Below are 57671 nucleotides of genomic sequence, written 5' to 3' on the forward strand. Positions count from 1 at the left end.
TGCACGTGATGGTGTGGAGCAGCAGGTACTGGCCCTGGATCAGGGGGCCGATGACTATATGGAAAAGCCGTTCGACTTGCGCGAACTAGAGGCTCGCATCCGCGCACTACTGCGACGCAGCCACAACCTCTCGACCGACGAAGTCAGCCTGGGTGCACTGCAGCTGAGTCCTTTCCAGCGCACCGCGACACTTAATGGAGAGCGGCTTGAATTACCCGCACGGGAATATGAAATCCTTGAAATCCTGGCGTTGAGCGCCGGCAAGGTGGTTACCAAAGCACGGCTGGCGCACAGGCTCAGCCGCGAGGGCGATGAGGTTGGCGATAATGCGGTGGAAGTGTACGTCCACCGCCTGCGCCGTCGCCTCAAGGAGTCGGGACTGGCCATCCGCACCCAGCGCGGTGCGGGCTACGTGCTGGAGAACGCCGGTTGAACACGCGACTGGACCTCCGTTCTCTGCTGCTGCTACTGGTCGGTGGGCCACTCTTTGTCCTGCTGCTGATCGAAATGCTGATCACCTTCGGTATCGGATTGCATGTCACAAACCAGGTGTTCGACCGCTGGTTGCTGGACTCGGCCTACTCTCTTGCCCAGGAAGTCCGCCGGGAAAACGGGAAACTCGTACTGCATGCGGACGAGGCCGCCATTGAAGTATTCAAGTGGGATGAACTGGACGAGGTTTTTTACCGCGTCTCCACCCTCGATGGACGGGTACTCGGGGGGGAAGATAAAGCCTGGGTAAGCCTGAAAACCTCCACACTGGAGCGTGGGCCTGTTTTCACTAACGTGAAACTGGGAGGCGAATGGGTACGCAGCGTTACCCTGCTCGCCAACGCCGAATCCCCCGGTGACAGCGCGGTGGTTAGCGTCGCGGAAACCCTGCATAAACGCATCCCCCCTTCGCGCACATTGATGCTGGAGGTGGTTCTTTCCAAGGCTGCCATGATCGTGGTCGCACTGCTGGTGGTGGCGTTCGCCCTCGGCCGGGGTATTCGTCCCCTACTGAGGCTCAGCCAGGAGCTCGCAAGCCGCTCCCCGCGGGATTTGACGCCCATCAGTACACCGCCCGCACCGAAAGAAGTCCGCACCGTAATCGACAACACCAACCATTTGCTGGCGCGGCTCGATGACGCGTTCAGTGCTCGAGAACAGTTTATCGGTAACATTTCCCACCAGCTGAAAACCCCGCTAGCGGGGATCAAGCTACAGGCACAACTGGCCTTGCGGGAGCAGAATATCGATACCGCCCATCAGGCACTGGAACGCATTTGCCAGACCACCGACGCCATGACGCACCTGAACAACCAGCTGCTGAAGCTGGCCCGCGCGGAAACCGCATCTGGACGGGGGCTGCGCAATGAACCGGTCGCACTGGATAGCGTGGTGCGCGAAGCGGCGGAAAGCCTGCGCGAACTGGCCCGCGACCGTGACGTTAAAGTGCACCAGGATTTCAGTGGCGAACCCCCGGAGACTTTAAAGGTCTCCGGGGAATACTTCCTGCTGAGGGAACTGGTATGGAACCTCATGGAGAATGGAATTCTGTATGTGCCGAAAGGCGGTAACGTGTGGGTGGAGCTCAAGCGAGTAAGCGGCAGGATTCGACTCACAGTCAAGGATGATGGCCTGGGTATTCCCCGCGAGCATTGGCCACAGATTTTTGAGCGTTTTTTTCGCTCAAAAATTTCCGGTGAAGGCTGTGGCCTCGGGCTCGCCATTGTGAAAGAAATTGCATTTGCCCACGGAGCCTCGGTAGAACTGCAGGAGGCACCAGATACCAGCGGTGCCTGCTTCGTTTGTATTTTTCCTGCAGCGGTAAAACCGGCCTGAACAGCGACAGCAAACTGCCCGTCAAATGATCCGTTCAGGCGCGGTACTCGGTTCCAGCCTGATCGCAATATATTTTGACGTGGGCGTATAGCTACCCAAACCGTAGCTCTCCAGCGGTACCAGCGGGTTTGCCTCAGGGTAATAGGCGGCCGCCTGTCCCTTCGGGATATCGAAGGCAATCAGGGTAAAACCCGATACGCGGCGTTCCACATCGTCACTCCACAGGGAAACGATATCCACCTTCTGGCGGTCGGCAAAGCCGAGGCGATGAATATCCTCCAGATGCGCAAACAGCACATGGCGCTCCCCTTTCACGCCCCGATAGCGGTCGTTCAGGCCATACACGGTCGTATTGTATTGATCGTGGGAGCGCAGTGTCTGCAGCACCAGATCGGCATTGCGCGCACCGCGTTTGCCGATTTTTGTCAGCACCTCTTGCGGCAGGGGTGCTGGCAGTGAGTGACTGTAGAAATTCGCCTTCTCGTTTGCGGTATTCCACTGTCGTTTGCCGGCCGGGTTTTGCAGGTAAAACCCACCCGGCGCCTGCAGCTTTTCTTCAAAGTTTTCAAAGCCCGGTATGACGTCCGCAATCAACTCGCGGATGCGCCGATAATCTTCCGCAAGCGCAATCCAGGGCACCGGCCTGCTACCCAGCACGGCCTGTGCAATCCCGGCAATAATCGCGGGCTCCGAGCGCATTTCCGGGGACAACGGCTTGAGCTGTCCGTAGGAGGCGTGGACCATGCTGAAGGAATCTTCCACGGTCACCGCCTGCGGCCCACTGTGCTGCTGATCGATGTCGGAACGGCCCAGGCACGGCAGGATCAGCGCCTTCTTGCCGGTAACCAGATGGCTGCGATTGAGTTTGGTACTGATCTGCACAGTGAGATCGCAATTACGCAGTGCACTGTGGGTGCGGGTGCTATCCGGTGTCGCCTGGGCGAAGTTGCCACCGAGCCCAATAAACACCTTAATTTTTTCGGCGAGCATCGCCTCGATGGTTTTCACCACGTTGTAGCCGTGCGACCGGGGCGCTGAGAAATCAAACCTCGCTTCCAGGGCGTCGAGAAACGCTGCAGATGGGCACTCGTCGATGCCCATGGTGCGATCGCCCTGTACATTACTGTGCCCGCGCACCGGGCAGAGCCCGGCACCCGGGCGACCGACCTGCCCGCGCAGCAACTGCAGGTTGGTGATTTCCTGAATCGTGGCTACCGAGTGACGGTGCTGGGTAACACCCATGGCCCAGCAGATGATGGTGGCGTTGCTGCGGCAGTAAATATGCGCTGCGCGCTCGATCTCGTCTTTCTCAAGTCCACTAAACGACTGAATTTCGTCCCACGACGTCGCCTCGACCTGGGCGCGGTAGTCCTCGAAGCCAGCACAGTGTTCGTGAATAAACTCCAAGTCTAGCGGGCCCGTGGATTCGCCCTGGTCTGCCTGGTCCTGCCACTGGAATAGAAACTTGGCGATACCGCGGATCGCCGCCATATCTCCACCCAGCGACGGGCGCAAATACGCGGTGTTGAGGGCCATTTCGCCACCGGTCAACATCTGTACCGGATCCTGGGGCGCCTGAAACCGCTCCAGGCCCCGTTCGCGCAGGGGATTCAATACCACCACCTGGGCCCCGCGCTCTACCGCCTCACTCAAAGGCTCAAGCATACGCGGGTGATTGGTGCCCGGATTCTGGCCGATAACGAATATCGCCTCCGCCTTTTCAAAATCTTCATAGGTCACCGTGCCCTTGCCGGTGCCGATACTCTGCTTGAGCGCGACACCACTGGCCTCGTGACACATGTTCGAGCAGTCAGGCAGGTTGTTGGTGCCAAATGCGCGGGCAAACAGCTGGTACAGGAATGCCGCTTCGTTACTGGCGCGACCGGAGGTATAGAAGGCAGCCTGGTCCGGAGTCTCCAGCGATTTCAGGTGGCTGGCGATCAGGGCAAACGCTTCATCCCACGATATGGGTTGGTAATGCGCGCCCTCGCCATCGTAAAACATGGGCTCGGTCAGACGCCCCTGGTACTCCAGCCAGTAATCATCTTCGGCGAGCAGGTCTTTCAGGCTGTGGCGGGCGAAAAATTCACGGTCGACTCCGCGCCCGGATGCCTCCCAGTTCACCGCTTTGGCGCCGTTTTCGCAGAAGCGGATATGCCCTTCCTTTGGCGCCTCCCCCCAGGCGCATCCGGGACAGTCAAAGCCGCCGTTTTGGTTGGTCTGCAGCATGGCCCGCAGGTTTTTGAACGGTTGGCGGCTGTCGAGCCAGGCATGGGCGACGCTGCGCAATGCGCCCCAACCCGCCGCGGGCTTCTTGTAAGGACGAAAGCGGAATCGGTCAACAGGTGTTTTCATTGAGATACCCCGGCGGGTGAATAGGCTTCTGGCCCGCGGCCTAATCCGCGGCCACTATAAAGTCGCGCGGGCCCCTGGACAGGTTGGTGCAGCAAATTGAGATAGTATTTTCGCGCCCAGCGTACTGCCATATCTGATGGAGACGCGAGGCTGACCAGGGTGCCCACCCCGCTGCACATGGATTTCTGTATGAGCTCTAGGCTGCAGCGACTGGTGATGGCAACGAAGCCGTTTTGCAGGCCGAAGCCCTCACGCACACAGGCGCCGATCAATTTGTCCAGCGCATTGTGTCGGCCGATATCCTCGCGGCAGAATCGCGTCTCGCCATGCTCGTCCACGTAAATCGCTGCGTGCATAGCGCCACTGGATTGCAGGTGTTGCTGGGCATTTTGAAAACGCGCACGCAAATCGGAAAAGTGCGCTGCGGGCGGCAACTGATTGAAGTTTATACGAGCCGAATGGGGAACGGGCTTCAGTGCCTGGGCAAGCGCGTCGACACCACACAGGCCGCAACTGCTGGTGCCAGCCATGGTCCTGCGCGAAATTTTGAGCTGATTCAGGGTGCGCTGATTGAGTGTCATATCCAGGACGACGCTGTCTTCCTGCAGGCTGATATCGAGATCCAGAAGCTGGTCGCGGTGCGAGATAACACCACTGGTGAGGCTAAACCCCACTGCGAAATCTTCCAGTGCACCGGGGGACGCCATCATTACTGCATGGCTGATGCCGTTGTAGCAAAAAGCAACCGCCACTTCCTCGGCCAGCGGTTGCCGGGCCGCGACCGGTGCCCCGGCTTCTTCGAGCAGCAGGTACTGCTCGTCGTTCTGCTCGCTGCTATCAATCATAACCATCTATCAATACCACCGGTCAGCTCGCTTGATCAGCAATACCCTCTGGCGAATCTTTTAGCGAATTCTTACCGCTGTGCCACTGACGCTGACCATCATCATACCGCCCTTCTCCCCTACCACCTCGTAATCCAGATCGATACCGACAATGGCATTGCCGCCCAGGGAACGGGTCTGGGCCTCGATTTCCGCGAAGGCGATTTTGCGCGCCTTGGCCATCTCCCGTTCGTAGGAGCCGGAGCGTCCGCCGATGATGTCGGTAATGGAGCCGAAGATATCCTTGAAAATATTGGCGCCGAGTATGGCCTCACCAACGACCACGCCGAGATAGTCCTCAATCTGGCGACCTTCAACAGTAGGAGTGGTGGTTTTGAGCATGCTGGTTCCTTCCGTAGTTGCTGGATCGTATTGCCGACTACAGCGAGCTTACACAAATAAAAAGCCCCGCGCGCGGCGGGGCATTTTATTTCATGTCATTCTGCTTTTCACAGAAAATCCGCTACCAGATCAACGCTGACTGGCCTTGAACTCGCGGCGACGGCGATGCAGGACGGGCTCAGTATATCCGTTAGGCTGTACGCAGCCCTCAAACACCAGCTCGCACGCGGCCTTGAAAGCGATACTTTGGTCAAAGTTTGGCGCCATATCGCGATAGGCGGCATCACCGGCATTCTGTCGATCCACCACGGCTGCCATACGTTGCATGGTTTCCTCAACTTGTGCCCGGGTACAGATGCCCTGCTTCAACCAGTTGGCGATATGCTGGGACGAAATACGCAGTGTGGCGCGGTCTTCCATCAGCCCCACATCGTTGATGTCCGGAACCTTGGAGCAGCCAACCCCCTGATCGATCCAGCGTACCACGTAGCCGAGAATCCCCTGTGCGTTGTTATCCAGCTCACGCTGGATTTCATCCCCGCTCCATTGAGGATTTGATTCGACCGGCACGGTAAGGATGTCATCCAGGCTGGCCGGTTTGCGCGTCGCCAGCTCTTGCTGGACCTCAGCCACGTCCACCTTGTGGTAATGCAGGGCGTGCAGGGTCGCCGCTGTCGGCGACGGTACCCACGCGGTATTGGCACCGGCGAGGGGATGGGCAATTTTCGCCTGCATCATGGCCGCCATCTGGTCAGGAATCGGCCACATACCTTTACCAATCTGGGCGCGTCCTTTCAGACCCGTTGCCAGCCCCGTATCTACGTTCCAATCCTCGTAGGCAGAAATCCACTTGGATTGCTTCATGTCGCCCTTGCGAATCATCGGGCCGGCCAGCATGGAAGTGTGGATCTCATCACCGGTGCGATCCAGGAAGCCGGTATTGATGAACACAACGCGCGACTTGGCCGCTGCGATACAGGCTTTGAGGTTTACCGTCGTGCGGCGTTCCTCGTCCATGATGCCCATTTTCAGCGTATTGCGGGCAAGTCCCAGCGCGTCTTCGATGCGGTCGAACAGGGTGTTGGCAAAGGCGACCTCCTCAGGTCCGTGCATCTTTGGTTTTACGATATACACGCTGCCACTGCGGGAGTTTTTCAGCGACCCGTTGCCGCGCAGGTCGTGGATGGCAATCAAGCTGGTGATCATGCCGTCCAGGATACCCTCCGGCACTTCGTTGCCGTCTTTGTCGAGCACTGCGTCGTTGGTCATCAGATGACCGACATTGCGCACGAACATCAGGCTGCGCCCCGGCAGTGTCACCGTGCCGCCTTCCACACCGGCGTATTCACGGTCCGGATTTAGCGTACGCAGGATTTCCTTGCCGCCCTTGCTGACTTTTTCCTGAAGATCGCCCTTCATCAAACCAAGCCAGTTGCGGTAAACCACAACCTTGTCCTCGGCGTCGACCGCGGCTACGGAGTCCTCGCAATCCATGATGGTGGTGAGCGCGGATTCCACAAGAATGTCTTTTACACCGGCCTTGTCGGTTTTACCGATGGGGCTCTCACGGTCAATCTGGATTTCAAAATGCAGACCGTTGTGGGTCAGCAACAGCGCCTCCGGCGACTCCTGAGGGCCGCGGTAGCCGATAAACTGGCGACTGTTCTGCAGCACGGCAACCTTGCCATTGCGGAGGGATACTTCAAACAGGGAGCCGTTGATACGGTACTCGCGCACATCCGTGTGGCTCGCGCCATTCAGCGGCGCTGCCTGGTCGAGAAATTCGCGACCATAGGCAATAACCTTGTCGCCGCGCACCGGATTGTACTCGCCGGTTTTTTCTGCGCCGCCGTCTTCGCTGATCACATCGGTGCCATACAGCGCGTCGTACAGGCTGCCCCAGCGCGCGTTGGCGGCATTCAGCGCGTAGCGGGCATTCATCACCGGTACCACCAGCTGAGGACCGGCCATGGTGGCGATTTCGGCATCCACATTCTCGGTGGTGGCGGCGAAGTCCGCCGGCTCTTCGACCAGATATCCGATCTCTTGCAGGAACGCCTTGTACGCCTCAAGGTCCTTGTAACCTTCGGGGTTCTCGCTGTACCACTGGTCCATACGGGCCTGGATATCGTCGCGCTTGGCCAGCAATGCACGGTTTACCGGTGCAAGGTCATTGACGATTTTTTCGAATTCTGCCCAGAACACATCGGCATCTACCCCGGTCCCGGGGATCACTTCCTGTGCAATCAATGCGTGAAGCTCTGAGGCGATCTGCAGACCGCCAATACGGATTCTTTCCGTCATGTCTGACCTCTTGGTACTGGTGCTAGGGACTGGTGAGTTGCGGCATTCTAAACAGGGAAAGTTACATATCGCTAATTTATAGGCACTATCTTCGATATTCTCCAAATGAATTTTAGCCGCCAATTCCCTTTATAACTGGCGTCCCACATCGAGAATAAGGCGGCGCATCCAGCGGTGTGGTGCGCTCTGCTGCAACAGCGGGCTCCAGGCCATTTTCAGCTCCAGAGGCGGTATCTTTAGCGGCGGCTCCCTGAGTGCCACCCGGGGGTTGCTGGTGGCAAGCTGGGCCAGACGGGTCGGCACAGTGACGATCAGGTCGCTCTGCTCTGCCAGCAGCATGGCCACCTGATAGTGACGGGTAAATACCGAAATATCCCGTTTTTTCCCAAGGCGGCCGATGGCTTCGTCCACCCACCCCAGGCGCTGTACATCTTCCGGGTTCACGCCAACCCCCACACCCATACCAGTTTTGCTGACCCAGATGTGCTGTGCGTTCAGGTAACTCTCCAGATTGTAGTCCTGCAGGATCGGGTTATCCGTACGCATCACGCAGGAGAAGGTGTCACTCCATATCGTCGCCTGGTGGAAGCTCTGCGGCATGGAGTCAAAGCGGTTGATGACCATGTCTACCTTGCCCTGCTCCACATCCACAAAACTCACGTCACTCGGCGTCATGATGTCTAGACTGATACCAGGAGCGCTGACGCGTAATTGTTTCAGTAGCGGCGGAATCAGTGTGGATTCCGCATAGTCACTCGCCATGATTCGGAAGGTGCGACGGGCATCTGCCGGCGCAAAATCCCGATTGGGCTGGATCACCTGGTCAATCGCGGCAAGCGCCTCGCGCACCATGGGCTGCAGCTCCATAGCGCGCTCGGTGGGCATCATGCCCTCCCGGGTGCGCACCAGGAGCGGGTCCCCGAACAGTTCGCGCAGGCGCTTCAGGCCGTTACTCATGGCGGGTTGGGACAGTCCCAGCTGGTTGGCGGCGCGGGTGACATTGCGCTCGCGCAGCAGGACATCGAGGTAGACCAACAGATTCAGATCAGCTCTTTCCAGATTCATGGGCGGGGGCTCTCCGCCGGCACTACGGGCCGGGGTCAGGTTGTTGTCAGTTCAGCGTTACCAAGGGGTTCAGGCAATATTCACTATTTGGATAGCGAGAATCAGAACAATAAATTAGCCAAATTATGCCAGCACTCCTACGATACACACAACCTAACCGCAGTCACCTTTTCGAAGAAATTCGAGGAAATTTGAGGAAACACAGCATGTCCACTTACTCTCAAGAAATCGAAGCGGCAGCAAAGCTCTGTGACAAGAACGGCAGCAGCTGGGATGCCATCAGTCCGGAATCTGTTGCGCGTATGCGCCTGCAGAACAAGTTCAAAAACGGCCTGGACATCGCCAAGTACACTGCCGATATCATGCGCAAGGACATGGCGGCCTACGACAAGGACTCCTCCAAGTACACCCAGTCCCTGGGCTGCTGGCACGGATTTATCGGCCAGCAGAAAATGATTTCCATCAAGAAACACTTCGAAGGCAAGACCGACCGCCGCTACCTGTACCTGTCCGGCTGGATGGTAGCCGCCCTGCGCAGTGAGTTTGGCCCCCTGCCCGACCAGTCCATGCACGAAAAAACTTCCGTTGCTGCACTGATCGAAGAGCTGTACACCTTCCTGCGCCAGGCAGATGCCCGCGAACTGGGCGGCCTGTTCCGCGAGCTGGATGCAGCCCGCGAAGCTGGCGACGAAGTTGCCGCTAAAGCGGTACAGAACAAAATCGACAATCATGTCACCCACGTGGTGCCGATCATCGCCGATATCGATGCGGGCTTCGGTAACGCGGAAGCCACTTACCTGCTGGCCAAGAAAATGATCGAAGCCGGTGCCTGCTGTATCCAGATCGAAAACCAGGTTTCCGACGAGAAACAGTGCGGCCACCAGGACGGCAAAGTGACCGTTCCCCACGAGGACTTCCTGGCCAAGATCCGCGCCGTACGTTACGCCTTCCTGGAGCTGGGTGTCGATAACGGCGTGATCGTTGCGCGTACCGACTCCCTGGGCGCTGGCCTGACTAAACAGATCGCGGTAACCAAAGAGCCGGGCGATCTGGGTGACCAGTACAACAGCTTCCTGGATTGCGAAGAAGTTTCCGAAGCAGATCTGAAAAATGGCGATGTGATCATCAACCGCAACGGCAAGCTGCTGCGCCCGAAACGCCTGGCATCCAACCTGTTCCAGTTCAAGAAAGGCACCGGTGAAGCCCGCTGCATACTGGACAGCGTGACCTCCCTGCAAAACGGCGCGGACCTGATCTGGATCGAGACCGAGAAGCCCCACGTGCGCCAGATTGGCGGCATGATGGACGAGATTCGCAAGCAGGTTCCGGACGCGAAACTGGTGTACAACAACAGCCCGTCCTTCAACTGGACCCTGAACTTCCGCCAGCAGGTATTCGATGCCTGGAAGGAAGAAGGCAAGGACGTTTCCGCTTACGATCGCGACAACCTGATGAGCGCAGAATACGACGAGACCGAACTGTCCAAAGAGGCGGATAACAAAATCCGTACCTTCCAGGCAGACGCTGCTCGCGAGGCCGGTATCTTCCACCACCTCATCACTCTGCCGACCTACCACACCGCGGCGCTGTCTACGGACAACCTGGCCAAGGAGTACTTCGGCGAGAAAGGCATGCTGGGTTACGTCGAAGGCGTACAGCGCAAGGAAATCCGTCAGGGCATCGCCTGCGTGAAGCACCAGAACATGGCCGGCTCCGACATGGGCGACGACCACAAAGAGTACTTCGCCGGTGAAGCCGCGCTGAAAGCTGCTGGTAAAGACAATACCATGAACCAGTTCGGTTGATCACTTTCAACGAGTGTCCCTGAGAAATCGCTTCACTCACTTCGGGCCGCATCATGCGGCCCATTTTTTTGCCCTTCTTGCGCGTGTTTAATCCAGCTCTCGTGATCCCCGTACCACTTCTCGGCGGTTATTGACGATCTGTGCAGCCAGCCCCGGCACTCGCACGTCAATAAATCATGCATTTCACATGAATCCCATTTTTGGCAGCACAGCCTGATTGGGATTTTTTAGAAAAACAGAGAGAAAACGGAGGCTCCGGCAATGCGCCTTTCGCATTTACTGATATCCGCTACCGTGTGCTTTGCGGCACCAGCGGTATTCGCCGCACAGGCGAGCATGAATATACCCAACGACTGGGGCCAGGGGGCACAGGCAGAAATCATAGTGCTCAATGACGAGTCCGCCCCACTTTCTGACTGGACCGTGGAATTTGACCTGGATGGCGAGATTACCCAGATCTGGAACGGGGTGGTGGTCTCCCAGAGCGGCAATCACTATGTGGTGGGGCCGGTATCCTATAACAGCACCATCGGTGTCGATGGCCAGGCCAGCGTAGGGTTCCTGGTAAGCCCCGGGGGCATTTCCCCGGTGCCTGTGAGTGTCAATGGAGACGGTGGTGGCAATTCTTCCGGTGGCTCGTCATCCTCGTCCTCTTCATCTTCGAGTTCTTCTTCAAGCTCCTCATCCAGTTCTTCGTCCAGTTCATCCAGCTCGTCAGGGGGCAGCTCATCTTCCTCTTCATCATCGGGCTCCTCCACCTCTTCTTCCTCCGGTGGGTCCGGCAGTGGCTACCTGAGTTACCCGATGAGTGGCTTTATCACCGTGGACCAGTTCGGCTACCTGCCTGACAGCGAAAAGGTCGCCGTGTTGCGCGATCCGCAACAGGGATATGACAGTGCTGATAGCTACACGCCGGCACCGGAAATACGCGTGGTCAACAATGACACCGGTGAAGTGGTCCATTCCGTACAGCCGCAAACCTGGAACGGTGGCGCCACCGCGGAAAATTCCGGTGATCGGGTATGGCATATCGACTTCTCTGCAGTGCGCAACGAAGGCGACTACATTCTCGCCGATGAAAGCAACCAGTTGCGTTCACCGGTGTTCCGTATCGCCGCAGATGTGTACCGCCCGGTGCTGGTGCACGCCGTGCGCAGTTTCTATTATCAGCGCGCAGGCTTTGCCAAACAGGCGCCTTATGCAGATGCGCGCTGGACGGATGGCGCCAGCCACCTCGGTGCCGGCCAGGATCCCCAGGCACGCCGCTACAACGCCACTGGTGACGCCTCTACCGAACGCGACCTGCGCGGTGGCTGGTACGACGCCGGCGACTACAACAAGTACACCAACTGGCACGCGGATTACCTGATAGCGCTCCTGAACAGCTACCGAGAAAATCCCGCGGTGTGGACGGACGATTTCAATATCCCCGAATCCGGTAACGGTGTTCCGGACCTGCTGGACGAGGTGAACTGGGGTATGGACTGGCTGGTGAGAATGCAGGAAGACAATGGCTCGGTACTGTCTGTGATGGGCCTTGCCCACGGGAGCCCGCCCTCTTCGGCTACCGGTGCCAGCACCTATGGTCCGGCAACCACCGCCGCCAGCTACAGCAGTGCCGCAGCGTTCGCGCTGGGTAGCCAGGTCCTCGGCCAGATTGCCGGCCTGGAATCCTACGCTGCCGATCTCGGCGATCGCGCAGAGGCGGCATGGCAGTGGGCGCAGGCGAACCCGTCGGTGACTTTCCACAACTCCGATAACGGCGTAGCCGCTGGTGAGCAGGAAGTGGACGACTACGGACGTTTTGCCAAAAGTCTGATTGCCGCAATCCACCTGTATCGCGCCACCGGCAAGGCGGAATACCGCAGCTTTGTCGAAAGCAATTACCAGGCCGCGCACCTCATGGAATGGAGCTGGGTATCGATCTGGGAAGTGGAGGTCCAGCACGCCCTGCTGTATTTCGCATCCCTGAACGGTGTCTCCGCGCAGGTGGCGAGCAATATCCGCAATACCTACGCTACGGGTATGAGCGGCGCCGACAATTGGCCCGCAGTGGACGGCAATGCGGATGCCTACCGCGCATCGATTCCGCAATACACCTGGGGCAGTAACCGCAGCCAGGCGCACCAGGGCAACCTGTTCCTGGATCAATTGCAGTACGACGCGGGCGCCCCGGCCGCGGACGTCGTTCGCAATGCCGCGCTGCGCCACGTCAATTACCTGCACGGCGTAAACCCCCAGGGCAAGGTGTACCTGTCCAATATGGGGGAATACGGTGCGGAAAACTCAGTGGACAGTTTCTACCACACCTGGTTTGCGGACGGCAGCGCGCAGTGGGATTCGGTGACCGAGTCGTCCTACGGCCCGGCGCCCGGATTCCTGGTGGGCGGCCCAAATCCCAGTTACGACTGGGACGCCTGCTGTCCCAGTAGCTGTGGCAGCCCGGAAAACAATGCCCGCTGTGGACTGGCACCACCCGCCCCGCCTTACGGTCAGCCCGCACAGAAGGCCTTCCTGGACTTCAATACCAGCTGGCCACTGAACTCCTGGGCGGTCACCGAGAACCACAACATGTATCAGGTGGCGTATATCCGCCTGCTGTCCAAGTTTGTACCGAACGGCAACTGATCATCCATCACAGCGATCTTCGTGAGGGGCCGGATCTGGCCCCTTCACCCTCCCGTCATACAAGCACCACAACAACGAGAAATGGCGCCATTTTGGACTAGGCTTATGGCAAGCCTGCAATGAAGCTGTCGTCTCTATGTCGTCCTCCAGCCAAGTACTCGTCCTGAACTGCGGAAGCTCCTCGCTGAAATTTGCCGTCATCGACCCGCACAGTGGTTGTCTCTCCCTCAGTGGCATCGGCGAGTCCCTAGGCCAGGATGAAGCCTCGGTCAGCTGGAAATGCGGTGGTGAGCGTCAATCTGCCACCCTGCCTGCCAACGCCCGTCACACCGAGGTGATCCGGTTTCTGGTGGATGAAGTACTCAGCCGGCACGATAGTTTGCGCGAACAGCTGGTGGCCATCGGACATCGGGTAGTACATGGCGGCGAGAAATTTTCCCACTCGGTTCTGGTGGATGAAGCGGTGCTGAAGGCCATTCAGGAATGCGTGGCGCTGGCGCCACTGCATAACCCCGCCCATCTGCAGGGGATCGAAGCGGCCTCTGCCGCCTTCCCGGATTTGCCGCAGGTAGCGGTTTTCGACACGGCATTTCACCAGTCGATGCCACGACACGCGTACATTTACGCCCTGCCCTACGAGCTGTACCGCGATCACGGTATCCGCCGCTACGGCATGCACGGCACCAGCCACCGATTTGTCACCGAGCGTGCGGCGGAGTTACTCAACCTGCCGGTCAACGAGGTGAACATCATCTCCGCGCACCTGGGCAACGGCGCGTCCATTACTGCAATCCGAAACGGTCGCAGCGTCGACACCAGTATGGGCCTGACACCACTGGAAGGCCTCGTTATGGGCACGCGCAGTGGCGATGTGGACCCAGGCCTGTTGATGCACCTGGGCAGTCGTATGGATTACTGCCTGAAAGAAATCAATGACCTGCTCAACAAGAAGAGCGGCCTGCTCGGCGTCTCCGAGCTCAGCAACGACTGCCGTACGCTGGAACAGGCAGCAACCGATGGCCACGACGGCGCACAGCTGGCGCTGGATATTTTCTGCTACCGCCTGGCCAAATATATCGGTGCCTATCACGCGGTTTTACCGCAAGTGGATGCGCTGGTGTTTACTGGCGGTATCGGCGAAAACTCCAGCCTGATACGCGAGAGAGTGATGAAGCAACTCCGCGGTCTCGGCTACGCTGCGGACGACGAGAAAAATACCCGTGCACGATTCGGCGAAGAAGGCCCAATCAATACCGAGCAATCCGCGGTAACCCTGGTAATCCCCACCAACGAAGAGTGGGTCATTGCCCGCGACGCGGCGGAACTGGTACCGCCGGACACCCCGAATCACGACCCCAGCTCGAGGGAATGACCCATGTCTCGCACAATCATGCTGGTACCCATCAGTGATGGAGTCGGCATTACATCGGTTAGCCTGGGCACCCTGCGCGCGCTGGAACGCAATGGTGTGAGCGTCAGCTTTTACAAACCCATTGCAGAAACCGTGCATCACGAAAAAAATCGCGATCGTAGCAACGAGATACTGCGGCGCGCCTCCAATCTCAAGGTGCCAGAATCCTTCACCATGCACCATGCGGAGCTGATGATCGGGCGGGACGATCTGTCCGGGCTGCTGGAAGATATTTTGGCCCGCTTCCGTGAGGGCGCGAACAAGGCGGACGTCGCCATCGTCGAGGGCCTGGTACCCAATACGGAAAACCAGTTTGCGAGCCAGCTCAACCTGCAGATCGCCAAAACCCTGGATGCGGAAATTGTACTGGTGGTGTGCCCGAACCTGGACTCAACCCAGCAGTTAAAAGACCGCCTGGAAGTCGCCATGGCGACCTTCGGCGGCGCCCAATCTGGCCGTGTGGTGGGTTGCATCGTCAACAAGGTGGGGGCGCCATCCTATGTGCCGGAGGCCCCCGGGGCGGATATCACCGGGGTATTCGAAGGGTCCGGCATGCGTCGCGGTAACCTGGAAATCCTCTCTCTATTCGGCAAGAGTCCGCTGCCGATCATCGGCTGTATTCCCTGGAACCCGAACCTGGTTGCACCGCGAGCGAAAGACCTGGCCGATCATTTTCAGGCGGAAGTGATCAACTACGGCGAACTCGATACCCGGCGTCTGCACAGCGTGACGTTTTGCTCACGCTCCCTGGGCAATATGATTTACCGGTTTGAACCCGGATCCATGCTGGTGACCTCGGGTGACCGCCCGGATGTGATCGTCGCTGCGTGCCTGGCAGCAATGAATGGCGTAAAAATCGGCTGCCTGCTACTTACCGGCGGTTTCTACATCGAACCCATGGTGCGGAAGTTATGCGCACCGGCAATGGAAACCGGGTTGCCCGTCATCCTGGTAAACACCAATACCTGGCAGACCGCGTTGCAACTGCAGACGTTCAATATGGAAACCCCCACCGACGATGTGGACCGGATTGAGAAGGTGCAGGATTTTATCGCCGGCCACCTGGACAACCACTGGGTGGAATCCCTCAGCAGCGAATCCGATCGGCCTAAACGCCTATCGCCGCCGGCATTCCGCTTCCATCTCACCGAACTCGCCCGCCGTGCCAACAAGCGAATCGTATTGCCTGAGGGGGATGAACCACGCACGGTCAAAGCGGCACTGGCGTGCGCAGAGCGCGGTATTGCGCGGCCGGTACTACTGGGAGATCCCAAGGAAATTCACCGTGTGGCCGAACAACAAGGCCTCGCGTTGAGCGACAAGGTGGAGATTGTCGATCCCAAAAGTGCGCGCAAGAAGTACGTCGAGCCCATGGTGCAACTGCGTAAAAACAAGGGGCTCACAGAAATCGTCGCCAAAGAGCAACTGCAGGATAATGTGGTGCTCGGCACGATGATGCTGGCGGAAGACGAAGTGGACGGACTGGTATCCGGTGCCGTCCACACCACCGCCAACACCATCCGCCCCGCACTCCAGCTCATCAAGACGGCACCCAGCGCGAGCCTGGTATCGTCCGTGTTTTTCATGTTGCTGCCAGACCAGGTTCTGGTCTACGGCGACTGCGCCATCAACCCGGACCCCAATGCAGCGGAACTGGCAGATATCGCCATCCAGTCCGCGGACTCCGCTGCGGCCTTTGGCATAGAACCCCGGGTAGCCATGATCAGCTACTCGACAGGCAGCTCAGGCACGGGCCTGGATGTGGACAAGGTGCGCGAAGCCACACTGATTGCTCAGGAAAAGCGGCCGGACCTGGTGATTGATGGGCCCCTGCAATACGACGCGGCGATCATGGAAAATGTGGCCAAGAAAAAAGCGCCGGACAGCCCGGTCGCGGGGCGTGCGACGGTATTTATTTTTCCGGACCTGAATACCGGCAATACCACCTACAAGGCGGTACAGCGCAGTGCGGATTTAATCAGCATCGGGCCGATGCTGCAGGGGATGCGCAAACCGGTCAATGACCTCTCCCGGGGCGCACTGGTAGATGACATCATCTATACCATTGCCTTGACGGCTATTCAGGCGAGCCAGTTGAAGTAAACCGATGCATTCACAGGGGGATATCCGGGCGGTTTCCATCAGCGTCGGCCACATTGCCGAGCGGCCGCGTCTTGTCCAGGAATCGGACCAGAGAGCCAGCGACCACATACGCCTCCAGCCGATGCTCGAAGCTATCGGTATATCCGAACGCCATACGCTTCAGGCAGGCATGCACTTCGCGATACTCCGGCGCATCACTTTTGACGGCCACTAACCCCTTGCGCAGAATTGGCCACAGCTCCCAGATCTTGCGCCCCTCCTCCTTCACCGCTTTAAGTGCAATTGCCAACTGGGCCTCTTCATAGGTCAGGTCTGTGCCCAGCGGATAGTAAGGCAGCAGGTTCAAGCGATGCCCCTGGGAAAATACCGCCTGAATCCGCTCGGGTGTATTGTTGGCAAACACCTCGGGAATTTCGTACGACGCTTCAACCTTGCCTGCGTCCTTGGCTTTACCCAGTAATTCCTGCTGGAAACGGGAGTCGGTGATACACAGCATTGCGGTGATCACGTCGCGGTCAGATTTTCCGCGCAAGTCTGCCGCCCCGTACTCCGTTACCACCATATCCCGCAGATGACGGGGAATGGTGCAATGGGGGTACTCCCACAGAATATTGCTGCGAATGCGCCCTCCCTGGTGGCGGGTGCTGGCGAGGGCGATCACCGAACGGCCACCGGGTAACTCGTGGGCCTGCGCTACAAAATTGTACTGGCCACCCACGCCACTGATCACCCGGGCGTCATCCAGCCCATCGGAAATCACGGCGCCGTTTAGGGTCACCATCATTGCCGAATTGACGAACCGCGCGTGCTGGCGCTGGGCGATTTTCAGCGCACGTCCCTTCTGCAGCTCGTTGATGTAATCGATGGCGGTCATGTTGATACCGGCCATCTGGGACTCGGGCATTTCACGCAAAGCGGCGTACATGGCGTTCGATCCCAGGTAGAACCCTCCGTGCAGCCAGGTACCTCCCGCCAGCTTTTTCCCGGCGCAACTACCGAGCAGCTTCTTGCGGCCGGTACTGCTGTGCAGGTCGCAATCCTCCAACTCGCCGTGCTGGTCCAGGAAGCGATGGCCACGCCAGCTGTAACTGGGATCCACGATACCGGCACTCTGCAGAAACTCGGTATCCGCCTCAGTGAGCGGACACTGGATTCGGCCGGCGTCGTGCAGCGCGATCAAAAGATCCTCATCGACGGTATCGCCAATGCGTCCTTCGTTGAGCAGCTCCTGAATCGTCGTGTCCGCATAGACTTGCCGCTTTAGCACACCCGCCTGCCTCAGATGCAGAAAACCCTCCGGAACCATCTCGCTGGCCCCGTACAGCCCCCGGTCGAATACACCGAGCTGTAGCCGTTCACGGTACAGCTCACGCGCCTTGTCCTCATTCAGGGACTGCAAGATATCCCGGTAATCTGGATTTTCACTCTGGCGCAGCCGCAGCACGTGGCAGATGGCGTCACCCAGTGCACCGATACCAATCTGCAGCGTGCCCCCGTCCTCAATCAGGCCGGCAATATGAAATGCCAGCGCATAGTCGGTCAGTCTTACCGGAGGATTGGGGGCCGGAAAAATCTCGTGTTCGAAGGATTCACCTTCGAGCAGGAAGTCGAACATTCCCCGATCCACACGAGCGTCGCCACCGACAAACGGCAGTCTGGGGTTCACTTCACCCACCATCGTGATGTGCCGGTATTTGCGCTCTTCGGCCAGGGCGAGCAAAGGCAGCGTGAGGTCCGGGTTACTGCTCAGGCTGAGATCCATGCTGTCATCCGTGGTGGGCGCGACCATCTGTGCCACCACATTGACCCCGCGATCCAGCAGGTCCCGCGGCACGTGGGTGTAATTGGCACTGACATAGCTCTGCTGGGCGGAAGCCACACCGAGAAAACTACCCGGCTGCATAAAAAACTCACACACTTCCACATTCGGCGGCAACAAACCCTTGCGCCGTGCCTGGTTGTACGCCAGATCCTGGTAATCCGAGTAGAGACGATCCAGCAGGGGCTGAACAAACCGGCGCTGCAACTCACTACCCCCGGAGGGACGCTCCAGAGTCAGCGCAGTGAAAATGGTGAGGGAAATTTCCGGGTTCTGTTCGGCACGGGCATACATGGCATTGGCGAACTGGTTCGCTTTACCGATGCCCAACGGCAACCCGAGCACAATCCGCTTGCCGACCTTTTCCAGCACGGCATCCACGCACGCTTCTGCGGTATCGAATGTACCCGGTTTTGTCATTGCCTCTCGCTCCAGAAGTCTGTCGTCGCGATTACATGGCGCTAATCAATCGCCGCCTGCCTATTGCAGCGTATCCTCTGATCCCCGCTCCGGTGACGTGGTGGGCAGAGACTCGAAGTGATCCACCTGAATCGCCTTGTTGACCAACTCAGAAGTCTTGCGAATTTTCTCCGCTTCCTCCTCGGAGATGAGGTTGTCAGAGAGCGCCTGATCAATGGCGTTGTCATTCAGTGCGCGCAAACCGCCCTTCTTCATCTTTTCGCGAATTGCTTCAGTTCCATGGCTGCTCAGAAATGCCTGCTCAACGATATCGACACCATCACCGGGATTGCCGGGGAATACCCCTTTGGTCAGGCGATCCCTCGTTTCCGATGGCACCATGATCAGGTTGGCACAGGCCCGCGCCTGACGATCCGAGGCGGCGCGGATACTGTGCCCCCAGGGCATGGTGAGGAATTGCATCAGCTCGCCGATAAAGCGGATCGGGAAGTTGTGGAACACCTCAATCAGGCTCACCTCAATATTGTGAAAGCCTGCGCGCATGGCAAACTCGAGCAGCGGACGATCCTGCTGGGGGCTGCCATCATCCTTGAAGCGTTTGAGCGTGGAACTCATCAGGTAAAGCTCACTGAGTACATCACCGAGACGTGCGGAGATCATTTCTTTTCGCTTGAGCTCGCCACCCAGCGACAACAGGGAAATTTCCGTTACCAGGGTCAAAACCGCAGAATAACGGTTCATCTGACGGTAGTATTTTGCTGCCTCCCCAACTCCTCTGGGACTGCTCGCGAAAAGCCCGCCGGTCCAGCCGTGGAACACCGCGCGGCAGAAGGTTTTCAGCTGGAAAAGCGCGTGTTTGGGCAACAGCGCGTCCAGCTCTTTTACACCTTCATCCTTGTCCGGGTTGGTGGCGGCCTCCATTTCCTGTAGCAGGTAGGGATGGCAACGGATTGCCCCCTGACCGAAGATCATCAGGCTGCGCGTAAGAATATTGGCGCCCTCCACCGTAATCGCCACCGGCACCGCACGATACACATTGCCCAGATAGTTCAGCGGCCCATCGATGATCGCCTTACCCGCGTGGATATCCATGGCGTCGTTAACCGCCTGGCGCAGGCCGAAGGTAGCGTGTGCTTTCATGATCGCCGACACCACCGCCGGCTTGAGCCCCTTGTCCAGAGCACGGGTGGTGGTTTTGTGGGCAGAATCGAGTACATAGGCAATGGCCGCAATTTCCGCGAGGCGTCGCTGCACGCCCTCGAACTTCCCGATCGGAATCCCGAACTGTTCACGGATATGCGAGTAGGCACCGGTGGTGCGCGCGGCGAGCTTGGCTCCGCCAGTAGACAGAGACGGTAGAGAAATACCTCGGCCGGCGGCCAGCGCGCTCATCAACATATGCCAGCCGCGGCCAATGTTTTCCTGTCCGCCGATGATCCAGTCCATTGGGATGAACACATCTTTGCCCCAGTTGGGCCCGTTCATAAATGCCTGCATGGCAGGTATGTGCCGCTGGCCGATGGTTACTCCGGGCGTATCCGTAGGTACCAGGGCTACCGTAATTCCCAACTCCTCGGTATCGCCGAGAATATGGTCGGGATCGTAGAGTTTGAATGCCAGCCCCAGCACGGTAGCCACGGGCCCGAGGGTGATGTATCGCTTGTGCCAGTTGACACGCATCCCCAGGGTCTTTTCGCCGTTGTACTCCTGATAGCAGACCACCCCGCTGTCTACCATGGCGGCAGCGTCGGAACCCGCCTCGGGACTTGTCAATCCGAAACAGGGAATATCGCGCCCATCCGCAAGCCGCGGCAGATAATGTTTCTTCTGTTCATCGGTGCCGTGGGCCATCAACAACTCACCCGGGCCGAGCGAGTTGGGCACCATGACGGTAACCCCGACACTGGTGCTTCGGGTGGAAATTTTGGTGACGATTTGCGCATGCGCCGTTGGGGAGAATCCGAGCCCGCCGAATTCTTCGGGGATGATGATGCCAAAGAAGCGATTCTTCTTAAGAAATTCCCAGATCTCCGGGGAAATATCGTGATCTTCGTAGGATATTTTCCAGTCGTCTACCATCTGGCACAGCTCTTCGACCGGGCCATCGACAAATGCCTGCTCCGCCTCGGTCAGCTCCGGGGGGCCCATATCCAGTAGCTGATCCCAGTCGGGCTTGCCAGAAAGTAATTGGGCATCCCACCAGACCTCACCGGCCTCCATTGCTTCGCGCTCGGTATCGGAGATGGGGGGCAGAACCTTTTTAATCCAGTTCAACAACGGCGCGGTAATCCATTTCTGGCGCAGGCTACTCATTATTTATCCTTGTTGGCTAAAAATATGTCTCTTCCCGCGTTGCGGCAGACGTCTGGTCAACACAAGCGGGCTGATGAGAAAGGTTTGCCTGAAACTATAGGCAATAGGGAGTAAATATTGGTGTTCAGGCGAATGCCAGAGTGCCAATGCCGCAGAAAATTATCAATGCGGCCACCACCCGCTGCCGGGAAAAGCGCTCATTGAGCAAAACCACCGAGATGATTGAGGCAAACAGAATACTTACTTCGCGGGTGGCGGCCACCGCGGCAACGGGCATCATCGACGTGGCCCAGAGCGCGATGCCAAATCCGCCGGTCGCCAGCATTCCCGACAGTGAACTGCGCAGAAAATTGGCGCGCGCGAAGGCAAATCCCTTCAGCGGACGCGTCACAAACACGGCAAGGATAATTCCACCGCCAGACAGAATCTCCAGCCATGCCACATAGCTCAATGGGTTGGCGACGCTGCGCACACCGGCCGCGCCAATCGTCGTATAGCCCGTAATCGCAATTCCGGTGCCTACCGAGTAAAGAATACCCCGCCGCCCCACTTTCAACTCTTTCATCACCAGGGCGAAGATACCGCAGGTGACCAGCAAAATGCCGGTCAACTGTAACGGCTGCAGGGATTCATCAAGGAATAGGAGTGCGGCGGTAGCGACCATCAGTGGTGTTACCCCGCGGGCTATGGGGTAAGCGGTACCGTAATCCAGCGCCTTGTACGATCGGGACAGCAGGAAGAAATAGAGATACTGAAAAAAAGCGCCACCGAGTAAAAACCCGAGCGCCGCCTTACCGGGCAACGGCAACTGGGTCGCAAGGGCGGCTCCTACGAGCAGGCCGACACTACGTATCATTGCCAGCTGCAGGAAGCCTTCTTCACTGTGTTTGACCACCGCATTCCATACGGCGTGCGCAAGCGCAGACAGCAAGACCAGCGCAAAAAGGAACGTTTCGGATATGACCAATTTACATAAGCGATTGGGGAGAAACTATCACACCGTTATTATCGGCGTACAAATACTCTCCAGGATTAAAGGTAACGCCGCCGAAAGTCACTGCGATATCGCGTTCCCCGATCCCTTTTTTTTCGGTCTTCATGGGATGACTTCCGAGCGCCTGTACTCCTAACTCTAGCTCAGAAATCGCATCCACATCGCGAATGCACCCGTACATCAAGATGCCAGCCCAGCAGTTGGCGACGGCTTTTTCCGCCAACATATCCCCCAGACAAGCTCGCCGCATGGACCCGCCTGCATCCACTACCAGTACCTTGCCCTCCCCCGGTTCGGCTACCAGCTCGCGCACCAGAGAGTTGTCCTCGAAGCATTTTATGGTGACGATCTGCCCGCCAAATTGCTCGCGACCACCGTAGTTGACGAAAATGGGTTCAACGACCTGTACAAGGGCTTCAAACTCATCACAGAGATCCGGAGTGGAAATGGTTTTGGAAGTCATTGCGGGCTCCTGAGGCTAAGGGAAAATAAAACACTGCAGCGCCCGCGATAATAGCCGCCTACCACCTCAGTCACAGCCCAAACACAAAAATACCGGGTATTATCCCAATGGATAGTACCCGGTAAATGGCTTGCCCCTATGCAAACTGCGGACAAGCGGGCTTGCCAACTGGCCTCAGTAAGTCACGGTAACGGGCATGCCGACACGTGAATACTGGAAGAATTTACGGGCCATATGCGGCGGCATTCTGACGCAACCGTGGGACGCAGGATAACGGGGCACATGACCCGATGCATGCAGTCCAATACCACCATTGAACCGGATGTAGTGATTCATTTTTGCACCGCGATAATAGGTGCCCGGGGGACGGCGATGCTTGCGGGTATCAACATCCGCCTTCACTACGCGACCAGTATTTCGGTCTACAAAACTGCCGTAGATACTGGAGCGATGATTTGGCCGCTTGGCCAATACGCGGAATTTCCCGGGGCTGGTGCGAAAGCCCTGCTTACCGGAGGACACCAGGGACACCCCTACCAGGCGACCGCCTTTGTAAAAGTAGGCTTTCTGCTCAGAGAGGTTGATACGTATCGAGGGCGATCCGGAAGAATTCATCGCTGCCTGGTCATCAAACCAGTTAGCACCGGTGTGCGCGTCGGCAAGTGATGGCCAAAGCCCGCCAAAGAGTAACGCGGTGAAGAGCATCATGACGCCGATAAGATTTCGACTGAGGGGCGGTGATGCAGCTGCCACTGCGCCTGCATTCTCCCCCTGGCTTGGTGTTTCGCCACACTGTATCAGCTGCGCCGGCCGATCAGACAGGCTTCTGGTTCGCGTGGATGACAGACTTGTTTGCATAGCAACACCTCAATCAGTACATCAATCAGATCCTTTTCAAACCGGATTTTCAGAAACCCATAGGGAAGCTTTTGAGAACCCGACTTCATCTGGAATCCATGCCCAGCGGCACCCTGAAACCGATTCGGAACCCGGGGTGCATGTTCGATTCTATTGACCGGGGGATGGGCGCTTAGATTGATTTATATGGGGAGGTAGCACTTTTATGGAAAATGGCAATCGTCATAAGGTGCCGGGCCAGGGGTCACAAGATCGTGGCTGAATGGCCGGCGATGATGTGTTCGTCGATATAGCGTGATGAATAGAAAAATATTTCTGCTACATCCACAAAAAAAGCGACCAAAATGGTCGCTTTTTTCGGAGTCAAGGCGGGTCGGGACAAAAAAACTGTGTGTTTTGTCTCGGTCTGGCCTGCGCTTGGGATAGCGCTTTGTATTTTCTCTTTGTGTCACACTTTCTGATTGGCGAGGTACAGCCAGGTGTCTACGGCGGTATCCGGGTTCAGGGAAACGCTGTCGATCCCCTCTTCCATCAGCCACTGGGCAAAATCTTTGTGGTCGGATGGTCCCTGGCCACAAATGCCGACGTATTTCCCTGCCTTTTTACACGCCTGAATGGCGCGGGACAGGAGCATTTTTACCGCGGGATCCCGTTCATCAAACAGATCCGCTACCAAACCAGAATCCCGGTCCAGCCCCAGTGTCAGCTGGGTCAGGTCGTTTGAACCGATGGAGAATCCATCAAAGTACTGCAGGAACTCATCGGCCAGCAACGCGTTGGACGGAAGCTCACACATCATGATGACCTTGAGCCCGTTTTCACCGCGCTTGAGGCCATTCTGCTCCAGCAACTCCACTACCTGACGAGCCTCGTCCGGAGTTCGTACGAACGGCACCATGATCTCTACATTGGTGAGCCCCATTTCGTCGCGGACTTTTTTCAGCGCCTTACACTCGAGGGCAAAGCACTGGCGGAAGTCCTTGGAGCGATAGCGGGCCGCACCACGGAAACCGAGCATGGGGTTTTCTTCACTTGGCTCGTACATCTGGCCGCCGACCAGGTGCGCGTATTCGTTGGACTTGAAGTCCGACAGACGCACGATGGCGCGGTTCGGGGCAAACGCTGCGGCAAGGGTCGAAATCCCCTCCACCAGCTTTTCCACGATGAAATCTTCCGGCGATGCGTAACCGCCGATGCGGTTGCGGATGTTCTTCTGCAGATCGATCGGCAGGCGATCAAGCTCAAGCAGCGCCTTCGGGTGAATACCGATCATGCGATTCAGGATGAACTCCAGACGCGCCAGGCCAACGCCCTGGTTGGGGAGGTTGCTGAACGCAAATGCCCGATCCGGGTTGCCCACATTAAGCATGATCTTGAACGGCAGTTCCGGCATGTCCTGAACTTCAGTCAGAGAGCGTTCAAAATCCAGCTCACCGGACATCACAAACCCGGTATCGCCTTCCGCACAGCTCACGGTCACCGGGGTACCGGTAGACAGCTTTTCGGTGGCGTCACCGCAGCCAACTACCGCGGGGATTCCCAGCTCTCGGGCGATGATCGCTGCGTGACAGGTGCGACCGCCGCGATTGGTAACAATAGCACTGGCCTTTTTCAGCACCGGCTCCCAGTCCGGGTCGGTCATATCGGTGACCAGCACCTCGCCGTCCTGCATCTTGGCCATGTCCTCGACGGAATCGAGTACACGTACCTTGCCCGCGCCAATACGCTGACCGATCGCACGGCCTTCACACAGGATGTCGCTGCGTTCGTGCAGTTTGTAGCGTTCGATGCTGGTACCGGTGTCCCGGGAGCGAACGGTTTCCGGCCGCGCCTGGACGATAAACAGCTTGCCGGTATCACCGTCTTTGGCCCATTCGATATCCATCGGACGCTGGTAGTGATCCTCGATTTTGCGCGCCTGATTGGCCAGCTCGGTGAGCTCCTTATCGGTCAGCGCAAAGCGTAAGCGATCCTCTTCTGCCACCTGCACAGTCTTCACCGAGCGGCCGCACTCGCCACTTTCGTCGTAGACCATCTTGATGGCCTTGCTACCGCGGTTGCGGCGCAAAATAGCCGGTCGGCCTGCCTCTAGCGCCGGCTTGTACAGATAGAACTCATCCGGGTTTACTGCACCCTGCACCACGGTTTCACCGAGGCCGTAGGCAGCCGTTACGAAAATAACATCGCGAAAACCGCTCTCGGTGTCGAGGGTAAACATAACGCCGGAGGCACCGGTTTCGCTGCGCACCATATGCTGGATACCGGCAGACAGGGCAACACCCACATCCGCGTAGCCGGTATGCACCCGGTAAGCGATAGCGCGGTCGTTATAGAGGGATGCAAACACTTCCTTAACCGCCTCCAGAACCGCATCAATGCCGCGGATATTCAGGAAAGTTTCCTGCTGGCCTGCGAAGGAGGCATCGGGGAGGTCTTCTGCCGTCGCCGAGGAACGCACTGCTACAGCGGTTTCACCGCCGCCCAGGGCCTCGTAACCCGCGCGAATTTCAGTCTCCAGCTGACTGGGGAAAGGCGCATCGAGCAACCACTGGCGAATTTCCTCACCGGCAGCGGCCAGAGCGGTCACGTCGTCGACATCCAGACTCTTCAGCCGCTCTGCGATACGGGTGTCCAGCTGGGCACCGGACAGGAATTCACGAAATGCATCCGCGGTGGTGGCAAAGCCACCCGGCACGCTGACACCCGCGTCAGCGAGGGAGGAGATCATCTCTCCCAGCGATGCATTCTTACCGCCGACCTTGTCGACGTCTGCCATACCCAGCTTCGCGAATTCGAGAGTGTAAGTGGTCAATGGGCTGCCCTCTGCAACTGCTGTTGAGGCGCCAGATTATAAGGAAGGGTTTTGTAAATAATACCCCGCAAAAACCGACAAAAAGCCCCTATTTCTGTTGTAATTTTTCTACAGAATTACGCACTTACCGGTATTGGGTTACGCTCAATCCAGTCCGCAGGGAAACGGCGAGTCAAAATACCGCGAAAAGTGGCCGCGCCAACCGCCTGCGAGTCAATCATACTGCCAAATCTACAGACGAATGGGATACCATTCGCGGAATCCATGTGCCCGCTTATACAGATACCGAGTCTATGAACGAGTCCCTAAAAACCACCCCGTCAGCAAACCCGGGAACCCGAAAACGCACCGCGTTTTTTATTTCAGATGGTACCGGCCTCACGGTAGAGGGCATTGGCCACAGCTTGCTCGCGCAATTTCGCGATCAACCGGTAGAACAGGTCACCGTGCCTTACGTGGATTCCGACGCGCGCGTGAATCAGGTACTGCAGCGCATTGAGCGCGCGGCCGAGGATTCGGGCCTACAGCCAATCATCATCACCAGTATCGTGTCCGAAAAGATTCGCAAGCAGCTACACCAGAGCTCGGCGCTGATGCTCGACGTGTTCGAAAGCTATCTCGCACCACTGGCCAGCCTGTTTGGCACGGACCCTGTGCGCACTGTGGGCGTATCCCACGGTATCGCAGATGATCGACGCTACTCGGCGCGTATCGATGCGGTACATTTTGCCATGGACAACGATGATGGACGTCGTACACGGGAATTTGAAAGCGCCGACATCATTCTCGTGGGCGTATCCCGCTCCGGCAAAACACCGACCTGCCTGTACCTGGCGCTACAGTTCGGCTTGCGCGCAGCCAACTACCCGATCACCGAAGAAGACATGGATTCCACCGCACTGCCCAAGATACTGCGCCCGTACCGGCACAAACTCTTCGGCCTTACCATCGACCCGAGGCGACTGATGAGTATTCGCCAGGAGCGCCGCGCCAATAGCCGCTACGCCTCGCCCGAGCAGTGTGAATTCGAGGTCCGCCAGGTTGAACAGATTCTGCGCCGGGCTCAGATTCCCTATCTGGATGCTACAGAGCTGTCGGTTGAGGAGCTCGCCACCCGCCTGATGTCCCAGGCCGGGATTGAGCGCAGAATCGACTAGATTTTCTTTAGGAGCGCGTTTTGGAGTAAAGTAGCGCCGCCCACAAGGCCGGCACTGCCTGCCGCCCGCGCGACGGCGCCTGGCAGCCTGATATGGAACCTGTGCGGTGAACCCGCCCGGAAGTTTGGTTGACGTTTTGCAAATACTCTCCCTGCCCTATTCTCCCAATACCGGCGCCGCCTTCGCGGCCCTGGCAGACCTGCCCTATCCGGTGTGGCTGGACTCCGGTGTATCGGGACCCCGCGGTGGACGCTTTGACATCCTGAGCGCCGACCCGGTCAACAATCTCACACTATCACCGTCTGACCCGGCGCCCTTCGAAGCGCTGGATGACCTGCTGTGTGAGCTGGCCCCTCAGGACATGGATCAGCAACTGCCATTCTGTGGCGGCGCAATTGGCTACGCGGGTTATGAACTGGGCAACAGCGGTAATTATTTGCCCGCCGATACGCGCGCTACTGCACTGCCCGCGGGCCACTTCGGCCTCTATACCTGGGCACTGATCGTCGATCACCAGCTGCAGGCAACCCATCTGATATTCCATCCTGCATGCACCAGCGTACAGGTGCGCGACCTGAAAGCGCGTTTCAGCAGTCTCGACTGGTCCCGCCCACCGCGCGGCGAGTCATTCTCACTCACCTCCAGCTTTCGTCACGAATTCAGTGCGGCGGAATACCAGGCGCATATCGAGAAAATCCTCGCCTACATACGCGCAGGTGACATCTACCAGGCAAACTTCACACAGCGCTTTGATGCCGACTTCGAGGGTTGCCCGCTCACCGCTTATCTCGCGCTTCGGGACGTCGCCGCAGGCCCGTTTTCCGCGTATTTGTCGATGCCACAGGGTTCAATTCTGAGCCTGTCCCCCGAGCGCTTCGTGCTCGCTGACGGCAGCTTCCTGCAAACCGAGCCCATCAAGGGCACAGCGCCCCGCAGCGCGGACGAAGTTAAGGACGCCGAACTCGCCCGCACCCTTTGCGCGAGCCGTAAGGACCGTGCGGAAAACCTGATGATCGTGGACCTGCTGCGCAATGATTTTGGCAAGGTATGCCAGCGCGGCAGCGTTCGGGTACCCTCGCTTTTTGAACTCCAGAGCTTTACCAACGTACATCACCTGGTCAGCACCATCACTGGCCAGGTGCCCGAAGAAATGGCGTTCACCGACGTACTTGCGGCCACCTTCCCCGGCGGCTCCATTACCGGAGCACCGAAACGACGGGCAATGCAAATCATCCGCGAACTGGAACGCAGTCCGCGCGGCGTCTACTGCGGCAGCATCGGCTATATCAGCAGTTGCGGGCGCGCCGACTCGAATATTGCCATCCGCACGCTGACCGCTAGCGATGGCCGTATCAGCTGCGCCGCCGGGGGCGGCATCGTGGCGGATTCCAACCCCGAGGCGGAACACAGGGAATGCCTGGACAAGGTGCGACTGCTACTGGAGACCCTGGAAGCGCGCTTTTCCTGATCATCCGGGGTGGCCCCGAATCGGGTTATAAAGCTATCGCCCTTCGATATTTCCACCGCCATCCGGACTCTGCTAGATTCCGCGCCAATCTCCATTCCAGATATTGCCCGGGAAAGATTGCCGGGCTGTGAATCATAAGGCAGTGTCCCATGCGAATTACTCTGGTGAAAAAAGTGCTTGCCGATGGCTCCCTGTGCGCCAAGTGCAACGACGTCGAGCAAAAGCTCAAGGAAAATGACCAGGAAAAGTTTCTCGATGAAATTCTGATCGCCGATGAGCGCGACCTGGAGAGTCCCGGCATGCAATTGGCACAGCGCCTGAACGTGCAGCGCGCCCCCTTCTTTGTCGTCGAAGAGGAAGGCAAGGAACCCGAGGTGTATACCGTATACTTCAAGTTCGTGAAAGAAGTGCTGAATAACCGGTAACGCCCATCCGCGCGCACTACCCCAAACGCAAAAGCCCGGCTATTCAGCCGGGCTTTTGCGTTTTCATTGCCTATATTTCAAGGCCAGGCGATCGCGCCAGAAATCAATAAACTGGCAAGTCGATATGCGAAAAGAGTTCGTCGACCTCTGCACGGGATGACGCCTGAGAAGCCTGCTCTACCAGTTCGCGTGTCAGATGTGGCGCAAACTGCTGAATAAACTCGTACATGAATCCGCGCAGGAAAATACCCTTGCGGAAACCAATTTTCGTCACGCTGCTTTCAAATAATTCACTGGCGTCCAGTGCGACCAGGTCACTATCCTCGTCTTCCACCGCCGCCATATCCGCCACGATTCCAATGCCGAGGCCAAGGCGCACGTAAGTCTTGATGACATCCGCGTCCGCCGCCGTAAATACCACTTTCGGCGAAAGCCCCTTCTCGAGAAATGCTTCATCCAGCTTGGAGCGCCCGGTAAAGCCGAAAACGTAGGTAACAATCGGGTACTTGGCGACATCTTCGAGGGTGAGCTTGGGTAGTTGCGCAAGCTCGTGCCCCTTGGGCACCAGGATGCAGCGGTTCCAACGATACACCGGCATCATCACCAGATCGCTGAAAAGCTCCAGCGCCTCGGTAGCGATCGCAAAATCGGCGGTGCCATCGGCGGCCATTTCGGAAATCTGCATCGGCGTGCCCTGATGCATGTGCAGGGACACTTCAGGATAGCGGGCGATAAATCCCTTGATCACGGGTGGCAGCGCGTAACGTGCCTGGGTGTGGGTGGTAGCAATGGCAAGACTGCCGCGCTTGTCGTTACTAAACTCCTGCGCCACCTGCTTGATGTTTTCCACCTTGCGCATGATCTCGCCGGCGGTCTTCAGGATGGCCTCCCCGGCCGGGGTTACCCGCGTAAGGTGCTTGCCGCTGCGGGCAAAAATTTCGACACCGAGCTCGTCCTCGAGCAGGCGAATCTGCTTACTGATCCCCGGCTGTGAGGTGAACAGACTCTGGGCCGTGGCTGAAACATTGAGGTCGTGATGCGCCACTTCCCAGATATAACGCAACTGCTGCAGCTTCATAGCCTCTCCCTGTCTACCGCGGCCGCCAGTGCCATTTTCCGGCAATGCTCAATTTCACGCCAGCCAACGGTTATAAAAACTTAGTGACTTTATGCTGGAAAAGAATAGCAGGCAAAAGCCCGCTGGGCCAACAACGCGCTATATCAACCTTTAAAAAATAAATAAAAAGTTACTAAAAGTGACTTTCGAGGAGAGAAAAGCGCCGCAGACCGGATTCTGGAGAACAATTTTTCAACAGTCAGGGGGCGTCATACTCCTCGACGTTGGCAATGCCATGAGGGACGTGACCGGTGGCCACATGGGCAGCAGCAGAAGCGCAGTGATTTGGCTGGTCGTCGAAAAATACATCGGCGCCGAACGCGCGCAAAAATTCGCCTTTCGGAAGGCCACCGAGAAAGATGGATTCATCGATACGGATATTCCACGCACGCAGAGTGCGAATTACCCGTTCGTGGGCAGGCGCCGAACGCGCGGTAACCAGTGCGGTGCGAATCGGACAGTTTTCCGCACGGAATTCCGCCTGCAGCTGCTGCAGGGCCTCGAGAAACCCCTTGAACGGTCCGCCCTGTAACGGCTGCCGGGCGGAAGCGCGTTCGGCAGTGGTGAACGCAGCCAGGCCTTCGCGCTTGAAGATCTGCTCTGCCTCATCCGAAAAAAGTACCGCATCCCCGTCAAATGCAAAGCGCAGCACCTCATCGCCCCGCTCACGCGCGCCACCGGGAATCAGGGTCGCGGCAGCCACACCCTGCTCCAATGCACGACGTACATCACTGCCATCAGTGGACAGGAACAAATGACAGCCAAACGGGGCGATATAGCGATACGGGCTACCACCATTGCAGAAAGCGGCGCGGCTGATTTTGAGCCCGTAGTGCTCGATGGAATTGAACACCCGCAACCCGGTATCGGCACTGTTGCGCGACAGCAGGATCACTTCCACCCGCGGATCCCCGGGGAGCCGCTCATTGATCTGCAGAAACTTCTCGACCAGTGAAAAAGCCTCGCCCTTGGGCAACACATCGTTTTCACGTTCGACCTGGTAGGCGGAAAACGCCTCCACCCCCTGCTCTTCGTAGATCTGGTGGCTCTCGCGCAGGTCGAAAAGCGCCCGCGACGAAATCGCGATAATAAGCTTGTTGCTGCCTGAAGCAGTGACTTGCGGATTGCTACTCATGGATAATCAAAAATCAGGGGCCCTCGATATCGTCGAGGCCGGAGGGTTTTTCATCGTTGCGGTGCGGCTCGAGCAGCACCATCAACATATTCAACAGGTCCGCACGGGTCCGATCAGAACGCACGCCCTGCTGATTAACAATTACCAGCATCATGGCGTGACAGGTTTCAAGGGTGGCGCGGGCCAGGCGATTGGTTTCATTGACCGGACAGGTAAAGCCAAGGCGACGGAACATATCCATCAAATGGCTGATCACCAGCTCATCGTGGCGCTCGTCCAGCTCGTGCAGCTCGGGAATCCCCCACATGGCCTGCACCAGAGGCAACAGACCGCGCTGCTCGCGATAGACCGAAACCCACCTTTCCAGCAGGTCGTCGAGGAATTCCTTCAGACTCAGCTGCTCCAGCTCACTTGCGGCGAGCTCGTCGAGGCGCTCGGTGAGACTCGCCAGCCACTGCTCACCCATTGCGTACAGGATGGCGTGCTTATTGGGGAAGTAGTGGTAGACAGAACCTACCGATACACCCAGCTCCTTGGCGATCAGAATGGTAGTGAGATCGTTGAGGCCCACCTGCTCCAGCAGGCGTCCGGTGGTATCCAGTATCTGGCGAGCCCTCTCCCGGGCACGCGCCTGCACCGGTTCCCGACGCGGTGATAACTGATTTTTGCGGCGATTCTGTTCTGCAGTCGACACTTCGTAATCCTTTTCACTGAAGTGCCATTTTTATCACAAATAGGCCGCCTACTCATTAACAAAAAAAGCCGGCTACGGGAGCCGGCTTTTTCCGATTCTGCTCGATGCGAGACAGAAATCGCTGAGTCACGCTGAGTGAATCAGAAGCGGTAGTCCAGGCTGACGCCCGCTACACGACCGCGAGACGGATCGGTCTGGGTGGCCGGCAGGTTGTAGTCCGCTTCGGCGTAGCCCCAGTGATAGAACTCCTCACCAGTCAGGTTTTCCACGTAGACACCGGCAGTCCAGCTGTCGCTGGGTGCGGTGATGGAAGCACGCAGATTAACGACACCGCGGCTGTCTAGCTTCACCTCTTCCGTGTTATCCAGGTCGGAGAACTGCTCACCGGTGTAGGTGTATTCGCCGGACAATGCCAGAGAACCGAAACCAACATCTGTGGTGTAGGTCAGGATAGTGGCAGAGGAAAACGCCGGAGAGAACGCCATCTCGTTACCGTCACAGCCTTCACACAGCTCTTCCGGTGCACCGGAGAACTCGGTGTTCAGCCACGCCATACCCATGTACAGGTCGAGGTTGTCGGTGATCAACCAGCGCGCATCCACCTCCAGGCCCTGACCTTCACTTTCACCCACGTTGCGGGTTACCGCGGCGGCACCGATAAAGAATGCCTGCTGCAGGTCGTCATAGGAGTACTGGAACGCAGCCGCATTCAGGTGCAGGCGGTTGTCCAGCAGGCGTGCCTTGACACCCAGTTCGTAAGACAGAACCTGCTCTTCATCGAACTGATTCGGCTCACCGTTGCTGCTGTCTACGGTCCATTCGTACTCCTCGAGCCAGGCATCTTCGTCCGCGGCGAACGCTGGATCGGTCACACGGTAAGACAGGTAGTCGAAGCCGCCGGATTTATAACCGGTGGCGACGCTCGCGTAACCGGTAACCGCTTCAGAGAAGTCGTGGTTCAGCGTGGCGCGACCGGATACATTGCTCCAGGTCTGATCGCCAGTGATCGGGCCATCGGTGAACATCAGCTGGTAATTCCAGCCACCGGTCCAGGTATCTGGCCACGGAGAGTCCACAGTGTATTTTTTGTGGTCTTCGGTGTAGCGAATACCGAGGCCCAGGCTGGTTTTTTCGCTCAGATCAAAGGTGGTGTTTGCAAATACACCCCAGCCACTATATTCACCGCTAGTGAACGACTCTTCCACGGACATCCCGTCGCCGATCATCACACCACCGGGAATATCCATGCCTGCAGTGGGCGCATATTCCCAGGGATCACCACCGGTCCAGAACGCATCGTCCATATCATCCGGATAGGCCAGTGCCAGTTCGGCACAGGTCATGGAGGAATCCACATCCAGCTCGTAGTCCACTTCCATGGCACCGGCACAGATGTAGTCCTCGGCATCAACACCGGCAAAGTAAGCGTCCAGGTCTTCCTGATAGTAGCTGGCACCCAGCACCCAGTTGAATGGACCGGCATTATCGGAAGTCAGGCGGAATTCCTGACTGAAGAAATCACCGGACTGGTCGCGCACGAAGGTATCGATCGGCTTGTCGGTGCCGTCAAAATCTTCCACATAGGTATAGTTGTGGGTCTTGTAACCAGTGATGGAGCTGAAGGTAACGCTCTCAAACTGACGCTCGACAGTCAGGACCATGTCACCAATTTCAGACTGGTCGATGCCCTGCTGATCGTTATAGACCTCATCATAGTCACCGTCGGTGCCCAGCGCGCGATAGATAGTGCCGTCACTGAAGCGGTCTTCGTACTGCGCCATCAGGGTAACGGTGGTGTCTTCAAAGCCTTCGTAGACAGCAGTAAATCGCATCGCGTCCGCTTCACTGGCACCCAGGTCGCGGCCACCGGCGAGATTCTTGACGTGACCATCCTGTTCCTGGTGCATACCGGAGATACGCACAGCGAAATCTTCGCTTACCGGCATATCTACAGCGCCTTCAAAATCCAGGCGACCGTACTGACCGGCATTCACGGACATTTCACCGCCGAACACCTCACCGGGCTTGCGGGTGGTCATGGAAATGGCACCGGAAGCAGTGTTACGACCAAACAGGGTTCCCTGCGGGCCTTTCACGACTTCTACGCGGTCCAGGTCAAACATACTCGGTGTTGCACCGGTCCGGCTCTGGTAAACCCCGTCAAGGAAGATACCCAGCGCCGGATCACTGCCGGAACCAAAGCTGTTGTTATTCACACCGCGCACGGACACGGAGTCGAAGTATGAGTCGGTGGTTTCACCAGAAATACCCGGTGTCAGGGCAAACAGGTCTTTGAAATCCGACAGATTGGAATTCTTGATGGTATCGCCAGTGAATGCACTGACGGACATCGGCACGTCTTTGAGCGACTCAGCACGCATCTGCGCGGTGACGGTCACCTCTTCAATTTCAGATGCAGCAATCGCACCGCCACTGACGGTCAATACTGCCGCACCAATAGTCGAAGCCAGTAGATTTTTTCTGGCCACAAATGCCTCATTTGATAGCGTCATCGTTACTCCCCACGGGTTATTTTTATCGGGAGCCTGCCCATTCATTACCACTCAGGACGGACCCAGCGACTGAAGCGACCGGTCTGTTATCCCACAAACCGAACAATCATTCAACTTTCATTTTAACGGCCCAGCTTATCCTTCAAGCTGTAATAGAGCATTCCCGCTACCAGCCCCGGCCAACGCAGCAGTGTCCCACCGGGGAAGCTACGCGTCGGAATGCGCGACAATATATCAAACCTTTCCTCGGTACCGGCAATCACTTCCGAGATGATTTTCCCCGCGAAAGTGGCGGTCGGAACCCCGTGCCCGGAGTAGCCCTGGCTGTAGTAAACATTGGGTTCCAGACGGCCGATACTCGGCATCCGGTTGAGGGTGATCGCCAGCGTCCCCCCCCATCCGTAATCGATGCGGGTATCGGCGAGCTGCGGGTAGACTTCCAGCATGTATTTGCGCACGAAAGCGCGAATATCTTGAGGGAAACGGGAGGTGTAATTCTCTCCCCCGCCGAAAACCAACCGGTTGTCACCGGAGAGTTTCCAATAGTTGATCACAAACAGCGTGTCTTGAAGCGCGTAATCGTTCGCTATCAATTCCCGTGCCAAATCCTCGGGCAACGGCTCCGTTGCCAGCACAAAATTGTTGATCGGCATGATCCGACCGGCCATTCGCGGTTCCAGATTGCCCAGGTAGCCGTTGCAGGCCAGCAATACATTGCGCGCGCGTACACGGCCCTTGGCTGTATTCACCACGCAGGGGTTACCGCCGGTGTAACTGGTGACACGGCTGTGCTCATAAAACTGTACGCCAGCCTTGGCGGCTGCCGCCGCAAGACCCAGCGCAAAATTGAGCGGGTGCAGGTGCAGCGAACCGGAATCAATCTGTCCGCCGGAGTAGCGTTCAGAACCCACCAAGGATCGAACTTCCTCTTTCTCCGCATAGCGGATCTGCTCGTAGCCGTAACGCTCGTTCAGCAGTTCGACCTCTTCTTTGAGGCCGGCATCGTGACTGGGCTTGGCCGCCAGATGCATGATCCCCCGTTTCAGATCACATTGAATATCGTGTTTGTGGATCAAGCTCTCTACCAGCTGCACCGCTTCAAGCCCCATATCCCACAGGGATTTGGCGGTTTCCAGACCGAGCATCTTTTCCAGGTCTTCCTGGCCTTTGCGCTGCCCCACGCCCACATGGCCACCATTGCGCCCGGATGCACCCCATCCGACCCGCTCTGCTTCGAGCACCACCACTTTGTAGCCCTGCTCAGCGAGGTGCAATGCAGAGGACAGACCGGTATAGCCTGCACCAATAACGCACACATCCGCCTCGACCTCGCCCTCGAGCGCACCATATGCGGGCGTCGGGTTGGCGCTGGCAGCGTAATATGAGTCGGTATGGCCAAGTAACTTGGTTACTGTTCCGTTAACAGCCATGAAAAATCTCCGATACAAACAAATGGGCAACGGCGTTCTCGATGGCCCCTGAAAGGCCTGGAAAAGCGAAAACATTAAAAACCGAAGCATTATTCAATATTTCTTGAATGATAATTCGGTTTTTTGTCATAATCAAAGCCCACGTGCCGAAAGACCCCCTGGTCCACGACACGTTCCCGCCCTTCACTACCGGTTTAAGTGGCGAAGGCGGTTATATACTTGGGCCTGTAAGCGGGCCCACATGAACCCCGATTTGGGGATAAAGGCCTTTAATCAACAAGGTGTACCATGGATAAGATTACCCAGTGGCTCGCAGAACACTCCATTTCCGAGGTCGAGTGCCTGGTACCGGACATGTCCGGAAATGCGCGGGGCAAATTTACCCCCACCGATAAATTCCTCACCGAAGACAGCCGCCTGCCGGAAAGTATTCTGGTGCAGACAGTCACCGGCGACTATGTCGATGAGCACAACGAGCTGGTCGATCCGGCGGACACTGACATGCTCCTTGTGCCAGACCCGGACTCCATCCGCCTGAACCCCTGGGCCAATGAGCCCACGGCGCAGATTATCCACGACTGCTATACCCGGGACGGCCAACCCCACCCTATCAGCACCCGAAATATCCTGAAGTTCGTGCTGGAAAAGTACGCGGAACAGGGCTGGCAGCCGGTGGTTGCGCCAGAGGTTGAATTCTATCTGGTAAAACGCAATCTCGATCCGGACGAAAAACTCTCTGCCCCAGTGGGACGCTCCGGGCGCACAGAAAAGACTCGTCAGTCGTACAGCATCGATGCGGCCAACGAGTACGAGGCCATCATCGAGGACATGTACGACTTCTGCGAAGCGCAAGGCCTGGATGTAGACACGCTGATTCACGAGTCCGGCACTGCGCAGATGGAAATTAACTTCCTGCACGGTGACCCGCTGAAGCTTGCCGACCAGGTTTTCACTTTCAAGCGCACGGTGCGTGAGACCGCACTGCGCCATGGCATTTACGCCACTTTTATGGCCAAGCCAATGGAAGATGAGCCGGGCAGCGCATTGCACCTGCACCAGAGCATCATTGACGCGAAGACCGGCAAAAATATTTTCGTAGATGATGACGGGGTAGAAAATGAACGCTTCCGCCATTTTATCGGCGGAATGCAGAAATATACTCCCGGCTTCATCACCTTCTTTGCCCCGAACGTGAACTCGTACCGTCGCTTTACCCCGGAAATGGCAGCGCCAACCAGTCTGCACTGGGGCTATGACAACCGCACTACCGGGTTGCGGGTACCAGACAGCTCGCCCCAGGCAAAACGCCTTGAAAACCGCTTCCCAGGTGCGGACTGCAACCCGTATCTGGCAATCGCCACCTCCCTGGCATGCGGCTACCTGGGCATGATGAACAAGGTCACACCCAGTGAACCCTACACTGGCGACTGCTCCTCAGAGCCCATTACCCTGCCGCGCACCCAGGAACATGCTCTCAGCCTGCTGGCGGAATGTCCCGAGGCAGTGGAGATGTTCGGCGATACATTTGTCCGCGCATGGGCGGCCATAAAGCGGGATGAGTATGAGGAGTTCAACCGGGTAATCAGCTCCTGGGAGCGGGAGTACCTGTTGCTCAACGTCTAATCTCTAGCCCACCATAAAAAAACCCGGCAATCGCCGGGTTTTTTTATGGGCGCATACCCGGGCACTTTGGCCCGGGCTACTCGCCAGTTAAACAAGATTACTTGTGACTCGGGTCCTTCCAGTAATCCTTGACCGTATCCTTCATCTCCCGCGCAAGCACGGAGATACCGAACAGGTTTGGCAGCGTCATCAATACAATGGCGACTGCTGACAGGTTCCAGATAACCGTGGTGTCCTCGATTGCGGCCCAGAAAAAGGCCACAACATACACGAGCCGATAGGGCATCACCGCCTTCGGTCCGAACAGGTAAATCATCGAGCGGTCACCGTAGTAAGACCAGGCGATTGCCGTAGAGAAGGCAAACAACAGGATCCCCAAGGTCACGATATAACTGCCGTATTCCCCGAAGAAACCTTTCTGGAATGCACGGTTGGTCAACGCTACGGAGTGCAGCAGGGAATTGCCCCACACATCCACATTCATATTTACCAGACGGCCGTCATTCACATTGAGCACGCCCGAGAAGTTGTCATCCCCTACCCGGAATTCAACGCCTTCAGCAACAGAACGGGAGTTGATCACAGTGAATTCGTTGGTATTCAGGGCCTGGCCATCTGCAACCACGATGGTGCCGGTGTACGGACGCACATCGCTGTCCTGATTACTCAGGAAACCGAAAAGCTGGCGTACGTGGGCTTCATCTTTATCGGTGTAGTTCCCGGCAACAACACGCATGTCCGCGCGCTCAAACCGGTTCATGTGTTTTTCCGTCCACACACCGGAAGACAGGATCACCAGGCCGGTGAGGGTACAAATGATCAGGGTGTCGATAAAAGGCTCAAGCAGGGAAACCATGCCTTCGGACACCGGCTCATCCGCACGTGCCGCGGCGTGCGCAATCGGCGCAGAGCCCTGACCCGCTTCGTTTGAGAAGAGTCCTCGGTTTACCCCGCGGTTAAAAGCGTAGGCAAAGCTGGCACCGAGGAATCCACCCATGGCCGCACTGCCGTTGAATGCTCCGGAGAATACCGCAGCAAAAGACGGGATGATGTTCTGGTAGTTATAAATGATGACCGCCAGAGCACCGATAATGTACAGCGCCGCCATCACGGGAACGATGGTAGAGGTGACCTTAGCGATACGGGTGATACCGCCGATGATGACCATGCCGAGCAGAATTGCCAGCACACCGCCGGTTACCATTTTGCTGAGGCCGAAGGTGTCGTACATGGCCTGGGCAATATTGTTCACCTGCGGAAGGCTGCCGGTGCCGAAGGAGCTGATTACGGTAGCGATTGCAAAAATCACTGCCAGCCACTTCATGTTCAGGCGACGCTCCATGTAGAACATGGGACCACCTGCGTAATAGCCATCCGCAGCTTTAATACGGTATTTATGGGAAAGGGTTACCTCGACAAACTTGGTTGTCATACCGAGGAATGCGGTCACCCACATCCAGAACAGCGCGGCCGGGCCGCCGAGAAAGATTGCGAGACCTACACCGCCGATATTGCCGGTACCTACAGTACCCGACAGGGCCGTCGACAGTGCCTGGAAGTGCGAAGTATCGCCGGGATCACCGGGCTTGTCGTACTTACCGCGGACAATCTTGATCGCGTGGCCAAAGTAGCGGATCTGAGGAAACCCCAGATACAGGGTGAAGAAAAAGCCAACCGCCAACAGTACATAAGGGAACCAAAACGCGGACCCCAGAAAGCCATCCAGCGTTAACAACAATTGATTGAATGATTCCAAACCAACCCCCACAACATTATATTTTTGATTAATTTTCCACCAGCCTGCCTACAATATCACCGCGCTCGGGCACAACAACAACCGGGCAACGCCGACATATCTGAATCGCCCTTTCCTCACTGGTAGCACAGCGAAAAGTTCCGGGTAATTCAGCGCACGGCAGATTAGCAGCTTCATTCTGGAGAGAACAGTAATCCGCCAATCATCAGCAGCATAGTCCTTATTTCTGCCAAGATTTAAACAATTCTCTAATTTTTTTGCTAAAACAGGCAATTCTGTCGCAAATCTTTTCGCTCACTTCCTGTACACACCGCTGCCATGGAAAAATTTTTCTCTCCCGCGCATCGGGTTTTATGGCGAAGGGCTCTCCGCCCTACTCCGCGTCCGCCCAACTGCTGCGAAATCCTGAACGCTGGGGAAACACCCCAAACTGCCCACCGGTGTGGACAAACACCAGGTTTTCACAATCCGCATAGCGCCCTGCTTTTATGTCCTGCAGCATGCCGTGGAATGCCTTCCCGGTGTAAACCGGATCCAGCAATATCCCTTCCAGCTGGGCGGCCAGGGCGATGGTTTGGTAAATTTCTTCTGTGGCAATGGCATAACCGGGCCCGATATAGTCATCAATAACCTGGATCTGCTGTATTTCAAGACGATGAGGCTGCTGATATCGCCGCGCCCAGTCTTCTACATCTTCGCGAATCTTGTTTACAAAATATTCAGCGCTGTCACACACCGCATACCCCGTTACTTGCACGCCTTCAGCGAAGATCTGACTTCCCAGAATCAGTCCGGCCTGGGTACCCCCACTACCGCTGGCACATATCAGCTGATCCGGGGTAAAGCCCGCGCGCTGGCAATCCTCAAGTAATTCTTGAGCACCCTGGATGTAACCCCAGATACCGAGACCATCACTACCTCCGGTAGGAATGCAAAGTGCGCGGTCTCCCTGCTTTTCATAGATTCCAGACCAGTACTCAAACAGGCTGGGTAGCTGGTCAATATACTCCCTGAGTGGATAGAGCGAGACCTCAGCACCAGCCAGATAATCCACCAGCAGGTTGCCATCCGGCACAGCAGCACCATCCCTTGCGCCTGCACCCTGACGCAAGATCAGGTGCGCCTTGAGTCCGCACTTGGCAGCTGCCAGCGCCGTTGCACGGCAGTGATTGGACTGCTCGCCACCACAGGTAATCAGTGTATTGCAGCCCCTGGCGCGGGCCTCGGCAATGATGAATTCAAGCTTGCGCAACTTGTTGCCAGACATCGCGCTCTCGGTCAGGTCATCCCGCTTGATCCAGATTTTCGGGCCGCCGTAAGGCATAGAGAAATGGTCGCTGATCCTTTCGAGCGGCTGCAGCGGCGTCGGCAGGTTGGCCAGGCGCTCCCGCGCCGGATATTCAATGTTCACTCTATCCCCCTGTTTTCCTGAAACGCGATCGGGTAACTACATTAGCAGGATAAAAAATACGAGACATAAAAAAACCCGGTATGTAGGTACCGGGTTTTCTATCTGCGTTGGGGCCACCAAAGAAAAGCTCACCGGCAGCCGAGCATACTCAGATATTCTTGATGGTGCCCTTGGGCAGTACCGCATGCACTGCAACTTTCTGGAACTTCAGCTTCATGTTGTCAGCAACTTCCAGAATCAGGTAATCATCATCTACTTTTTCTACACGTCCCAGCATACCGCTGGTCATTACCACTTCATCGCCTTTTTTCAGAGCGCCAACCAGATCCTGGTGCTCTTTCTGGCGCTTGCGCTGCGGACGAATAATGAACAGCCACATAAACACAAACAGGCCACCGAACATCAACAGGGTAATCAGCGGGTTGCCCTGAGCAGCCGGAGCCGCCTCTTGTGCCATTGCAGCAGGAATAAAGAAATCCATGGTCTAAACCTCGATAGAGTCAGTCGAAAAATCTGGGGCCAACTCTAACGGCTTTGACAAAATGAGGCAATCCAGAGCACCGGAGTTTACCGGGGCCCTGGACTACGTGATGCGAGGTTGATATCTGGTGCGCTTAGAAACGCTGGCGTACCTGTCTGCGATATCCAGTGGGGGACATTCCAGTCCAACGCTTGAAGGCGCTGGTGAAACTGGTCCGGTCGGAAAAATCCAGAATACGGGAAATGCCATCAACGCTCAGCGCAGTATCCTTAAGGAAATGCACTGCGTGGCGGAAACGAACGTGATCGCGCAGAGAGGCGAAACTGAGATTGTGCTCCTGCAGACGACGCTGCAAAGTGCGGGTGGACATACTGAGGTCAGATGCCACCGGTCGAATGGCCAGAGATGCCTTTCCAATCCGTTGTTCAAGCACGTCGATGACTCGAGCGGCGATACCGAAGCTGGTTGCCTCCGGCGGCGCCAGCAACTGATCAAGAATGTTCGGATCACCGGACAGTCTTGCCTGCTGCAGGGGTTTGTCTTCTGAGAGCGAAGCTTGGTCTGGCTGAATATGGTTCATTGAGCTGCTCCTTGATGGGTTCCTTGAGCCGCGGTTATTGTTCTACGCCCGCTTCCTGCGAGTCCCTATTTACCACTGCCAGCTATTCTGCCGCTTTATGCGATCGCTGACTACTACCTGGGTGCGGGGCGCACCTGAAAACAGGCATCGAAGCCTACCCAGAGTGTTTCTTTTTTGTACAACTTCCTCGCACCACACCCAATCGCTCTGGGCCAGACGGTTGAGCGGCGCTCCTTTACACAAGCCAGTATAGACCATCTGGGGAGAATGCAAGGGACGACAGTAAATTTTTTTTAATTCCCGCACAAAAAGATACTGCCGCCACCCTTCCGGTCGATTCTCACGGGACTTTCCTGTCATGCGGACCGTCTAATTAACGGCCCAACCCGTATTCCGTCACCAATAAACGGTCAGACCAGGTTTTCGTCAATCCACGCCAGTACATCGTCGTGGTGGGTCTTGGTCTTGAACTTGTCCATAACGTGCTGCAGGCGACCGCCCTTGTCGATAATAAAGGTGGTGCGAATCAGCCCCATGTATTCCCGCCCCATAAATTTCTTCATGCCCCAGCAGCCATACTTGTCAGCGACCTTGTGATCCTCATCTGCGAGCAGGTCGAAATTGAGCTCATGCTTCTCCATGAACTTGTGCAGCTTCGCCTCTGGATCGGGGCTCAGGCCCAGTACCACCGTGTCGCGGCTTTCAAACTCCGCAGCGCTGTCGCGGATACCGCAAGCTTGCGTAGTACAGCCAGGCGTCAGCGCCTTGGGATAAAAATACAGTACGACGTTTTTCTGATCCCGGAAATCCTTGAGCGCCACCTTTTCACCATTCTGGTTTTTCAGTGTAAATACCGGTGCAAGGTTGCCGATCTTAGGATGCGCCATGGTCTCTCCCCTGATGTGAAAGCAATAGATTAAAAAAGAGCCCGCAACTTTCGCTGCGGGCCCCGCACATTATATCCACTAGAACCGCGCAAAGGTCATTACGCGATTCAAAAGTCCTGCAGTCTGAAGCTCTGCTCTTTGCGCGCTCGCAATCCGCAGGTACCGAGCTTTTCGACCAGTGCGGCTCTTTCCGCATCGGTAAGAAACTCTCCTACTTCCAGGCAACCTTCCGGACCGCTGAAGGTAACCGAAGCAGGCTCTGCCGGCGTTGACCCCATACGCACCAGTATGGCGAGACTGTCGCGCTCGAACTCCGTGTGGTACACCGGGCGCTTGAGATTACCCCTGCTGGTATCCAGCATTACGCGGTCATCACTGATACGGATCACCTCCCGGCGCGTCCCCTCCATATAGACATAGCCGAACAATACTGCGAGCAACAGCACTTCGAGCCCCGCAAAGGGAATCACCATCCAGGCCCCAGCCAGGGCAAAGGCAACACTGATACCGAGCGAAACCGCCACCAGGGAAATGAAAACCCAGAGATTCCCCGCCAGGGAGAGAGATTGATTGGGCGCGAGTAGGATACAGGCCCGGCGCCCGCGCGCGCCGCCGACTTCTTTGACCATGGGTACATCGTCCATCACTGTGATGTTTTCAGTGTAGGACAGCGTTTTTTTGAACCAAGGGTCACGCCGGCCGCATATCCAGTCTCTCGTTAGACCACCCTTCCCGTCGCCGGCTGCCGATCAACTACAATCAGTGCCGGACAGCGTACCCGCTGGTCACTCCCCTCCCACCCCGGTTTCTTTACGCCGTGGGGCTGGATTTTCGCGCAATCAGGGGGCAAGATGCCGGCGTTTATAGCCGAGCGCGTCCACAAGCCGCGTATACGACGAGCATAAATAGCCGCGTGAAAGCACCTGCCCCGCTACGGGCAGTGGAAGGCGACACCAGCAAACGCGAACAACAAGAGCACCATCATGCAAGTTGAATCCATCGATACCCTCCTCAAATCCACTCAGCGTGAGGGCGAAACGGCCCGTGTGCAGGGCTGGATCCGTACCCGCCGCGATTCCAAGGCGGGTTTGTCGTTCCTCGCCGTTCACGACGGCAGCTGTTTTGACCCGATCCAGGTTGTGGTGGAGTCCTCCATCAATAACTACCAGTCAGAAGTCCTGCGTCTGACTACTGGCTGTGCAGTGGACATTGAGGGCACCATCAAGCCTTCCGAAGGCAAGGGACAGGCAATTGAACTGCTCGCCAGTAGCGTCACCGTGGTCGGCTGGGTCGAAGATCCAGATACCTACCCCATGTCACCCAAGCGCCACACCATGGAACACCTGCGTGAGCACGCCCACCTGCGCCCGCGCACCAATGTCAGCGGTGCCGTGGCACGGGTGCGCAACTGTATTGCCCAGGCTGTACACCGCTTTTTCCACGAACGCGGTTTCAACTATGTGCACACCCCGATCATCACCGCATCCGACTGTGAAGGTGCCGGTGAAATGTTCCGTGTCAGCACCCTGGACCAGACCAACCTGCCCCTGACCGACAAGGGTGACGTGGACTACTCCCAGGACTTTTTCGGTGAAGAGACCTTCCTAACCGTATCCGGCCAGCTGAACGTGGAAAGCTACTGCCTGGCGCTGTCCAAGGTGTATACCTTTGGCCCCACCTTCCGCGCGGAAAACTCCAACACCACCCGCCATCTGGCGGAGTTCTGGATGGTCGAGCCGGAGATTGCCTTTGCAGACCTGGCAGACTGCGCCAATCTTGCGGAAGAGATGCTGAAATATGTATTCCGTGCGGTTCTGGAAGAGCGCCCGGACGATATGGCGTTCTTCGCCCAGCGCATCGACAAGGAAGCAATCAGCCGTCTGGAAAACATCATCGATAACGACTTCGCGCGCATCAATTATTGCGAGGCCATCGAGATCCTCGAAAACTGTAAAGAGAAGTTCGAGTTCCCGGTATCCTGGGGCATCGATCTGGCCTCCGAGCACGAGCGCTACCTGGCCGAGAAGCACTTCAAGAAGCCGGTGATCGTGCTCAACTACCCGAAAGACATCAAGGCGTTCTACATGCGCATGAACGACGATGGCAAAACCGTCGCGGCAATGGATGTGCTTGCACCGGGCATTGGCGAAATCATCGGTGGCTCCCAGCGTGAGGAACGCCTGGACAAGCTGGATGCGCGCATGGATGAAATGGATATCCCGAAAGAACACCTGGACTGGTACCGTGACCTGCGCCGCTATGGCACCGTGCCCCACGGTGGTTTCGGCCTCGGGTTCGACCGCATCGTGTCTTACGTGACCGGCATGGGCAACATCCGCGATGTCATCCCCTTCCCGCGTACGCCGCGCAATGTGAAGTTCTGATCCTGGGAATTCACCCTTGAGAGATACGCCTGAGGATCAAACCTCAGGCACAAAAAAACCCGCACCATGGTGCGGGTTTTTTATTGCTTTTACTTGGCTAGCAAGTAAAAGACTTACGGCAGCAGATGGGCAACTGCGTCGCGCTCTTCCGCCAGCTCGGTCTCGGTCGCAGTCATCTTCTCGCGAGAGAAATCATTGATGTCTACGCCCTGAACGATTTCCCAGTCGCCGTTCTTGCACACAACCGGGAAGGAGTAGATCAGGCCTTCCTGGATGCCGTAAGAACCATCGCTGTACACGCCCATGCTGGTCCAGTCGCCTTCGGCAGAACCCAGCGCCCAATCGCGCATGTGATCGATGGCAGCGTTTGCTGCAGATGCCGCAGAAGAAGCACCACGAGCCTTGATGATGGCTGCGCCGCGCTGCTGAACGGTCGGAATGAAGTCGTTCTCGTACCACTCCTGCTCAACTTTACCCATGGCGTCTTCGCCGTTGACCTTGGCCTGGTGCAGGTCCGGGTACTGGGTAGCAGAGTGGTTGCCCCAGATGGTCATATGGGTGATGTCGTTCACGGTGGAATCAGTCTTGTTCGCCAGCTGAGTCAGCGCGCGGTTGTGGTCCAGGCGGGTCATGGCGGTGAAGTTGCGCGGATCCAGGTCCGGCGCATTGCGCTGGGCAATCAGGGCGTTGGTGTTGGCCGGGTTGCCGACAACCAGTACTTTTACATTGCGTGCAGCAACGTCGTTCAGCGCCTTACCCTGCGCAGAGAAGATAGCCGCGTTGGCTTCCAGCAGGTCTTTACGCTCCATGCCCGGGCCACGCGGACGCGCGCCTACCAGCAGGGCGTACTCTGCGTCTTTGAATGCAACGGTCGCGTCGTCGCTCTGCACGATTCCTGCCAGCAGCGGGAAGGCACAGTCTTCGAGCTCCATGGCAACGCCCTTCAGCGCTTCCAGTGCGGGAGTGATTTCCAGCAGCTGAAGAATAACTGGTTGATCCTTACCCAGCATTTCGCCGGAAGCGATGCGAAACAGCAGCGAGTAGCTGATCTGACCGGCGGCGCCGGTAACTGCAACACGAACAGGTGCTTTCACGATGTATCTCCGTTGTTTTCAGGCGCCCGCATTATAGGGCCTTGCTAATTAATTTCATTATCCTTTAGTCGGTATCGAACCGAATTTGTCAGGCCAAATCCTTCTGAGCGCCCGGATAACGGTTTTTTAAGGCCGAATACAGTTCATTGCTGAAATTTTCTGCTGCACTGTCCAAAGATTTGGCAATCTCAGCCAGGTGCTCGTTATCTTCACGGCCCTGCCACAATTTTTGGTAAGTACCCTCTTTGTAGCCATGATCCTGGCGGAAGCGATTGAGGACGTTTTTACCTACATAGCGGCGGTACAGGTCCTCGAATGGCATCTCGCAGTCGGCCATTAATTGAGCAAATCCGACCAGGTCGAATTGTTTGCCAGACAGCGTGTTAAGGGTAAACGCCTCCAGGTTTTCGCGGAAATCTCCGGCAACCGGCAGCTCCCCTGCGAGCTGCTGCTCCATCTTGGCGGCGACCGCATCCGGGCCACCCTGCTGTAGTTCCAGGCTCAGGCCGAAGTGCCAGATATCTACCAGCTCCAGTTTGACCTGCTCCATTTCCGGCTGCTGCTTTTTCCACCACTTCCAGCCGTAATGATCCAGCAGCTCTGCACTTTCTACCCAGATCGCCCGGTACCAGGGGAAGTTCTGCTCACGCCAGTTTTCATTGACCAGTGTGTTGATACCGTCCTGCAGCGCCAGCATGGTCTGCAATTGCTGTTGCAACATAATTGATTGATTCCTGATTGTTCAGTGCTCGCGCTCAGACAGCGCGAGGAAATAGTCGGTGGAAATTTTCTGTGGTGATCGCCGCGAGCTCTTCGTAGGAGACACCCCGCAACTCTGCAATAAACTCAGCCACTTCGCGCACATAAGCGGGGATATTGGGCTTGCCACGATAGGGTACCGGCGCCAGATAGGGCGAGTCCGTTTCTACCAGCAATCGCTCCAGTGGCACTTGTCTGGCGACATCGCGCAGTTCTTCCGCGTTTTTGAAGGTCACGATACCGGACAGGGAAATGTAATAGTTCAGATCCAGGGCAGCCTTCGCCATCTCCCAACTCTCGGTAAAACAGTGCAGGACCCCGGCGTGCTCGCGACTACCGTGTTCGCGAATCAGGTCGATTGTGTCCTCGCGGGCATCCCGAGTGTGCACAATCACCGGTAACCCTACCTCGCCGGCGGCCTGCAGGTGGGCAACGAAACTCTTTTGCTGCACCGCTTTGGTTTCAGTGCTGTAGTAGTAATCCAGCCCGGTTTCTCCCAGAGCGACAACGTTGGGTTGAGCGGACAGGGTCTTCAGCTTTTCGACATCCGCGAGCCCGGACTCCACATCCAGGGGATGCACACCCACCGAGCACACGACATCGTCGTAGCGTGCGGCGATATTGACCACGTCTTCCACGTTGTCGAGACTGATGCCGACACATAGAAACTTGCCGATACCGCGGCTGCGCGCCAGTTCGAGGACCGCGTCCAGATCGCCATCAAATTTATCCAGTTTGAGCCTGTCGAGATGACAGTGGGAATCTACCAGCATGGAACACCTGTTGGTGGCCCCAATGGATCAAGCGCCACAGAGACCAGAAGAACGAAGCGGGGAATTATACAGATTGAGGGCCCGATGCGCGCGGTTTGGCGCCGGGCCCGGCGGGATCGGGAAGGATCGGCGATGCAGGATTAAAGGGTATGGGTCGGGCGGCTGGATTCGAGGGAGCCCGCCAGCAGCGTTTCTATCTTACTCTGCGCGGTATTCTCTTTGTCACTGAACTGGATGCCGATACCCGGCGTACGGTTGCCCTGGGCACCACCGGGAGTAATCCAGACTACCTTTCCAGCAACGGGCAGCTTCTCCGGTTCGTCCATCAGGCTAAGGAGCAGGAAAACCTCGTCGCCGAGGCTGTAACTCTTATCAGTATTGATGAACAGGCCGCCATTCTTGACGAACGGCATATAGGCCGCATAAAGCACGGACTTGTCCTGAATCTTCAGTGACAGGATACCGTTGCGGGCTCCGCCCCCCATACCTTTCATACTCAACCCCGTTCCCGAATAACCGGTTATTGTTCTGATTTAACGATGTGTCGTCGATTATTTGTGCAAATAGCGTGCAAAACAGCTTGCCGCATTTGCGCAAGTATCAACCCGGTAACTTACCGCGCCACTGCGCGCCCTGTCTACTGTCAGCGAAACAGTGCGGACCAGCGGATCAGCAGCTCCTCCATCAGCAACCGTTTGTTGGGGTTGCTGTTGCCAGTGACCAGCCCACGGGCTTTGAGCAGCTGATCGTAGAAGCCAAACAGCGGACGCTGGCTTTCCGGTCCAGACCCGGGCAGCCGTTGTAACAACGCCATGATTGGCGCATCTACCGCCTGATCCGTGGTGCGCGCCTTCAGCATCTGGCCGAGCCAGCTCTGCCAGAACTGGAGCAGCATATTCAGATCGGCACCCTCTCCGGGGGATTCCCAGCGCCCCGCCAGGGTTACCGGATTCTCATCCCCGCGCGTGAGGGCAGTGAGATCTGCCAGAAACTGATCGCGAATCTCCTTCGCTTCGGGCTCCATCAGATTCACAGCCAGCAGTGGTGCACCGCCAGCAAGCACCAGCGCGCTCGACGCCATATCGCCTTCGACGCCACTATCGCTCAACCAGCGCAGTGCCGATTGCTGCGGAGGGACCGGGAAAGCGATGGTCTGGCAGCGACTGCGGATGGTCGGCAACAGGCCGGACGGGTTATCCGTGATCAGCAGAAAGATGACCGATGCCGAGGGCTCTTCGAGATTCTTCAGCAGTGCATTGGCCGCATTGATATTCATGGCCTCTGCCGGTGCCAGCCACACTACCCGCACACCTTCCCGGGCGCTGGTGCGGCCGACAAATTCGCCCAGCTCGCGGACCTGCTCCACTTTCAACGGGCCGCCCTCTTTCTCGGGCACCACGCGAATAAAATCCGGGTGTGATCCCGCCACCCTAAGGTTGCATCCGCGGCACTCGCCACAGGCGAGGCCGTGACGAGGCTGGTCGCACAGTAAAAGCGCGGCAAACGCATCGGCAAAACGACGCTTGCCCAATCCTCGCTGCCCGCTGACCAGCAGTGCATGCGGACAACGGCCCGCGGTCCACTGCGCCCCCAGGCGCTGCCATTGCGAGGCCTGCCAGGGTAGCGGCGATGGAATCGGCGGCTGCGCTGCCGCGGTTGCTTCGGGCTTTTCAGGTGCCTTGCTCATTGTGCTCCCGCAATCAGTTCCAGCTCTCGCGCCAGGTGCGCCTGAACTTCCGGCAGCGACTGCGACGCGTCAATCAGCGCATAGCGCTCCGGCGCAGCGTTCGCCCGCTCCCGGTACGCGGCCCGCACCTTGCTGAAAAAGGCCGATTGCTCACTTTCAAAGCGATCCGCTTCCCCGGTGGTGGCCGCACGCTGCAGGCCGATTTCCGGGTCCAGGTCCAGCAGCAATACCCGATCGGGTCGTAGCGCGCCCTGCACGGTTTGTTCAAGCTGAGCGATCAATGCCCGGTCAAGCCCCCGACCGCCGCCCTGATAGGCGTAGGTGGCATCGGTAAAGCGGTCACAGACCACCCATTTCCCTCTCGCCAGTGCCGGTTTGATCACCTGGCTGAGGTGTTGCGCACGCGCCGCAAACACCATCAGAAGTTCAGCAGTGGGGTCGACAGACTCATCGCGCTTTTCAAGCAACAGCGTGCGCAACTGCTCTGCCAGCGGGGTACCGCCGGGCTCGCGGGTCTGGACGAAATCAATCCCCCTGCTCTCCAGCCACTGGGTAATAAACCGGAGATTGGTTGATTTACCGACCCCCTCCCCCCCTTCGAGAGTGATGAACTTGCCTTTAGATTGATCTGACATGAATTCTCTACTGGTTCGACAAAGCGCCAACCGATTTGTTAATTGTCTTCTTTGCTTTTTACCGGACTGGAGCGGTAATCCGATCGACGCTGCAGCTGGTATTGGCGGACCGCGCGATTGTGCTCGTTGAGTGTCGAGGAAAAGTGATGGGACCCATCCCCTTTGGCAACAAAGTACAGCGTATTCCCATCCTTCGGATGCAGCGCCGCATGAATGGCTTCTCGTCCCGGCAGTGCGATGGGCGTCGGCGGCATACCACCGATCACATAAGTGTTGTATGGGGTAGCGTTGCGCAAATCCGCACGGCGCAAATTGCCATCGTATTCATCCCCCATTCCGTAGATCACCGTCGGGTCCGTTTGCAGACGCATCCCTCGACCCAGGCGCCGCACAAAGACGCCCGCGATTTCATCGCGCTCCCACGGCACGCCGGTTTCTTTTTCGACAATGGAGGCCATGATCAGCGCCTCATAGGGGTCACTGTACGGAAGATCTTCCGAGCGTTGCTGCCACTCCTCTTCGAGCACAGCATTCATGCGCTCGAAAGACTGCCGCAACAGGTCAAGATCGGATGCGCCGGAGCGATACACGTAAGTATCCGGAAAAATACGCCCCTCCGGATTCCCTTCGATACCGAGGGCCTGGGCCGCAGCTTGCACGGACTCTCCAGCCTCGGTGTGGCGAACCTTGTTGGAATTTCTAATCTGGGTAAGGGCCTGCTTAAACGTCCAGCCCTCTACCAGGGTGACCCGATAACGGGTCACATCGCCGCGGTTCAGCCTGCCGACCAAATCCATCGCATTGCTACCCGCAGGAATCATATATTCGCCCGGATGAATACTGCTCTGATCATTCAGCCGCGCATAAATTCGCGCCCACAAAGCAGACCGCAACACACCATCGGATTCGAGGCGCAACAGAACACGGGAAAGGTTACTGCCGCTTTCAACATCCATGCGCAGACCGTCCACCGGAACGTCGAGGGGCTTTACCAGCGCATTCTGTGCAGACCACAATGCAAAGCCACCCGCCGCCACGCCGAGCACAAACAGAAACAGGAAGCCGCGCAGCCATTGGCCGGCGCGACTGCGCTCAGCAGACTTTTGTTTAGCTACTTTGTTATTCGCGGACTTGCCGTTTTTTTTCGCCACGTTTTTTACCACAACCCGTTAACTAATGCGGTGGATGTTGAATTCGAATCGAGTGCGCGTTAATGCAGCTCTGTTGCAACCAATGCCTGCAAGGCAGCAACTGCTGAGCCCGGAACCAGCGTACGCGCGCCGTCTTCGCCGGAGCTATCCAGCATGAGCTGTATCACGGGAACCACACCCCGAACTGCATTACAGACAGCCAACTCTTCGGCCTGTTCAAGATCCGGGATAAGCAGATCATCTTCGCTGATTTCGACCCTTGCCGCCAGCCAGTCGAGCATCACACCCCGCACGCCACAATTGCGCAGACTGGGGGTCGTCCAGCGGCCACCCCTGTAAACCAACAGATTACTGCGCAGCCCTTCAATGACTCTACCCTGAGCATCCAGAAGCACCCCCTCGTGGAAAAGCCCGGGCTCCAGACCAGCGACATGCTGCTCGAGCTCTGCTTCAGCGCGGGTGTAAATATCCCGTTTCAGTAACTTACAGCCAAGCGCGGCTTTTCGCGCCAACCCCTGTCTCGTTTCCGCAGATTGATCCATGGCTTCAGATGGAAATGGAGAGATTGACGCTTCCGGGGTTACACGGGTCTCGCACAGAGACAGCGACACACCGTGTTGCCAGGGGGAATTTGGCTCAAGAGGTACCACCGAAAAATCCCATACGCTCTCGCCATGCAGCAAGCCATAGCGAAGACGCACGCGAGCGCCCTGCGCCCAGTTTGCGGTGCGCTCGGCAATCAGGGTCGCCGCCGACTCGACATGCTGCAGTACGGCCGAGCCAGGGGACGCAGAGCGCGCAAGCCTGGCCATATGGCCAGGCAGCAGAGGAATGGCGCCGCCGCGGGCGCGCATGGTCTCGAGCACGCCCACGGAAAATTCTCCGTCGTCGGGTACGCTATCCAGCGTCCCGGCATCGGAATAGAAAAATGGGCTGGGGGAGATCACTGTTAGATGCCGGTGCCGGCCTGCATTTGCAGCAGGCCGGCACCCTCTAAAGGATTAAATGCGCTGGAAAATCAGCGAGCCGTTCGTACCGCCGAAGCCGAACGAGTTGGACAGCACCGCATCGATTTTCATTTCCTGCGCCTTGTGCGGCACCAGGTTAATTCCACCACAACTCTCGTCCACGTTGTCGAGATTAACGGTGGGCGGCGCTACCTGGTCACACAGGGACATGACCGAGAAAATGGCCTCGATCGCACCGGCAGCACCCAGCAGGTGTCCGGTCATGGACTTGGTGGAGCTCACCGCAATGTTATCCAGGTTACCGTCAAATACGGACCGCACCGCAGCAATCTCGGCTTTATCACCCAGCGGCGTGGAAGTGCCGTGGGCATTGATGTACTGGATCGCCGACGGCTCAAGCCCCGCATCTTTCAGCGCATTGGCCATGGACAGCGCAGCACCGGCGCCATCTTCCGGCGGAGAAGTCATATGGTGGGCATCGCCACTCATACCAAAACCGCTCAGCTCGCCGTAGATTTTGGCTCCGCGTGCCTTGGCGTGTTCATACTCCTCGAGCACCAGAACACCCGCACCCTCACCCAGGACAAAGCCGTCGCGGTCTTTATCCCACGGACGACTGGCGTGTTGCGGATCATCGTTGCGGGTCGAAAGTGCACGCGCCGCACAGAAGCCACCCAGACCGACTGGCGTGGTTACCATCTCGGCACCGCCACATACCATCACGTCGGCATCGCCGTATTGAATAGTGCGCATACCCAAACCAATCGCGTGGGTACCTGTGGTACACGCAGTGGTCGTCGAAAGGTTTGGACCTTTCATGCCGTACTTGATGGAGAGGTTCCCGGAAACCATGTTGATGATGGCACCCGGAACAAAAAATGGAGAGACCCGACGGGGGCCCTTTTCCGCGATCAGCATCGCGTTATTTTCAATCGCGGCAATCCCGCCCATGCCGGAACCGATACAGGCACCAATGCGCGGCGCATTGGAGTCTGTCACCTCGAGGCCACTGTCTTCTACCGCCTGCACTCCCGCACTGAGACCGTACTGGAGAAACATATCCATCTTGCGCGCTTCTTTCTGCGCAACATGTGGTTCGGGGTCAAAATTCTTTACCGTTGCAGCAAACCGAGTGCTGAAAGCAGAAACATCAAACGAATCGATTGGCACAACGCCACTGGTTCCTGCCAGCAAAGCAGACCAGGTATCTTCCAGAGTATTGCCCAGCGGGCTGACTGTGCCCATTCCGGTAATAACGACTCTTCTACGCGACACTTGCGCCTCCCCCGAAATCAATCATACACGCCGGGAACTATACTTATGTTGCCGGTCGTTTTCACAAGGTTCAAATAGACGGAGAGCCGCGCTATGCAACATAGAACGGCTCTCGCAATACTACAGTAACGGGTATCACTTACCCCTTACTTAAGCTATCCAGCAGGACTCAACCGAGGTTCTGGTTGATGTAATCGATGGCCAGCTGAACAGTGGTGATCTTCTCTGCTTCTTCGTCCGGAATTTCGGTTTCGAATTCCTCTTCCAAAGCCATTACCAGCTCAACTGTGTCGAGGGAGTCAGCGCCCAGATCTTCAACAAAGGATGCTTCAGGTTTTACATCTTCTTCCTTCACGCCCAGTTGTTCAGCAACGATCTTTTTTACGCGCTCTTCAATGCTGCTCATGATTCAATTTAACTCCTAGTGGATAAAAATCTGTTTTGGTCACTACTTAAAAATTAGCCACTTAATGTGGTGTATCAGTAACCGGCTAACACAGCTTATGGTTAATGCGAGGCGGCATTGTACCCTGATTTTTTCGGGATGTAATGCACCGCCTCCCCACAACCGTTGAATGATAAATTTTTCTTTACCAATCAATCACTTATGGCGATTTTCTCGAAAGAAAATCAGCCCATATACATGCCGCCATTCACGTGAATGGTCTCACCGGTCACATAACCGCCAGCATCACTGGCTAAAAATGCGACAACGGAGGCAATCTCTTCCGGTGCACCGAGACGGCCCAGAGGGATCTTGCCCATCAAGGCTTCACGCTGTGCGTCCGGCAACACTTTGGTCATGTCAGTATCGATAAAGCCTGGAGCCACGGTATTCACCGTGATACCCCGGGAACCAACTTCCGCCGCCAGTGCGCGGGCAAAACCGCCTACCCCGGCCTTGGTTGCAGCGTAGTTGCTCTGGCCTGCATTGCCCATACTGCCAACCACGGAGCTGATATTGATGATTCGACCCCAACGCGCCTTGGTCATATCGCGCAGACAGCTCTTGCTGACACGATATACGGCGGTGAGATTGGTATTCAGAACCGAATCCCACTCCTCATCTTTCATACGCATCAGCAGGTTGTCCTGGGTGATGCCCGCATTGTTGACAAGAATGGTTGGCGCACCAAATTCCGCTTTAACTGACTCGAGCACTGCAGCAATACTTTCCGGGCTGGTTACATCCAGCTCTTTGCCAGCTCCTTTGAGTCCCTTTTCGGCAAAACGTGCAGAAATTTTTTCAGCGCCGCCGGCACTGGTTGCGGTACCAATGACGATAGCACCCTGAGCACCAAGCAAATCGGCGATAGCAGCGCCAATACCGCGACTGGCGCCAGTGACCAACGCCACCTTGCCTTCGAGAGAAGTTGAAATAGTCATAATTTTTTACAAACCCTTTTGCGAAGCCATTTTGCGGACCTTGCAGCCACCCGCAAGGCCTGGCTGCGTTTGCAGCCAATGGGCATCGCGTTAGTTATTGTGCGGTGGATTTAACGGCTTCCGACATCTGCGCCGGCGTTTCGATATTGTGCGCAGTCAGGCCGCGATCTATGCGCTTGGCCAGCCCAGCCAGTACCTTGCCCGGCCCACACTCGACCAACTGCTCAGTACCCGCAGCTGCCATCGCCTGGACACAGGACGTCCAGCGAACCGGGCTATAAATCTGCTCGACCATCAATGCCTTGATCGCCCCGGGATCAGATTCAGGCTTGGCATGCACATTGTGGATTACGGGGATTTCCGGCGCATGGAAAACGGTCGACTCGATTTGCGGAGCCAGTTTTTCGGCGGCCGGACGCATCAGCTCTGTATGGAAAGGTGCGCTCACCGGCAGCGGCAGCGCACGCTTGGCTCCGGCAGCTTTACAGGCTTCGATCGCGCGCTCTACCGCAGCAGCGCCACCGGCGATTACAACCTGTCCCGGCGAATTGTAATTGACTGCAGCAACAACGCCGCCTTCCGCAGCACTACTGCAGGCGGACTCAACCGCATCGTCATCCAGGCCGATCACCGCGGCCATGGCGCCCTCGCCCGCCGGCACAGCTTCTTGCATGAGACGACCGCGTTCACGCACCAGGCGCACAGCATCTTCAAAAGCCAGAACACCCGCGCATACCAGCGCGGACCATTCGCCCAGACTGTGACCTGCCATTCGAGCTGGCACTACGCCGCCCTGGCTCAGCCAGGCGCGATACAGCGCAACGCTGGCAGACAGCAGCAGAGGCTGGGTTCTTTCGGTGAGATTGATATCTTCCTGGGCGCCGTTCTGGCACAGATCCCACAGGTCGTAACCTAGAACGGAGGAAGCTTCGGAAAAGGTCGCGCTGATCTCCGGGAATGCCTCAGCAGCTTCCGCCAGCATACCAATCTGCTGGGAGCCCTGGCCGGGAAATACAAACGCCAAAACTGGGTTGGTCATGGAACATCCTTTAACCAAATGAGTGAAGCCTTGGATGATGGGGCTCGACCGGACGTCTCAGACCACAAGCAGAATGCGGGGCCGCTTAATCACACCCCGTCTGTCGCTGCGCCTGTAGCGCCATTGCGCTACCAATCTGCTGCGCCAGACCCGACTCGGCACATTCTTTGGCGGTCAGCATAGCGCGGTAAAATGCCTCGCTGCTGGCGCCACCGTGACTCTTGATGACATTGCCTTCGAGCCCCAAAAAGCTGGCGCCATTATAGCGACCGGGCTCTAGCTGTGCGCGCCATTTTCGCAACAGATTTATGGCTAATTGGCCAAAAAACCGCTTTATCGGCGCCTTTTTATCAATGGTGAAGGTCTTTTGACCTATCAGTCGGATCACGCCCTCGGCGGCCTTCATGGCCACATTTCCCATAAGGCCATTGCACACAACGACATCCACCACACCGGTAAAAATATCGTGCCCCTCGACGAAACCCACGTAATTAATGGAAGGGTCCGCCTGCAGGATTGCACCGGCGCGCCGAATCTCTTCGGTACCCTTGTGCTCCTCCGCACCGATGTTCAGCAGCGCCACGGCAAGATCTGGCTTGTCGGAAAATACCCGCTGTGCCTCCAGCCCCATACGCGCGAACTGGGCGAGATCTTCCGCAGTGCAATCGATGTTCGCCCCGAGATCCAACAGGAAACAGGTACCGTCTGCGGTAGGCAGGGACTTCCCCAGCGCCGGGCGACGCACGCCTTCAACCGTGCCCAGGATGCTGCGGCCGAGCGCAAGCAGCGCTCCGGTATTGCCAGAGGTGACCATGGCCGAACACTGCCCGTCGGCAACGGCCTGCAGCGCCCGCGCCATGGATGACTCGCGCTTGCGTCGCAACGCCTGCACAGGGTTGCATCCCTGGGTAATAACCTGGGCACAGTCGACCACCTTAAGGCGCTCACGCACTGAAGGGGGTTCTTTTATGAGAAGGGATTGCAGCTGGGAACGGGGGCCGAACAGCTTAAGTTCTGCCTTGGGATAGCGGATGAGAAATCTTGAGCAAGCCGGAACGACAGAGCGGGGACCTAAGTCCCCGCCCATCGCATCCACGGCCAATCGCAATTGGCTGGACAAAGCTTACTCTTCTTCGGAAGAGGTGCCGACATCGATCACTTTGCGACCACGGTAAAAACCGTCTTTGGTCACGTGGTGACGGTGGTGCTTCTCACCGGTGGTCGGGTCAACGGACAGAGTCGGTCCACCCAGCGCATCGTGAGAGCGACGCATGCCGCGACGGGAACGGGTTTTTTTGTTCTGCTGAACAGCCATTTGGTGCTCCTAAACATAACTAACAGTTAACACCGGAACCGGGGCGCCTACCGGCGAGCCCAAACCCTTCAAACAACTCTCAAGACTTGTTTGACGAACCCTTCAACTGTTCCAGTACTTTAAAG

The 57671-nt window shown here is 57.1% G+C and carries 48 protein-coding genes (2 of these 48 running past the window's edge); 11 read left to right on the forward strand and 37 right to left on the reverse strand.

Going from position 1 to position 57671, the window contains the following annotated elements:
• Both HUW35_RS15885 and HUW35_RS15890 read left to right on the forward strand, forming a co-directional pair.
• A protein-coding gene (locus tag HUW35_RS15885; protein WP_181253201.1) for a response regulator transcription factor crosses the window boundary here: on the forward strand, positions 1–433 show its 3' portion. The gene continues 236 nt to the left of window position 1, outside the view; only the last 433 of its 669 coding nucleotides appear in the window; its start codon lies beyond the left edge, outside the window; it ends in the stop codon at positions 431–433.
• Positions 430–1827, forward strand: coding sequence for a sensor histidine kinase (locus HUW35_RS15890; RefSeq protein ID WP_181253202.1), 1398 nt, complete (start codon positions 430–432; stop codon positions 1825–1827). The genes HUW35_RS15885 and HUW35_RS15890 overlap by 4 nt, the downstream gene beginning before the upstream one ends.
• Before the next feature lie 21 nt (positions 1828–1848).
• On the opposite strand, the gene HUW35_RS15895 is transcribed toward HUW35_RS15890, so the two are convergent.
• The 5 genes from HUW35_RS15895 to HUW35_RS15915 all read right to left on the reverse strand — a co-directional run bounded on the left by HUW35_RS15895 (position 1849) and on the right by HUW35_RS15915 (position 8777).
• Positions 1849–4182, reverse strand: coding sequence for an FdhF/YdeP family oxidoreductase (locus HUW35_RS15895; protein ID WP_181253203.1), 2334 nt, complete (start codon positions 4180–4182; stop codon positions 1849–1851).
• Complete coding sequence (gene fdhD / locus HUW35_RS15900) at positions 4179–5027, reverse strand: formate dehydrogenase accessory sulfurtransferase FdhD (protein WP_181253204.1); 849 nt, start codon at positions 5025–5027, stop codon at positions 4179–4181. Before fdhD ends, HUW35_RS15895 begins: the two co-directional genes overlap by 4 nt.
• Before the next feature lie 60 nt (positions 5028–5087).
• Positions 5088–5408, reverse strand: a complete 321-nt coding sequence (locus HUW35_RS15905; RefSeq protein ID WP_181253205.1) for a heavy metal-binding domain-containing protein — start codon at positions 5406–5408, stop codon at positions 5088–5090.
• A gap of 129 nt (positions 5409–5537) precedes the next feature.
• Positions 5538–7712 (reverse strand): malate synthase G, encoded by a 2175-nt coding sequence (locus HUW35_RS15910; protein WP_181253206.1) that lies wholly within the window; start codon positions 7710–7712, stop codon positions 5538–5540.
• A gap of 129 nt (positions 7713–7841) precedes the next feature.
• A complete protein-coding gene (locus HUW35_RS15915; RefSeq protein ID WP_181253207.1) occupies positions 7842–8777 on the reverse strand; it encodes a LysR family transcriptional regulator in 936 nt (311 codons plus the stop codon).
• A gap of 206 nt (positions 8778–8983) precedes the next feature.
• Between HUW35_RS15915 and HUW35_RS15920 the strand changes: the two genes are divergently transcribed.
• From HUW35_RS15920 to pta, 4 genes are all read left to right on the forward strand, one after another.
• Positions 8984–10582: an isocitrate lyase gene (locus tag HUW35_RS15920; RefSeq protein WP_181253208.1), complete on the forward strand. Its 1599-nt coding sequence runs from the start codon at positions 8984–8986 to the stop codon at positions 10580–10582.
• A 261-nt stretch (positions 10583–10843) separates the two neighbouring features.
• Complete coding sequence (locus HUW35_RS15925) at positions 10844–13210, forward strand: glycoside hydrolase family 9 protein (protein WP_255463343.1); 2367 nt, start codon at positions 10844–10846, stop codon at positions 13208–13210.
• A gap of 136 nt (positions 13211–13346) precedes the next feature.
• Entirely contained in the window at positions 13347–14582 is a 1236-nt protein-coding gene (locus HUW35_RS15930; RefSeq protein ID WP_181253209.1) for an acetate kinase, read from the forward strand.
• A 3-nt stretch (positions 14583–14585) separates the two neighbouring features.
• A complete protein-coding gene (gene pta / locus HUW35_RS15935) occupies positions 14586–16724 on the forward strand; it encodes a phosphate acetyltransferase (RefSeq protein WP_181253210.1) in 2139 nt (712 codons plus the stop codon).
• Positions 16725–16734: 10 nt separating this feature from the next.
• On the opposite strand, the gene HUW35_RS15940 is transcribed toward pta, so the two are convergent.
• The 6 genes from HUW35_RS15940 to ppsA form a co-directional block, all read right to left on the reverse strand.
• Entirely contained in the window at positions 16735–18963 is a 2229-nt protein-coding gene (locus HUW35_RS15940; protein ID WP_181253211.1) for an acetyl-CoA hydrolase/transferase C-terminal domain-containing protein, read from the reverse strand.
• Between the two features lie 60 nt (positions 18964–19023).
• Positions 19024–21276 (reverse strand): acyl-CoA dehydrogenase, encoded by a 2253-nt coding sequence (locus tag HUW35_RS15945; protein ID WP_181253212.1) that lies wholly within the window; start codon positions 21274–21276, stop codon positions 19024–19026.
• Positions 21277–21400: 124 nt separating this feature from the next.
• Entirely contained in the window at positions 21401–22243 is an 843-nt protein-coding gene (locus tag HUW35_RS15950; protein WP_181253213.1) for a DMT family transporter, read from the reverse strand.
• 1 nt (position 22244) lies between these two features.
• Positions 22245–22733 (reverse strand): ribonuclease E activity regulator RraA, encoded by a 489-nt coding sequence (gene rraA, locus HUW35_RS15955; RefSeq protein WP_181253214.1) that lies wholly within the window; start codon positions 22731–22733, stop codon positions 22245–22247.
• Between the two features lie 174 nt (positions 22734–22907).
• Positions 22908–23486: a L,D-transpeptidase gene (locus tag HUW35_RS15960; protein ID WP_255463344.1), complete on the reverse strand. Its 579-nt coding sequence runs from the start codon at positions 23484–23486 to the stop codon at positions 22908–22910.
• 553 nt (positions 23487–24039) lie between these two features.
• Complete coding sequence (gene ppsA / locus HUW35_RS15965; protein WP_181253215.1) at positions 24040–26403, reverse strand: phosphoenolpyruvate synthase; 2364 nt, start codon at positions 26401–26403, stop codon at positions 24040–24042.
• Between the two features lie 293 nt (positions 26404–26696).
• Here ppsA and HUW35_RS15970 point away from each other — a divergent pair, with 293 nt between their 5' ends.
• The 3 genes from HUW35_RS15970 to HUW35_RS15980 all read left to right on the forward strand — a co-directional run bounded on the left by HUW35_RS15970 (position 26697) and on the right by HUW35_RS15980 (position 29453).
• Positions 26697–27560 (forward strand): pyruvate, water dikinase regulatory protein, encoded by an 864-nt coding sequence (locus tag HUW35_RS15970; RefSeq protein ID WP_181253216.1) that lies wholly within the window; start codon positions 26697–26699, stop codon positions 27558–27560.
• Positions 27561–27696: 136 nt separating this feature from the next.
• The gene (pabB, locus tag HUW35_RS15975) at positions 27697–29028 is read left to right on the forward strand and encodes an aminodeoxychorismate synthase component I (protein WP_255463345.1); all 1332 of its coding nucleotides are present in this window, start codon (positions 27697–27699) and stop codon (positions 29026–29028) included.
• 149 nt (positions 29029–29177) lie between these two features.
• The gene (locus HUW35_RS15980) at positions 29178–29453 is read left to right on the forward strand and encodes a hypothetical protein (RefSeq protein WP_181253217.1); all 276 of its coding nucleotides are present in this window, start codon (positions 29178–29180) and stop codon (positions 29451–29453) included.
• Between the two features lie 103 nt (positions 29454–29556).
• Here HUW35_RS15980 and cysB read toward each other — a convergent pair whose 3' ends face one another.
• The 5 genes from cysB to HUW35_RS16005 all read right to left on the reverse strand — a co-directional run bounded on the left by cysB (position 29557) and on the right by HUW35_RS16005 (position 36342).
• On the reverse strand, positions 29557–30531 hold the full coding sequence (cysB, locus tag HUW35_RS15985) for an HTH-type transcriptional regulator CysB (RefSeq protein ID WP_181253218.1): 975 nt from the start codon (positions 30529–30531) through the stop codon (positions 29557–29559).
• A 238-nt stretch (positions 30532–30769) separates the two neighbouring features.
• Positions 30770–31705, reverse strand: a complete 936-nt coding sequence (locus HUW35_RS15990) for a 5'-nucleotidase (protein WP_181253219.1) — start codon at positions 31703–31705, stop codon at positions 30770–30772.
• A 13-nt stretch (positions 31706–31718) separates the two neighbouring features.
• The gene (locus HUW35_RS15995; protein WP_078083652.1) at positions 31719–32399 is read right to left on the reverse strand and encodes a TetR/AcrR family transcriptional regulator; all 681 of its coding nucleotides are present in this window, start codon (positions 32397–32399) and stop codon (positions 31719–31721) included.
• 140 nt (positions 32400–32539) lie between these two features.
• Positions 32540–34912 carry a TonB-dependent receptor gene (locus HUW35_RS16000; protein ID WP_181253220.1) on the reverse strand — a complete coding sequence of 791 codons (2373 nt, stop codon included), beginning with the start codon at positions 34910–34912 and terminating at the stop codon, positions 32540–32542.
• Between the two features lie 122 nt (positions 34913–35034).
• Positions 35035–36342, reverse strand: a complete 1308-nt coding sequence (locus HUW35_RS16005; protein ID WP_181253221.1) for an FAD-binding oxidoreductase — start codon at positions 36340–36342, stop codon at positions 35035–35037.
• A gap of 288 nt (positions 36343–36630) precedes the next feature.
• Between HUW35_RS16005 and HUW35_RS16010 the strand changes: the two genes are divergently transcribed.
• The gene (locus tag HUW35_RS16010; RefSeq protein ID WP_181253222.1) at positions 36631–37965 is read left to right on the forward strand and encodes a glutamine synthetase family protein; all 1335 of its coding nucleotides are present in this window, start codon (positions 36631–36633) and stop codon (positions 37963–37965) included.
• Positions 37966–38062: 97 nt separating this feature from the next.
• On the opposite strand, the gene HUW35_RS16015 is transcribed toward HUW35_RS16010, so the two are convergent.
• From HUW35_RS16015 to HUW35_RS16040, 6 genes are all read right to left on the reverse strand, one after another.
• Positions 38063–39721, reverse strand: coding sequence for a sodium:alanine symporter family protein (locus HUW35_RS16015; RefSeq protein ID WP_181253223.1), 1659 nt, complete (start codon positions 39719–39721; stop codon positions 38063–38065).
• 373 nt (positions 39722–40094) lie between these two features.
• Complete coding sequence (locus HUW35_RS16020) at positions 40095–41132, reverse strand: D-cysteine desulfhydrase family protein (protein WP_181253224.1); 1038 nt, start codon at positions 41130–41132, stop codon at positions 40095–40097.
• Positions 41133–41280: 148 nt separating this feature from the next.
• The gene (yajC, locus tag HUW35_RS16025; RefSeq protein ID WP_181253225.1) at positions 41281–41613 is read right to left on the reverse strand and encodes a preprotein translocase subunit YajC; all 333 of its coding nucleotides are present in this window, start codon (positions 41611–41613) and stop codon (positions 41281–41283) included.
• 133 nt (positions 41614–41746) lie between these two features.
• Entirely contained in the window at positions 41747–42193 is a 447-nt protein-coding gene (locus HUW35_RS16030) for a helix-turn-helix domain-containing protein (protein WP_043316188.1), read from the reverse strand.
• Positions 42194–42603: 410 nt separating this feature from the next.
• Positions 42604–43080, reverse strand: coding sequence for a thioredoxin-dependent thiol peroxidase (gene bcp, locus HUW35_RS16035; RefSeq protein ID WP_181253226.1), 477 nt, complete (start codon positions 43078–43080; stop codon positions 42604–42606).
• A 107-nt stretch (positions 43081–43187) separates the two neighbouring features.
• A complete protein-coding gene (locus HUW35_RS16040; protein ID WP_181255760.1) occupies positions 43188–43724 on the reverse strand; it encodes a DUF2244 domain-containing protein in 537 nt (178 codons plus the stop codon).
• A 339-nt stretch (positions 43725–44063) separates the two neighbouring features.
• On the opposite strand from HUW35_RS16040, the gene asnS reads away from it, so the two are divergent.
• The gene (asnS, locus tag HUW35_RS16045) at positions 44064–45464 is read left to right on the forward strand and encodes an asparagine--tRNA ligase (protein ID WP_181253227.1); all 1401 of its coding nucleotides are present in this window, start codon (positions 44064–44066) and stop codon (positions 45462–45464) included.
• 113 nt (positions 45465–45577) lie between these two features.
• On the opposite strand, the gene HUW35_RS16050 is transcribed toward asnS, so the two are convergent.
• The 15 genes from HUW35_RS16050 to HUW35_RS16120 form a co-directional block, all read right to left on the reverse strand.
• Entirely contained in the window at positions 45578–46558 is a 981-nt protein-coding gene (locus HUW35_RS16050; RefSeq protein ID WP_181253228.1) for a malate dehydrogenase, read from the reverse strand.
• A gap of 88 nt (positions 46559–46646) precedes the next feature.
• Positions 46647–47279: a dUTP diphosphatase gene (locus HUW35_RS16055; RefSeq protein WP_181253229.1), complete on the reverse strand. Its 633-nt coding sequence runs from the start codon at positions 47277–47279 to the stop codon at positions 46647–46649.
• Positions 47280–47313: 34 nt separating this feature from the next.
• Entirely contained in the window at positions 47314–48090 is a 777-nt protein-coding gene (locus HUW35_RS16060; RefSeq protein ID WP_181253230.1) for a TatD family hydrolase, read from the reverse strand.
• A 140-nt stretch (positions 48091–48230) separates the two neighbouring features.
• Positions 48231–48584 (reverse strand): PilZ domain-containing protein, encoded by a 354-nt coding sequence (locus HUW35_RS16065; protein WP_181253231.1) that lies wholly within the window; start codon positions 48582–48584, stop codon positions 48231–48233.
• Positions 48585–48733: 149 nt separating this feature from the next.
• Positions 48734–49777, reverse strand: coding sequence for a DNA polymerase III subunit delta' (locus tag HUW35_RS16070; protein ID WP_181253232.1), 1044 nt, complete (start codon positions 49775–49777; stop codon positions 48734–48736).
• Positions 49774–50412 (reverse strand): dTMP kinase, encoded by a 639-nt coding sequence (gene tmk, locus HUW35_RS16075; RefSeq protein ID WP_181253233.1) that lies wholly within the window; start codon positions 50410–50412, stop codon positions 49774–49776. Before tmk ends, HUW35_RS16070 begins: the two co-directional genes overlap by 4 nt.
• Before the next feature lie 38 nt (positions 50413–50450).
• Positions 50451–51563 (reverse strand): endolytic transglycosylase MltG, encoded by a 1113-nt coding sequence (gene mltG / locus HUW35_RS16080; protein ID WP_255463346.1) that lies wholly within the window; start codon positions 51561–51563, stop codon positions 50451–50453.
• A 59-nt stretch (positions 51564–51622) separates the two neighbouring features.
• Positions 51623–52510 (reverse strand): aminotransferase class IV, encoded by an 888-nt coding sequence (locus HUW35_RS16085; RefSeq protein ID WP_181253234.1) that lies wholly within the window; start codon positions 52508–52510, stop codon positions 51623–51625.
• Between the two features lie 54 nt (positions 52511–52564).
• A complete protein-coding gene (gene fabF / locus HUW35_RS16090; protein WP_181253235.1) occupies positions 52565–53806 on the reverse strand; it encodes a beta-ketoacyl-ACP synthase II in 1242 nt (413 codons plus the stop codon).
• A 169-nt stretch (positions 53807–53975) separates the two neighbouring features.
• A complete protein-coding gene (acpP, locus tag HUW35_RS16095) occupies positions 53976–54212 on the reverse strand; it encodes an acyl carrier protein (RefSeq protein ID WP_010130751.1) in 237 nt (78 codons plus the stop codon).
• 224 nt (positions 54213–54436) lie between these two features.
• Positions 54437–55192, reverse strand: coding sequence for a 3-oxoacyl-ACP reductase FabG (gene fabG / locus HUW35_RS16100; protein ID WP_078085857.1), 756 nt, complete (start codon positions 55190–55192; stop codon positions 54437–54439).
• Between the two features lie 94 nt (positions 55193–55286).
• Positions 55287–56231, reverse strand: coding sequence for an ACP S-malonyltransferase (gene fabD, locus HUW35_RS16105; RefSeq protein ID WP_181253236.1), 945 nt, complete (start codon positions 56229–56231; stop codon positions 55287–55289).
• A gap of 85 nt (positions 56232–56316) precedes the next feature.
• The gene (plsX, locus tag HUW35_RS16110) at positions 56317–57327 is read right to left on the reverse strand and encodes a phosphate acyltransferase PlsX (RefSeq protein WP_255463623.1); all 1011 of its coding nucleotides are present in this window, start codon (positions 57325–57327) and stop codon (positions 56317–56319) included.
• A gap of 27 nt (positions 57328–57354) precedes the next feature.
• Positions 57355–57546 carry a 50S ribosomal protein L32 gene (gene rpmF / locus HUW35_RS16115; protein WP_078085860.1) on the reverse strand — a complete coding sequence of 64 codons (192 nt, stop codon included), beginning with the start codon at positions 57544–57546 and terminating at the stop codon, positions 57355–57357.
• 79 nt (positions 57547–57625) lie between these two features.
• Positions 57626–57671, reverse strand: partial view of a YceD family protein gene (locus HUW35_RS16120; protein ID WP_255463347.1) — the 3' portion only. The gene runs 410 nt beyond the window's last position; the window shows 46 of its 456 coding nt (coding positions 411–456); its start codon lies beyond the right edge, outside the window; it ends in the stop codon at positions 57626–57628.

The organism is Microbulbifer sp. YPW1, assembly GCF_013367775.1.
Lineage (GTDB): Bacteria > Pseudomonadota > Gammaproteobacteria > Pseudomonadales > Cellvibrionaceae > Microbulbifer.

What these genes read in the sequence shown, in the direction of transcription:
- cysB (WP_181253218.1), bottom strand. Translation starts at nt 30,531, where the DNA reads ATGAAGCTGCAGCAGTTGCGTTATATCTGGGAAGTGGCGCATCACGAC.
- HUW35_RS15990 (WP_181253219.1), bottom strand. Translation starts at nt 31,705, where the DNA reads ATGAGTAGCAATCCGCAAGTCACTGCTTCAGGCAGCAACAAGCTTATT.
- HUW35_RS16010 (WP_181253222.1), top strand. Translation starts at nt 36,631, where the DNA reads ATGGATAAGATTACCCAGTGGCTCGCAGAACACTCCATTTCCGAGGTC.
- HUW35_RS16030 (WP_043316188.1), bottom strand. Translation starts at nt 42,193, where the DNA reads ATGAACCATATTCAGCCAGACCAAGCTTCGCTCTCAGAAGACAAACCC.
- HUW35_RS15905 (WP_181253205.1), bottom strand. Translation starts at nt 5,408, where the DNA reads ATGCTCAAAACCACCACTCCTACTGTTGAAGGTCGCCAGATTGAGGAC.
- HUW35_RS16055 (WP_181253229.1), bottom strand. Translation starts at nt 47,279, where the DNA reads ATGTTGCAACAGCAATTGCAGACCATGCTGGCGCTGCAGGACGGTATC.
- HUW35_RS15915 (WP_181253207.1), bottom strand. Translation starts at nt 8,777, where the DNA reads ATGAATCTGGAAAGAGCTGATCTGAATCTGTTGGTCTACCTCGATGTC.
- HUW35_RS16060 (WP_181253230.1), bottom strand. Translation starts at nt 48,090, where the DNA reads ATGCTGGTAGATTCCCACTGTCATCTCGACAGGCTCAAACTGGATAAA.
- rpmF (WP_078085860.1), bottom strand. Translation starts at nt 57,546, where the DNA reads ATGGCTGTTCAGCAGAACAAAAAAACCCGTTCCCGTCGCGGCATGCGT.
- pta (WP_181253210.1), top strand. Translation starts at nt 14,586, where the DNA reads ATGTCTCGCACAATCATGCTGGTACCCATCAGTGATGGAGTCGGCATT.
- HUW35_RS16005 (WP_181253221.1), bottom strand. Translation starts at nt 36,342, where the DNA reads ATGGCTGTTAACGGAACAGTAACCAAGTTACTTGGCCATACCGACTCA.
- fabD (WP_181253236.1), bottom strand. Translation starts at nt 56,231, where the DNA reads ATGACCAACCCAGTTTTGGCGTTTGTATTTCCCGGCCAGGGCTCCCAG.
- HUW35_RS15910 (WP_181253206.1), bottom strand. Translation starts at nt 7,712, where the DNA reads ATGACGGAAAGAATCCGTATTGGCGGTCTGCAGATCGCCTCAGAGCTT.
- acpP (WP_010130751.1), bottom strand. Translation starts at nt 54,212, where the DNA reads ATGAGCAGCATTGAAGAGCGCGTAAAAAAGATCGTTGCTGAACAACTG.
- HUW35_RS15945 (WP_181253212.1), bottom strand. Translation starts at nt 21,276, where the DNA reads ATGAGTAGCCTGCGCCAGAAATGGATTACCGCGCCGTTGTTGAACTGG.
- fabG (WP_078085857.1), bottom strand. Translation starts at nt 55,192, where the DNA reads ATGACTATTTCAACTTCTCTCGAAGGCAAGGTGGCGTTGGTCACTGGC.
- HUW35_RS15940 (WP_181253211.1), bottom strand. Translation starts at nt 18,963, where the DNA reads ATGACAAAACCGGGTACATTCGATACCGCAGAAGCGTGCGTGGATGCC.
- HUW35_RS16065 (WP_181253231.1), bottom strand. Translation starts at nt 48,584, where the DNA reads ATGAAAGGTATGGGGGGCGGAGCCCGCAACGGTATCCTGTCACTGAAG.
- HUW35_RS15920 (WP_181253208.1), top strand. Translation starts at nt 8,984, where the DNA reads ATGTCCACTTACTCTCAAGAAATCGAAGCGGCAGCAAAGCTCTGTGAC.
- tmk (WP_181253233.1), bottom strand. Translation starts at nt 50,412, where the DNA reads ATGTCAGATCAATCTAAAGGCAAGTTCATCACTCTCGAAGGGGGGGAG.
- HUW35_RS16070 (WP_181253232.1), bottom strand. Translation starts at nt 49,777, where the DNA reads ATGAGCAAGGCACCTGAAAAGCCCGAAGCAACCGCGGCAGCGCAGCCG.
- bcp (WP_181253226.1), bottom strand. Translation starts at nt 43,080, where the DNA reads ATGGCGCATCCTAAGATCGGCAACCTTGCACCGGTATTTACACTGAAA.
- yajC (WP_181253225.1), bottom strand. Translation starts at nt 41,613, where the DNA reads ATGGATTTCTTTATTCCTGCTGCAATGGCACAAGAGGCGGCTCCGGCT.
- rraA (WP_181253214.1), bottom strand. Translation starts at nt 22,733, where the DNA reads ATGACTTCCAAAACCATTTCCACTCCGGATCTCTGTGATGAGTTTGAA.
- HUW35_RS15970 (WP_181253216.1), top strand. Translation starts at nt 26,697, where the DNA reads ATGAACGAGTCCCTAAAAACCACCCCGTCAGCAAACCCGGGAACCCGA.
- HUW35_RS16040 (WP_181255760.1), bottom strand. Translation starts at nt 43,724, where the DNA reads ATGGACGATGTACCCATGGTCAAAGAAGTCGGCGGCGCGCGCGGGCGC.
- HUW35_RS16000 (WP_181253220.1), bottom strand. Translation starts at nt 34,912, where the DNA reads ATGACGCTATCAAATGAGGCATTTGTGGCCAGAAAAAATCTACTGGCT.
- HUW35_RS15930 (WP_181253209.1), top strand. Translation starts at nt 13,347, where the DNA reads ATGTCGTCCTCCAGCCAAGTACTCGTCCTGAACTGCGGAAGCTCCTCG.
- HUW35_RS15895 (WP_181253203.1), bottom strand. Translation starts at nt 4,182, where the DNA reads ATGAAAACACCTGTTGACCGATTCCGCTTTCGTCCTTACAAGAAGCCC.
- fdhD (WP_181253204.1), bottom strand. Translation starts at nt 5,027, where the DNA reads ATGATTGATAGCAGCGAGCAGAACGACGAGCAGTACCTGCTGCTCGAA.
- asnS (WP_181253227.1), top strand. Translation starts at nt 44,064, where the DNA reads ATGCAAGTTGAATCCATCGATACCCTCCTCAAATCCACTCAGCGTGAG.
- HUW35_RS15925 (WP_255463343.1), top strand. Translation starts at nt 10,844, where the DNA reads ATGCGCCTTTCGCATTTACTGATATCCGCTACCGTGTGCTTTGCGGCA.
- HUW35_RS15980 (WP_181253217.1), top strand. Translation starts at nt 29,178, where the DNA reads ATGCGAATTACTCTGGTGAAAAAAGTGCTTGCCGATGGCTCCCTGTGC.